Raw genomic sequence first — 57,671 nt, 5'->3', positions numbered from 1 at the left:
CGGCGGCCCCTCAGGGCCTGCAGCAGGGACAGACAGGTCCGAGCGAACCGCATCGCCCGGCCGTACTCCGGCGTGCCGCCGGACGGTCCGTCGCCCCACGCCACCACCACGGTGGTGTGGCGGCCGACGCGCTGTCGCAGCTCCTGCCCGAACCGGGCCTCGTCGTGCGTGGCGGGGCCCGCGTACCAGCATGCGGCGCCGAGGGAACCGGCCGCCGACGCGATGTCCTCCAGGTCGGTGATCACGAGCGTGTCCGCACCGTCCGGCCGGCCGGACGCGTCCGGGACGGCGAGGTCCGTGTACCGAGGTGCCAGTGATGTCACAGCTCATCCCCGTCCGAGAAAGTGGGCTCGCTCATACGCCCATGAATTCCTTGACGCCGCGGAACTGCCCGAGGGCGGGCGCGTCGTCCGGGAAGGGGTGCGGAACCCCCAGCCGATCCGCGATGACCAGCCCGGAGACGATGGCCCCCTCGTGTCCGGTGATGCTGGTGTCGGTGCCGCAGAACCAGAGGTTGTTGCGGCCCTGGATCTCCCTCAGCCGCTTCTTGCGGCGCACATCCACCGGCCGGAGCTGCGGAAGCTTCCACTTCCGGCGGACGATGACGCGGTCGGGGTCGATCTCCTCCTGAGGGTCGAACGTGATCAGGAGGGGCGACTTGACCTTCCGGTAGGGGTGGAGCGCGTTGCAGTTCCGGGTGAGGCTTCCCCTCAGTTCCTCGGCCCGGTCGAGTGCGAACCCCGGTGGCATCCGGAACTGGCAGTAGGCATCGCCGCCCACCGGGCTGAGCCAGCTTTCGTCCCTGTGCAGCACGCTCTCGACGGGTACGTACGCGAAGTCTCCGAGCAGTTCCCCGTACCGGGCGTCGGAGGTCCACAGCAGTCCCCGTGTCACGTCCGCGTGTGTGGCGAACACGACCTGGTCGAACCGGTAGTCCTCTCCCCCGGCCACCACCGTCACCCCGGAGTTGGTCGGCACGACGGCCTCGACGGGTGTGTTCAGCCGGACGCGGTCGCCCAGCTCGTCCCCGATTCCGCGCAGGTAGCCGTGGATGCCGCCGTCCGCCTTGCGCCAGTACCCGGCGGAGAAGAAGGAGAGCAGATGCGTGCTGAACGACAGTGCCACGTACATGAGCGTGTAGTCCAGGGAGGGTGCGTGGCAGCCCGAGTAGATGCTCAGGATGGGGTTCATCGCCTGGTACTTGAAGCTCTTGGAGTACCCGTTCTCGTCCAGGTACTCGCCGATGCTCATGGTCTTGTACCTGTCGTCGCCCGAGGTGGCCACCTGGTTCATCTGGCGGTGGAACCGGTCGAACTCCTCGTGCAGCTCCTCACGTAACCGTCCGGAGAAGTTGAGGTTGCTCCACGTCTGCTGCTCGCCGGGGAAGTCCACGTGTACGGAGGAGGGGGCGACGTAGGTCGTGATGCCGAAGTCGGTCAGCAGTCTGAACAGGTTGGGCGAGAGCTTCTCGTTGAAGTGTTCCACGCCCATGTCGACGTGGAAGGTGCCCTGTTCCGTCTCGACCGGATGGCTGTAGGCGTGTCCGCCCAGGTACTCCCCCGCCTCGAACAGCGTGACGTCGTGCTTCCGGGCCAGCTGCCAGGCCGCGACGGAGCCGGAGCCGCCCCCACCGATGACGGCGATCCTGCTGATTCCTGTGTCCACGGTCCTCACTTCCAGGGCTCGGCCTGCGGCGAGGGTTCGTCGCCGAGGATCTCTGTGCTCAAGGTGGTCAGCACCGTGCCGGGGCCGACCTCCTCGAACCTCTTGTGTCCGGTACGGGCCAGCCGCGCCACGGTCTGCCACCACCGCACCGGCTTCACGAGCTGGAAGACCATTTCCTCCAGCAGATGGTCGGGCCCCAGGGCCCGGCCGCTCGTCGTGGAGATCACGGTCTTGGCGGGCGGGGCGAACTCCCGGTCGCGCAGGAAGCGGGCGAACGCGCGCCGGGACGGCTCCATGTGGCGGGAGTGGAAGGCGCCGCCGACCGGCAGTGGCACACAGCGGTGGCCCGCCTCCCGCAGCCGCGGTACCAGCTCCTCCAGCCGGGGCTTCGCCGCGCTGAGCACGACCTGATCGGGGCTGTTGTAGTTGGCCACGTCCACGTCGAAGAACTCCAGCCGGACGAGGTGTTCGTCGATCTCGTCCACCCGGGGTCCGATGACGGCCACCATGGCCCCGTCGCGCGCCTCCTGCATGAGCGCGCCGCGCTCGGAGACGATCTCCAGCCCCTCGAAGAGGCCGAAGACTTTCGCCGCGAAGAGCGCCGGGTACAGCCCCAGGCTGTGGCCCGTCACGCACCGCACCTGCTCGTCCCCGTGGCGTTCGGCGTACTCCAGGTACATCAGACAGCTGACGAAATAGATCGCCTGCTGGGTGTGGGCGGTTTGGTTGAGTCGCCCGTGCGGGTCCTCCAGGCACAGTTCGCGCAGGGAGTATCCGACGGTCTCGTCGGCCCTGTCGCACAGCCCGGGATACGCGTCGAACACCTCCCTGCCCATGCCCACGTGCTGGGAGCCCTGCCCGGGGAACATCACGACGTCGCTGGCCACGGCCGCCCCCGTCAGTTCAGCTCGAAGACGGTGAAGGGCGCGGAGGCGGGCCCCGTCCCGGACCCCGTCCCGGGTTCCTGACCGGGTTCCGGTCGCCGGACCGCCATGGACACCACCTCCTCCAAGGCCACCAGGACCTCGCCGTGTGCGTCGGTGAAGAAGAAGTCGTAGACGCGGGTCCGCCGGGAGTGGCCGCCCGGCCGGGCCACACAGGTGCAGAACACCGCCTCGTCCCGTGGCGCCCGTACCACCGTCAGCCGTCCCAGGTGGTACGGGACGAACACGGACCCGCCCGGTGCCTCGTCCTCGGCCGCGAGCAGGATGGACAGCTGCATACCGCAGTCCAGCAGCGCGGGCGACAGGCCGTATCCCCAGTCGCGCTCCGCGTGGACGAAGGCCCGCACCGCGCCCGGCCCGACGTCGGCCCAGCGCACGCACCGCAGCGGTTCGCCGTAGTCGTAGCCGAGCCGCCGGAAGGTGGCGTAGACGTCCTTCCCGTCCTGCCTGCGGGTGCCGGAGGGCAGGTCGGGCGGGCCGCCCGCCGCTGCCGGTGCCATCACCTCGGCGGTGCAGTGCACCTCACCCGTGGCGCGGTCGACGAGCGACAGCTCGCCGCCGTGCTCCCGGACCTCGACGGCCCCGGGGTCGGTGATCCGCTTCTGCCACAGCACGTTCCCGAGGGCGCTGCCCGCCGTCCGACCGGCGAGGACCGCGAGCGTCCAGGCCGCCGGGGCCATGGCCACGCCGTCGATCCGGTGGGCGGACACCAACGAGGAGAGACCGTGGAAGCCGGACTCCACGGAATCGACCCAGTGGCGGTGGCGGAGGAACGGATACGCGGGCAGATCGACGGGGGCGCGCCGGGGGTAGTAGGTGTTCCAGGCCGGGGAGCCGCCCGACTCGTACAGGGCCGCGATGTCCCGGGCCGTGCGGGCCGAGAGCTCGTCCACCGCCGTGTCCCGTACGGCCGTGGCCGCGGGCTCGGGCCGCTGTCGCAGGTCCCGCTCCAGACCGCGGACGAGTTCGTCCTGGTCACGGCAGACGATGGCCACGCGCTGCGGGAAGCTGTCGCGGCAGCAGGCGAGCGTGTAGGCGAGGGCGTCCATGTCGACCCGGCGCCCGTGCAGCCACTGCCGCAGCTCGTCCATGGCCAGCTGCAGTCCGGCGCCGCTGTGGTGGGAGAGCGGGATGACGTAGCAGTCGCGCCCAGGGCCCGGGGCGGCCGCCGTGGCGGGCACCCCGCGCAGCACCACATGGGCGTTGGCGCCGCCCGCGCCGAACGAACTCACGGCGGACACCAGGGGCAGGTCGGCGGGCCAGCTCTCGCGCGCCGTGCTGAGGGTGAACGGGGTCCCCGCGAAGTCCAGGTGCGGGTTGGTGTGCTCCGCGTGCAGCGAGGGCACCAGGGTGCCGTGGCGCATCTGGAGCACCGCCTTGAGCACTCCGCTCAGCCCGGCCGCCGATTCGAGGTGGCCGATGTTGGACTTCACCGAACCCAGCCGGACGCGCCGCGTACCGGCCGCGGCGTAGGCCTTGGTGAGGGCCCGCAGCTCGATGGGGTCGCCCAGCGCGGTCCCGGTGCCGTGGGCCTCGACGTAGCCGACCTCTTCGGGCAAGGTGTCCGCCGCCGCGAGGGCCTTGGCGACGAGGGTGTGCTGAGCCTCGGGGTTCGGCGCGGTGTAGCCGTTGGCCCGGCCGCCCGCGTTGACCGCGGAGCCGCTGATGAACGCGTAGACGCGGTCCCCGTCGCGTACGGCGTCCTCGGCGGGCCTGAGCACCAGGCTGATGACACCCTCGCCGTCCACGAAACCGTCGGCCCCGGCGCCGAACGGCCTGCACTCCCCGGTGCGCGAGAGCATCTCCAGGCCGCACAGCAGCCGGTACTGGCGTGGGTGGGTGATGAGGTTGACGCCGCTGACGACGGCGCGGTCACACTCGCCCGTGCGCAGCGACTGGCAGGCGAGGTGCAGCGCGGTCAGCGAGGCCGAGCAGGCGGTGTCGACGGCCATGCTGGGGCCGTGCCAGTCGAAGTGGTACGAGGCCCGGTTGGCCATCGACCAGAAGGTCGAGGTGGGCGGTTCGGCGCCGCGCTCGGTGGCCGTGTGCCAGGCGTATCCGCCGTTCATGACGCCGACGAACACTCCCGTGTCGCTGCCCGCGAGCCGTCCCTGGCTGTATCCGGCGTCCAGGATCGCCAGATAGGTCTGTTGCAGCACCAGACGTTCCTGGGGGTCCATCCGCGCCGCGTCGTGGGGCGTGATGGAGAAGAACGTGTGGTCGAACGCGTCGATGTCGTCGACGAAGGCGCCGCGATCGGTGTACGCGGCGGGCTCGGGGCCGTCCGCCAGGGGCTCGCTGAAGCGCTCCGGGGGGATGGTGGAGGTGCAGTCCAGGCCCTCGAAGAGGTTGTCCCAGAACTCCTCGGTGTCGCGGGCCTTCGGCAGCCGTGCGGAGATGCCGACGACGGCGATGTCCCCGGGCTTCGGCACGATGTCGCGGTCGTCGCCGGTGGGTGCGGCCGGGGCCGGGGATTCATCGAGTGGCTGCCGCTGCGGCTGCGGCGTCCGCTGCGGCTGCGGCTCGGTGGCGGGGAACGCGGTGTGCACCGCGTCCGCGTGTTCGGTGACCAGGTACTCCACCAGCCGCGCCACCGTCGGAAACTCGAACCACACCGTGGCGGGCACATACCCCACCCGCTCGCGCAACGGCTTCAACAACTCCATGGAGATCAACGAGTCGATCCCCATGTCCCGGAACGGCCGATCGCGCTCCACCTCGACCAACTCAAAGCGCATCGTCTCCGCGATCACCCCACGGACGAATCCCTCCACCTCCTCCCGCACATCACTGACAGCCACTGCCGATTCGGGCTCCGGCTCGTCCGCCGCGCCCGCCAGGGCGACCATGACCTGCTGGCCGTCCCCGCCGTGGGGGCGCACGGCGCCGAAGCCCGCCTCGTGCATGAGCGCGCGCCACTGGTCGCCGCCGAGCAGTGGGCTGTGTTCGATCCGGTACGGGTCGTCGCCGAGCCACCAGCCGTCGGTGAGCCCGAACGTCAGCGTGGCGTAGTCCTGCCGGGTCGTGATCTCGTTGAGAACGAGGATTCCGCCGTCCCGCAGCACCGTGCGCACATTCCGGAGCGTGCCAGGGACGTTCGACGTGGCGTGGAGGACGTTGGTGGCCACGACCACGTCGAAGGACCCGGTGTACCGCGCGGGCGGGTTCTCGATGTCGCAGATCTCGTAGGTGAGGAACGGGTAGTCGCCGAAGGCGTCCCGGGCCTTGTTCAGGAACGCGTACGACAGGTCGGTGAAGTGGTAGCTCACACCGCGCCGGTCCAGCTCCGGCAGGACGAACCGGGTGGTGCTGCCGGTCCCGGCGCCCACCTCCAGGACACGCAGCGGACGCCCCGCCGAGCGGCGCTGGTAGGTGGCGACGACCTGGGCGCAGATCCGGTTGAAGTAGTCGGCGATGGGGTTGCTCTGGTACACGGGGGCGACGAGGTCGAAGGTACCGTCGGGGAAGAGCACGTCCAGCGCGTCGGTGGCACCGCTCAGCACATCGGGCAGATGGTCCAGACACCGGTCGAGCAGTGCGAGGTGTCCTTCCAACTCCGGGTATGTGCCAAGGAGTTCGCCCCGGGGCGGGGAGGAGGCGGAGGGCATCGCACCGATGGCCTCCCGCAGCTTCGCGTACTTGTCGATCGTCGCCGTCGGCAACGGCACCTGGTGCAGCCGCCACCGCGTGTACGCCTCCAGCCGCTCGGAGAGCTCCCGGTTGCGTGCGACATCCGCGTCGTCGCCGGTGAAGGCCGGTACGACGGCGTCGAGGATTCCCGTCACGTCCACAGGCTCGTGCGGTGTGATGCCCATGCGCTCCAACGCCTCTTCCGTTCCCTTCACACAGGTGATCCGCCGGTGGTCGTCGGCGAGGAACCGCTCGATGACCGCCAGCCCCTCGGCCGGTTCGATCGAGCCGATGCCCAGCCGCTCCATCCGCTCCCGGTACTCCGGCTTCGCGACGACGCCGATGCCGCCCCAGTAGCCCCAGTTGACGACCTTCGCGTCGATCAGCAGGGCCTGGTGGAGCAGGTCCGCGTAGGCGTCCTTGGCCACGCACGCGGCGGCGTAGTTGGCCTGTCCCGCACTGGCGATATAGGCCTGGACGGAGGAGAAGAAGAGGCAGAAGTCGATGTCCCTGCCGCGCAGCGCGTCCACGAGGTGGCGGGTGCCGTGCAGCTTCGGGCGCAGTACGTCGCACAGCACCTGCTCGCTCATCGTGGCGAGGGTGGAGTCCTGGAGGACGAGCGCGGAGTGGACGACGCCGTGGATGACCTCGTGGGCGTCGAGGGCGCGCCTGAGCGCCGGACCGTCGGCCAGGTCGGCCCGGTGGTAGTGGACCTCACGGGCGCCCAGCTCACGCAGTCGCTCCCGGGTCGCGGCGAAGTGTTCGGCCGGGCGGCGGCCGACGACGACCACCTCGGCCTGGTAGGCGGCCGCGAGGTATTCGGCGAGCAGGCCGCCGAGCCCGCCGGTGCCGCCCAGGATGACGTAGGTGCCGTGCGTCCGGAACGCCGTGCGGGCCGGGGGGCCGCCGAGGGACGCGGGCTCCATCGTGGCGACGGCGTACTCGTCGCCACGGACGCAGACGGGCTTGCCCGGCACGGTCGGCAGGGGCCGGTCCAGGGCTCCGGACAGCGACGACGCGGTGAGGTCGGCGAGGCAGAACGTGCGCACCGCCCACTCGGGCCGCTCCTTGGCGAGGGCCTGGGACAGGCCGACGTACACCCCGTCCACGGGATGCGTGGCGGCGGTGAACAGGGGGCTGGGCACCGCCTTGTCGGTGAACACGTCGAGCCGGACCCGCGGCCGCCGGTCGAGGACGTGGACGAGCTTCAGGAAGGCCGTGACATCGTCGTCCCGCGTCCCGTCGGCCCATGAGGTGCGGCTGACGAACACCAGGTGTTCGTCAGCGGGTGCCGGGTCGGTGGGTGCCGGGTCGGCGGCGAGGTCGGCCAGCGTGGCGCCGTCGAGCCGCAGAACCCTGCTGCGCGGGAACTCCTCCGTCAGTTCGTCGTGCAGACCGTGCTGCCCGGGCGGCGTCAGGAACGTCCTCAGGGACCCGTCGGCGGTCCGCGGCGGGTCCAGGCGGCCGTGTGTCCACCGCGGGGCGAACACCATCCGGTCCACGGAGGCATGACGGACCAGCGAGACATCGGGGAGCGTGCTGCCGGACACGGCGTTTCCGATTCGCCGTTCGTTGTGACTCAACAAAGTCCCCCATGCCTAGGATTCACAGCAGGATGTCAGAGAGCGGGTTTCACACCGAGGTCGAAGACCGAGAGAAGCGGTTCGTAACCCTCGTCGAATACCGTGAAATTCGTTCTGAAGGGCGAGAGTTTCTCCGTCAGGACGAAGGCCGAAGCGACAGGAAGCGATGGCGGAGCGTGAAAAACCATATGCCCCATGGAGAAAGGCATCAAGCTCTCCCGATGCTCTCCGATGGAAATCGCCATGCCCGACTGGAAGGAGCAGTCCAGGAGGTTGACCAGCCCGATCCGCGTACCGTCGTTGTGGGACAGCCAGGCCAGCGACAACTGTCCGTGACGCTGTACGTAGGTGATACGGCGAAAGTAGGGGCCGTAGTCGATGCCCATGTGTGAGAACTCTTCGTATATTTCCCGCCGGGTGAGATGGGACCGGGTGTTCGCGCAGATCGCGTCCCGTACGTCCAGGCCCACCGCAGGCGCCCGGTCCGGTCTCTCGAATTCGAGGGTGCCCATGCCGCAGGGCGCGGCGCCGTTGGTGACGGTGTAGTCCACGGCCATTCCATCGGGCGCGGAGCGAAAGGCCAGGGAGAGTTCGTCGAGTGGTTCGTCACCGGGGACCGGCCGCAGCCAGGCGGCGTCCCTGATGGCGAACGTCCGCCGTCCGGGGTGGAGCCGGGCGGCGCCGTGCAGCGCCATCTCCAGGCTGACGACGCCGGGCAGGACACGGCGGCCGCGCACCAGGTGCTCGCGGAGGTAGATGTGGCCGGGGCCGATGCGCGCCCGGAACCTGCCCGGTTCACCGGCTGCGAGCAGGGGAACCGGCTCCGCCGCGTCGCGGTCGGCCGCCGCGCCATGGTCGGCCACCGCGTCGCGGTCGACCGCGTCGTCTTCGGTCCTCATGGCGTGCGTCCCCCGTCCGTGAACCAGAGATCCCTTTCGTCGAACGGATAGCCGGGGAGCCGCAGCCTGCGCGGCTCGTGCCCCGCGAAGAGGCCCTGCCAGTGGACCGGCCGACCGGCCAGATACCCCTGGCGGGCCAGGTCGGGAGTCGGCCGCTGCGGGACGGGTTCCGGCTCGGCCGGTGGCGTGTGGACCGGCTCGCCCGCCGTACGCAGCGCGTGCGTCAGCTCCTCGGCGGAGGAGACGCACCAGGCCTGGCGGTAGGCCAGGGGCTCACGGCGGCAGAGGGTGTACGACACGTCGAGCAGGTCCTCGTCCGACAGCCGCCCGGCCCGCTCGATGTGGTCGAGCAGCGTGGCCGTGAGCCTGCGCAGTGCCTGTGACGTGCGCGCCGACAGCGGCACCAGCCGGGTCTGCGCCCGGGTGGTGCGCCGGGCGGGAGGGGGCGGCGGCGAGGAGAGGACGACGTGGGCGTTGGTGCCGCCGAAGCCGAAGCTGCTGATACCGGCGATGAGCGGGCCACCGTCGTCGTCCCACGGCACCGTCTTCCGCAGCACCTCGAAGGGGGTGTCCTCCAGGGCGATGCCCGGGTTGAGCTCCTGGACGTGCAGATTGCCCGGCAGGGTCCGGTGCTCGAAGGCCTTGACCACCTTGGTCACGGAGGCGACGCCCGCGGCGGGTTCCAGATGCCCGATGTGGGACTTGACCGCGCCGAGCAGGACGCGGCGCCCGGCAGGCTCCGGCACCAGGTGCTCCCACGCCCGCTTGAGCGCGTCGATCTCGATCGCGTCGCCCAGCACCGTCCCGGTCCCATGGGTCTCGATGTAACCGGTGCGGGCGGCGAGTTCGGGAGTGTAGGCGTCCAGCAGCAGGTGGTACTGGGCGTTGGGGTTGGGGGCGGTGAGCGAGTTGGCGCGGCCGCCGTGGTTCTCCGCCACGCTCTCGACCACCGCTCGGATGTCATCACCGTCGGCGAGGGCGTCCGTCAGCCGCTTGACCAGGATGGTTCCATACCCCTCACCGCGGACGTAGCCGTTGGCCGAGGCGTCGAAGGCGGCACAGCGGTGGTCGGGCGAGAGGAACCGGGCCGCCTGGAGCCCTTCGTTGATCTGGGTGTCGAGGATGAGGTTCACCCCGCCCACCACCGCCGCGTCACAGACCCCGGCCCGCACGTCACGGCACGCCTTGACCAGCGCCACCAGGGAGCCGGAGCAGGCGGTGTCGAGGGTGGTCGAGGGGCCGTGCCAGTCGAACCAGGAGGAGACGCGGTTGGCGATGAGGCTCATGGAGTGCCCCACCAGCGAGTACGGCATCTGCCGGGCGTCCGCCCTGGCCTGGAGCAGCGCGTAGTCGTTGCCGGTGGCCGCCATGTAGCAGCCGGTACGTGTTCCGCTCAGCTCGGAGGGGGCGTATCCGGCGTCTTCGAGCGTGTGCCAGACGGACTGCAGCAGCAGCCGCTGCCGTGGGTCCATCCAGCCGGCCTCCAGTGGCGAGATGGAGAAGAACCGGGCGTCGAACCCTTTGACCCCGGGCAGGAACCCGGCGACCTCGCCGGGCAGGCCGCGTTCGACACCGGCCGGTGCGACGCAGTCCCTGCCGTCGACCAGGGTCCGCCAGAACGCGTCGGGGTCCGGCCCGCCGGGCAGGACCGCCGAGAGTCCGACGATGGCCAGGCGGTCGTCGGCGCCGGGTGCGGCCGGGACCGCCCCGGGGCGTGGCGCGGCTGTCGGCCGAGTGTCCTCCCCCTGTCCGGGCCGTCGGCCACCGGACATGCGGATGACGGTGTCGGCGAGATGGCGCAAGGTGTTCAGGCGGTAGAAGTCATGCGCGTGGACGACGATGCCGTACCGTTCGCTGATCTTGGCGGCGAGGATGTTGTAGCCGAGCGAGGTGACACCCTGGTAGCCCAGGGGCCGGTCGGCGTCCGGTGGCGCGAGGCCCAGTTCGGTGGCGATGAGCTGCCGCAGCTCGGAGAGGACATCTGCCGGGTCCGTCCCGCCGGTCGCGTGTGCGGCCCGCTCGCCGCCGGTCGCGGGTGTTGACGCCTCGCCCTGCGGATACAGGTCCAGCGAGGGCAGGGGCTCCTGCGCCAGCTTCTTGACGTCGGTCTTGCCGTTGGCCGTCAGCGGAAGCTCGCGGAGCCGGTGCACCGCCTGCGGCACCATGTAGTACGGCAGCGTGTCCCGGCACCGCTCCCGCGCCACCGTGGCGTCGAAGTCCTCGGTGGAGGGCAGCCACACGAAGCAGCGCAGATGCGGTTCGGGCTCCGGCCGGACGACGGCGACGACGGTCGCGGACGGCATCTGGGCGGCCACCGCGGTGGCCACTTCGCCGAGTTCGATCCGGTGGCCGTTGACCTTGCGCTGGCCGTCGTCGCGGGAGACGTAGACGAGGTGCGACGGCCCCTCGTAGTGGACCAGGTCGCCGGTCCGGTAGGACGGCGTGCCGTCGGGCAGCACACCGAAGGCCGTCGACGGGGCGTTGAGATACCCCTGGGCCACGCAGTCGCCCGCGATCATCAGCTCGCCGCGCATGCCCGGGGCGACGGACCGCCCGTCGGCGTCCACCACGTAGTACCGGGTGTGGTGCGCGGGCTCGCCCAGGTGGATGTGGCCGGCGTCCGTGACGCGCTGCCAGCCGGCCCAGATGGTCGCCTCGGTCGGGCCGTACATGTGGTGGACGGCAGCGCCCTGGCTCAGCAGATACTCCGCTAGGTCGCGGTCCAGGGCCTCCCCGCCGCACAGCAGGGTCATGGGACGGCGGGCCCGCCATCCGGCGGTCTTCAGGATGCGCCAGGTGGACGGCGTGGCCTGGACCACGGTGGCCCCGCTGCCGTCGATGCGCTCGGCGAGCAGGGTCCCGCTGGTCCTGGCCTCCTCGGACACCACCTGGACACTCGCGCCGCACAGCAGCGGCAGCAGGATCTCCAGCAGCGAGATGTCGAAGCCGATCGGGGTCAGGGCCACGATGCGGTCGTCCGGGTCCATGCCGGGGTCCTCCCGCACGGAGTGCAGGAAGTTGACGAGGCTGCGCTCGCTCACCGCCACGCCCTTGGGGGTGCCGGTCGATCCCGAGGTGAACATCACGTAGGCGGTGCGATCCCCGTCCGCGGGGACCGACGGCCGGAGGTCGTACGGCTCCGGGCCAGGCGGCGGGGGCCGCAGCGCTCCGTCCACGTCCTGCGTCCGCAGGTGGGGGAACAGCCGCGCCGCCCGGTCCCGGGTGGCCGCGTCCACCAGGACCACGCCCAGGCGCGCGGTCTTCGCCATGTACGCGAGCCTGCCGTCCGGCAGCCGGGGGTCCAGCGGCACGAACGTACGCCGCAGCGCCAGCGCGGCCAGACAGGCGACCGGGACCGCCGCCGACCTCTCCAGGAAGATGCCGACCGACTCCTCCCCGGAACCCGCGCCTTCGGAGGCCAGTGCGCTGCCGAGCCACCGTGTGGCGCCGAGCAGTTCGCCGTAAGTGAGCGACCGCTGATCGTCCACCACGGCCACCCGGTCCGGTTCCTGCCCCGCGGTGGCGAGCAGGGCCTCGCCCAGGCCCTGAGGATCCGGGGCGGTCCGTACGGATGATCCCTCGGCCACCGGTTCCCACGGGCGCGACAGGTCGCACCGCGACGGCGGCCGGTGCGGTTCGGTGGCCATGAACCGGGCCATGCGCAGGAAGTTGGTCGCCAGCGCCGACAGGGCCGGTGGCGACATCACACGCGTGGAGGAGTCGAAGGAGAGGTGGATGCCCTGCTCGTCGGAGCTGAAGTTGACGCTCAGCTCGCTCGAACTGCCGGTCTCGGGCTTGCGAATCCAGGAGGTCTCCAGCCCCCGCAGCTGCGGCAGGGCGGTCGGCAGCATGGCGGAGGAGGCGTTCACCACGAGGTTGAGAACGCTGTGTCCCTGGTCCACCCTGGCGCCCCGGTCCACCGTGGCGCCCCGGTCGCCGGTGGCGAGGGCGAGCAGGTCGAGTGTCGGGAAGCCCTGGTGGTCCCTCAGCTCCTCGCGCCGGGCGCGCACCTGCTCGAACACCGAGAGCGCGGGCCGCTCCGCCGAGACGTCCAGCCAGAGCGGCAGCAGGTTGGTGTGGCAGCCGTAGGGGGCTCCGTACGCCCGGGTGTCCACGGTGTGCGCGACGACGACGCTCTGGTCGTCGCCGTCGCCGTAAGCGTGGACAAGGGCTCCGGTGACGCCCACCACGAACTGGAGCAGGCTCAGCTCGTGGTGGCGGAGGAACCGGTGGATCACATCGGCCTGATCGCCGGTGAGCGTCTCCTTGACCGCGATGCCACGGCCGGTCCGGTGGGGTGCCACGGAGGAGAAGGGCAGCGGCTGGTGCAGTCGGCGGCCCGCGAGCATCTGTCGCCAGTACGCCTCGTCCTCGTCGGCACCGGTCTGCCTCACCGCGCCGAAGGACCGCTCCCGCACCGGTGTGCCGCCCTGCCAGCAGGCGCCGAGGGCGGCGAGGAACGGGGCGTAGCAGCCACCGTCGAACACGACATGGCTGAAATCCAGGCGCAGCCACAGCTCTTCCGGGCCCACCTGCCAGTACCGGAACCGGAAGAGTTCCTGGCCGGTGGGGTCGATGCCGCCGGGGTCGAGGAGTTCGTCCTGCCGCTCGCAGCGCCGCAGCACGTGCCGGGGCGCGGGACGGCTTCGTGCCATCAGCGTTCCGCCGACTTCCGTGAAATAGCAGAGGAGCCGCGGAAAGACGGCCGAAATCACCTCTCGTAACGCATCATCGAGACGGCCGGTGTCGACATCTCCGGTCAACGCGTACACATAACCGATGGTGAGTCCCGGGTCATCGGGATTCTGATGGTGCCGGTGCCACTGAAAGCTTTCGTAGGGGCTCGCCTGACGTTGCGTCATGCGTACAGACCTTTCGCCCGCCCAGGCTTTTGGATTCCCGTCGCGCCCATGATGCCGTGCGGCGATCATTTGTCACCACCGTGCACCGTCGCCGTCGTGCCTGTCAGGTGTTCAACTGCTGCCGTGCCGCAGTTGAACGCCCCGGCGTCCGCGATACTCACACCGTTCCGCGGCGTCCGCCCGACGACGCTCATCGGAGGTATTCACGTGCTGCTTTCGGACGACGACGTGGCGCTGTTCGCCCGGGTCAGCGGCGACCGGAACGCGCTGCACCGCTGCCCCGAATACGCCCGGCGCACGCCGTTCGGCCGAACCGTCGCGCACGGTGTCCTCGCGGTCCTGGCGACGCTGGACGAACAGGCACCGGACGAACAGACACCCGGCGAACAGGCGCCGGACACGGCGGGGGTGGCGGCCGTCGAGGCCGACTTCGGCAACCCGGTGTTCCCCGGGGTGCGATACCGCTCCGGCGCGCTCGACGGTGCCCGGAGCGGCGCCGGATACCGGCTGCTCGACGGGGACCGGACCTGCCTGACGGTGCGGGTCCGCCCCGGCTCCCCGCCGGATCTGGAACCGCTTCCCGCGCCGCCCGCGCGGTCGGCGGCCCCGCACACGATCGCGGATCTGCCGCCGGGCACCACGGTGTCCGGTGCGTACGGCCCGGACGGGATCGACGCGCTGTGCGAGCGGTTCCCGTCCGCCTCCCGGCTGCTCGGGCGGACGCCACTGGCCTGCCTGCTGTGGTCGAGCCACCTTGCCGGGATGCGGCTGCCGGGCGAGAACTGCCTCCTCGGACGGGTGGCGCTGCGGTTCCCTCCCGTCACCGCGTCCGGCCCCGCGCGGCTGTCGTACACCGCCCGCGTGATCCATACCGACCACCGGTTCGGGCTGGTGTCGATCACCGGGGAGATCACGGCGGACGGCGAGGTCGTCGCCGAAGCCGAGATCGAGGCGATGGTGCGTACGCCCGCTCCCCTGGCCACGTCGGCCACGCTGGGCACATACCTGAGTCCGTCCGACCGGCTGCGCGGCACCTCGGCCGTGGTCGTCGGCGGCAGCCGCGGGCTGGGCGCGGCCCTGTCCCTGGCTCTGGCGTCGCAGGGGTGCGAGGTCTACGTCGGGCACCGGGGCGGCGCTCTCCCGGACTCCCTGCGGGCCGACGGCGAACGGCTGCCGGGCCGCTTGCACTCCGTACCCGGCGACGCCGCGGACCCGCGCTGGAGCGGCGAGGTGCGCGCCCGCGTCGAGCGCGCCCACGGCCGGCTCGACTACCTGGTGTGCGGCGCGGCCCCGCCCCTGCACACCCTGGGCCTGGCGCCCACCGATCTGGAGCGGATGGACGCGTTCCTGACCGGTTCGCTGCGGCTGGTCAGCGCGCCCATGGCGGGGCTGCTGGACCTCCTGGAGGCCGGTCGGGGCACTTGTCTGGTGATCTCCTCGGCCGCTCTGTGCGAACCGCCCCACGGCTGGCCGCACTACATCGCGGCCAAGTCCGCCGTCGAGGGCCTGGTCCACTGGGCGGCCCGGCACCACCCCGGCGTGGCGTTCCTCCTCGCGCGGCCGGGGATGCTGTGGACCGAAGCGACGAACACGCCCGGCGCCCGGGAGACGGCCGGGCCGGTGGAGCCGGTGGCGGCGGCGCTCGTGCGGCGCATGCTGGACGCCACGCCAGACGGTGCGGTCCCGCAGATCGTCGGCGAGGACGCCCTCAACGCGGTTCCGGCCGACCGGTGACGCGGTCAGACCATGGAGGTCGTGCTCGCGCTCTCCGGTTCCCCTTGGGAGCCGGTGCCGCCCATCCCCCGCACGGCGATGAGCGCGAAGGCGAGGACGACGAAGGCCGCCGCGGAGAAGATGGGAACCGCGCTCGACCCGTCGATGATGCCGAAGACGACACCGGACAGACCGGCGGAGATGGCCGCGATGGCACCGGCCGTGCCCATGACGGAGCCCTGGTGGCTGTCGGCCACGGCCGCCGACATCATGCCCACCAGACCGCTGTAGGAGATGCCGTAGGTGACCGCGCCCACCAGGCACAGGGCGTAGAGCGCGGCCGACGAGCCGGTGAGCGCGGTACCGGCGATGCAGACGGCCATGCCGGCCAGCGCGCCGGTCACCGCGACATGGGGCTTGAGGTACTTCATCGACAGCGGCACCAGGGAGAGGAAGGCGGCCGCGAGGCCGACGCCGACCACCGAGATCAGGTTGGTGACCGCGCGCTGGTCGAAGCCCTCGTTCGCCGTCAGGTACAGGCCGATGAACTGGAAGAAGGCCGTCCAGCCCAGCGACATCAGGAGCAGGACGGCGGAGAGCAGCCTGACCCCGGGGAAGGTGAAGGACTCCATCAGATGCTTCACGGGGTTCGGGAAGGCCATACGCCCCGCGGGCCTGGACGCCGGGGCCTCGCGATAGGCGACGAGCAGGATGAGCAGGTTCAGCAGGGTGGCACCGGCGACGAAGATGAACGGGGTCTTGAGGGTGAACCAGGAGACCAGGGTGGAGTCGCTGAGGTAGCCGCCGATGAGCGGGCCCACCACATACCCGGTCGAGACGCAGAACATGATCAGCCCGATGGAGTTCACCCGGCGTTCCTTCGGCGTGACGTCGAGGATGGCCGCCTGGGCGACCGGCAGGCTGCCGGAGAAGAGGCCGCCGATCACCCGTCCGGCGACGAACAGGTAGGCGTCCCGGCGCAGCATGGCCCAGATGGTCAGCGCGTAGCCCAGCGCCAGCCCCATCAGACACAGCGCCAGGGTTTTCTTGCGGCGGAAGTGGTCCGAGAGAGAGCCGAGCAGCGGTGCGCCGAGGAACATCGCTAAGGAATAGCTGCCGATGGCGACTCCGTAGAACAGGTCACGGGTGCTGGTTCCGCCGCTGCTCATGATGCCGGAATGGGCGTCATAGGAGATCGGAATCAGCACCGGAATGATGAGACTGACACTCAGGTTGTCGATCAGGATGATGAAGTAAAAGGGGATGAGGCTGGCCAACCCGTTTTTGCGCATGGTTCCTTCTTCTTATTCGGTTCGATCGGCACCGGTGGATCGCCAGGCGCCATGGCGGCAGGCGGTGGATTGTATCCGAGGTGATGGCCGCCTCACATGAACGTCTGCCGCCCTGAACGCAGTTGCGGCGTCCGGTAAGCGGTCCTTACGCTCCAGATCCGGCCGTCGGGTGACGGCCGCCCGGGATGCTTCACCTTTCCGCCATACGCGTTGGCCGATCGTGGCCGGAACGAGGGTGTTCTCGTGAGGGAAACGAACGAAGTGGACACGGTGCTGGAGGCGTTCCGCAGCGTACTGGGCCTGGAGGCGGCCGCCCCGGACGTTCCCTTCGCCGCACTCGGCGGGGACTCGATGCGGGCGGTGCGCGTGCTGTCGCGTCTGTGGCGGGAGCTGGGCGTGGAACTGCCGGTGCACGCGCTCGGCAAGGACACCACCGCCGCGGAACTCGCCGAGGCCGTGGGCGCCCATCTGGACGGCCGGGCGGGATGAGCGGCGCGAGGAGTCCGGGAATCGTCCTCGCCGCGACCTTCACCTCGGACGGGCTCGGGGCCGCCATGGCCCGCCTGCTGAAGGGGACGGGCCGCGAGGTTCTGGCCGCGCCGTACGGCCAGGTCGTGGAGGTGCTGCTCGATCCGGGCGGTGTGCTGCTGACCCACGCCGGGGTGAACGTCGTGCTGCTGCGCGTCGAGGACCTGGTCCGGGGCGCCGCGGACCCCTGGGGTGACGACGGGCTCCTGGACGAGCTGCTGTCGGCGCTGTCCGCCGCGCCCACCCGCTCCGCGGCGACCTGGCTGGTGGCCCTGACCCCGCCGTCGCCGGGCGCCCTGGCCGAGCCAGTGGCGGCGCGGTGGATCGACGCCGCCACGCGGCGGATCACCGACGCCGTCGGCCCGCTGCCCGGCGTACACCTCATCTCGCTGGACGACCTCGCCGACCGCTACGACGTGCCGGAGACCCACGACGAGTACGCCGACCGCATCGCCCATCTGCCCTACACCGACGGGTACTTCGATGTGCTGGCCGACCGGCTGGTGCGGATGGCCGCCACGACATGGCACCGGCCCCGCAAGGTCGTGGTGCTCGACTGCGACAACACTCTGTGGGCCGGAGTGTGCGGCGAGGACGGACCGCGCGGGGTGGAGATCGGCCCGGGGCGGCGCGCGGTCCAGGAGTTCATGAGGGACCAGCGCGCCCAGGGCAAGCTGCTGTGCCTGTGCAGCCGTAACGAAGAGGCCGATGTGCGGGCCGTGTTCGCCGAACACCCGGACATGGTCCTCACGATGCGGGACATCACCTCCCACCGGATCGGCTGGGGACCCAAGGCCCGGTATCTGTCCGAGCTCTCCGAGGAGCTGGGGCTCGCGCTGAACTCCTTCGTCTTCGTGGACGACGACGCGGTGGAATGCGCGTCGGTGCGCGCGCAGCTGCCCGAGGTCGCCGTGGTGGAACTGACCCGGGACGCGGACGCCGCGCCGGGCCAGCTGGCCCGGGAGGCGGCCTTCGACCAGCTCACGGTGACGGACGAGGACCGGCTGCGCGCCGACTGGTACGGGGCCGAGCCGGAGCGCCGGGCCCTGGAGCGGTCCGCCGCCGACTACGAGGAGTTCCTGACCCGCTGCGCCATCGAGGTCACGATGGAGCGGCTGTCGGACGCCCTGCTGGAACGGGCGGCCCAACTGACCACCCGCACCACGCAGTTCACCCTCGCGGGCACTCCCTTCACCGTGCCGGGGCTGCGGCAGTCGCTCGACGGCGGCGGCCATGGCTGGATGGTGCGGGTCCGCGATGTCTTCGGCGACTACGGCACGGTCGGCCTCGTGGTGGCCGAGGCCGACGGCGACACCCTGAACGTTCCGGTGTTCCTGCTCAGCTGCCGGGTCCTCAACCGCCGGGTGGAGACGCGGATGCTGCGGCTGCTGAGCGCCGAGGCCCGTGCGCTCGGCTGCCGCACCCTGCGGCTGCCCTACCGGCCCACCCGGCGCAACGCGCCCGCGCGCCACTTCCTCCAGGCGCTCTCCGGCCGGGCCATCGGCGCCGATGACGCCGCGGGCGTGGTCGACGTGCGGACCGCCGACTGGGCCGACGCCTGCGCGGAAGTGTCCGGGCGGTAGCCGGGCAGCCCCCACCACACGTGGCCGGCGACCAGCCGGACACGCCACACAAGGTGTACAGAGGGAACGAGGGAAACACTCCATGAAACCCGGTACGAGCCGACGGCCCGGGCAGGGCCGGAAGCTGTGGCGGCGGCTGGCCGTCGCGGCGGCCACCTGCGCCGCCCTCACCCTGGCGACCGGCGCCCCCGCCGCGAACGGCGCCCCTGCCGCGAACGGCGACGAGCCCGCCCAGTCCAGAAGTGTCCCCGTGCAATCCGAATGGAGCAGCGCGGGGCAGAACAACCACAACACCCACCACGCCGCCACCGAGCGCACCATCGGCCCGGGGAACGTGGGCAGACTGGCGCCGAAGTGGACGTTCACCACCGCGGGCGACGTCTCCGCCACCCCCACCGTCGTGAACGGCACCGTGTACGTGCCCGACTGGGGCGGCAAGCTCTGGGCCATCGACGCCGACAGCGGCAAAGAGGTCTGGTCGAACACCATCACCGGCTACGACGGCATCACCGGCGACATCTCCCGGACCAGCCCCGCGTACTGGAAGGGCAACCTGTACATCGGCACCGGTACGCTGATGACGCCCGAGTCGAAGAGCGCCTACCTCATCTCCATCGACGCCAAGACGGGCGAGAAGCGCTGGAAGACCAAGGTCGACGACGACCCGACGACCGTCATCACCTCCTCCCCCACCGTGGACAACGGCATCATCTACGTGGGCACGTCGTCCAAGGCCTCGACCCTGCACGACGAGCCGAAGTTCCGCGGCTCGGTCCTGGCGATCGACGCGCGCACCGGCAAGATCCTTTGGAAGACCTACACGATTCCCAAGGGCTACACCGGGGCCTCGGTGTGGGGCAGCCAGCCCGTGGTCGACCACAAGACCGGCCTGCTCTACGTGGGCACCGGCAACAACTACACCTCTCCGCCCGGTGTCTGCCTCAACCCCAAGCAGACCGACTGCACGCCACCGGCCGAGGACGACCACTTCGACAGCGTCCTCGCCCTCGATCTGAAGACCGGCAAGCTCAAGTGGGCTCACCACACCCTGACCGCCGACACCTGGATGATGTACCAGCCCAACCAGGCCCCGGACTTCGACTTCGGCTCCGCTCCGAACCTCTACACCACCAAGGTCGGCGGCAAGCGGACCGATCTGCTCGGCGTGGGGCAGAAGAGCGGTGTCTACTACGCCCTCGAACCGGCCACCGGCAAGGTCGTGTGGGAGACACAGGCCGGGCCCGGCGGTCCGCTCGGCGGCATCCTGTGGGGCACCGCCACCGACGGGAAACACATCTTCGCCGGTATCGGCAACGGTGACCACCTCCCCTACACCATCACCGCGGCCGACGGCACGAAGACCACGATCAACAGTGGCTTCTACGTGTCGCTCGACGCCGCCACCGGCGAGATCGAGTGGCAGACCGCCGACCCGCAGGGCAGAGCCGGTCAGTGGCTGGACGACTCCTTCGTGACCAGCGCCAACGGCGTCATGTACGCGGGATCATCCGCACCCGACGGCACCAACATGTACGCCCTGGACGCCGAGACCGGGAAGATCCGGTGGGACTTCGCCAGCGGCGGTTCCGTCTTCGGCGGGCCCGCCGTGGTCGACGGCAGCCTGTACTGGGGCTCCGGCTACTACATCTCCAATGTGGGCGAGGGCCTCAGCGGCCACAACAACAAGCTCTACCGCTTCACCCTCGACGGCCGCTGACCCACGCCCCCGCCACGTGCGCGGCCCGGACCTACCGGTCCGGGCCGCGCCATCCCGTGTGCGCTCGTCACCGCCCCCGGACGACCCTGACGACGTCGGGTGACCGGTTCAGGAACGCGAGGAGCTGCCGCACCCTGATCTCGTCCGCCGTGGCCACCTCGATGGTGATCCTCCGCAACCCGTCGACGGGCGCGGCGACATCCATGGTGCGCACGTCGAACTGGCGATGCGCCAGGATCAACGCGATCCGGGCGACCGCGAGCGGCATGGCGACGGCATCGATTCGCAGCACGGGATTCATGGTTTCGGCAGGGGCGGCACATGGCGCTGATGATGTTGCGGCTGGCATGAGGACACGCTTTCAAGGGTCCGGTCCACGCACAACAAAAGTGCGCACGGCGTTGCGCCACACGCTCCTTCCGGAAAGTCCATCCCGCGGAGAGTGAGCGTTGTGGGAAGCGGTGCTTACACTTGCGGCATGTCGGCACCCGTACATCTCGACTCGGTCGATCTGCAGATCCTGGAGCTGTTGCGGGCCGACGGGCGGCGCACCGTTCGCGACATCGCACGCCTGGTGCAGCTCTCACCGGCACCGGTCCGGCGGCGCATCGCCCGTCTTGAAGAGTCGGGGGTCATCACCGGCTATACGATCACCACGGATCAGGCCAAGCTCGGCCAGGGCCTGCAGGCGGTCACCGAGCTGCGCTTCACGGGCGACACGGATATCCACGACATCGTGGAGTTCGCGTCGACGCTGCCGGAGGTCGACGAGGTGCTGACGCTCACCGGCGATGTGGACGCACTCGTCCGGTTGCATGTCGACAGCGTCGACGACCTGCAGAAAGTGGTCAATCGTCTGCGGCGCAAGGGGGCCGGTGTGCTGCAGACGAAGACGCTGATCGTCATCGACTCCTGGCAACGCGGAACGCCCGTACCGTAAGGTCCGCGCCCCGAGCGCCCTGGGTTGTCCTGGGTGCCCTGAGGTGTCAGGCCTCTTCGTCGTCCATGAGCGCGAGCAGCGGCTCCCGCTCGTCCTCGGGGACGTACCCGGCGTAGTACTCGTAGAGCTTGCGCCGCGAGATGCGGGCCGCGGCCAGGCCGTCCCGCAGCCGGATCGCGTCGAGCACCTCCTGATGGTGCTGGAGCGACTCCCGCATGAGCGCGGTGCTGTTGTGCGCGTGGGCGACCTTGTCCGAGATCAGCGAGAGGACGGCGCCCCGGACCACCTGGTTGCAGACCTCGATGAGGGAGTTGCGGCTCGCGACGGCCACCGCCTCGTGGAACGCCACGTCCGCCGCGCTGAACTCCTCGTACCCGGTCTCGATCGCGTCCGCCATGACGGCGAGCGTCCGCTCCATGGCGGACAGCTCCTCCTCGGACCGCAGCCGCGCCGCCAGCATGCTCGCCGAACCGTCGAGGATCATGCGGAAGGAGATCAGCTCGGCCATCGACATGTTGTCGAACTGGACGAGCCGGGTCATCTCCTTGGTCAGCCGGGCCGAGGAGAACGGCAGGATCTCCGGGCCGTTCGGGTCACCCGGGCGCGAGCGGACGAGGCCGTTGCTCTCCAGCACCCGCAAGGCCTCGCGCACGGTGGGGCGGCTCGCTCCGAACTGCGTCACCAACTCGCGCTCGCTGGGCAGCCGTTGCCCCGGCTTCAGGTCACCGCGCGCGATCGCCTGCTCGATCTGCTCGACGATGCGCTCGTAGAGCCGTACCGGCGAGACCTGCCGGAACTGTGCCCCGTCACTCAAGGTTTCTCCCCTTCGAGGGTGGTCGATGTGGTCTTCTCCGCCGTGTGCGCGCCGGGGATGTGGTCCGGCCAGCGCGGGACCGCCTCGGCGGGCCGGTTCCGTTCGTACCACGCCGCCGCCCTCAGAACGCCGAGATCGTCGAAACGACGGCCCGCGATCTGCACCCCGATGGGACGGCCGTCCGCCGTCAGACCGCAGTTGACGGTCGCCGCGGGCTGGCCCGACATGTTGTACGGCGCGGTGAAGCCGATGTGGGCCATGGTCCTGGCGTCCCCCGAGAACGGCATCGGCTGCTCGGCGGGAAACGCCGCCACCGGAGCCACCGGCGAGAGCACCAGATCGTAGGGGACCGTCGCCGCCACGGTCCGCGCCTGGATGCCCATGATCTGCTGGTAGCACTGGAGCACCCTCGTGCCCGGCACGTCCGCGCCTCCCTGGCACCACCGGATGATGTGGGGGTGGACGCGCAGCCGGGCCTCGGGCGTCAGCTCGCGGAAGTCGTTCCAGGACCGCACCCGCCAGAACAGGTCCAGGTCGTCCAGGAGTTCCTGGGTCAGAAACGGCTCGACGGGCTCCACGACGGCTCCCGCCGCCTCGAAGACCGCGGCGGCACGCTTCACCGCGGCGAGGAGCTCGGCGTCGCACGGCTCCCCGCAGCCCGCCTCCAGGTGTACTCCCACCCGCAGTCCGCGCACCTCGCCGTCCAGCGCCGACCAGTCGATGTCCTGTGGTGGCAGGCTCGACCAGTCCCGGGGGTCCGGTTGGCTCAGGACCCGCATGAGCAGGGCCGCGTCCGCCACGGTGCGCGTCAGGGGTCCGGCGGCGCGCCCCAGGTACGGGGCGTCCAGCGGAATCCGTCCGTAGCTGGGCTTGAGCGTGGCGAGGCCCAGCCAGGTGCCGGGCAGCCGGATCGATCCCCCGATGTCGGTGCCGACGTGGAGCGGCCCATATCCCCCGGCGGCCGCGGCCCCCGCACCGGAGCTGGAACCGCCGGTGGTCCAGTCGGGGTTCCAGGGGCTGCGTGAGATGCCGTGGCGGCTGGAGACCCCCGAGGAGAGCATGCCCCAGTCCGGCATCACGGTCGACCCGAGTACCACCCCGCCGGATTCGGCGACCCGCGCGGTGATGGGCGCGTCCGCCTCGGGGACGACCGGTTCGGTCCCCGCGTTTCCGGAGGGCATGGGGACGCCCCTGCGGGCGACGTTCTCCTTCAGGGTCACGGGGACGCCGTCGATGGGCCCGAGCGGCTCCCCCGCGGCCCATCGGGCCTCGCTGGCCTGGGCCGCCTTGCGGGATTCATCCGGGTCCCGCACCCAGAACGCGTTGAGCACACTCTCGCGCGCCTCGATCACCGCTTGGACGGCGTCGTGGACCTCGACCGGCGACAGCGTGCGGTCGGCGAATCCGGCCACCATTTCGACGGCCGGTATGGCGGCCAGGCCTTGTTCCGTCGGCACCCGCACTCTCCTTCGCTCGCGATACCCGGGGTATTCGCACCCTTGACAAGGACAGCTTCAATCGACACGGTACCTGACAAGTGAGCTTACTGGTCAGGCCAGTGACAGCGGAAGGTGGCGCCCATGACGGACACCACGGTCGTGCGGCTCGCCGTCATTCTGCACACGATGGAGAGCCGGGGGCCGCACATATGAGACGTACCAGGCGGCTGACGCGGCACACCGGGATGGTCGCGGCCATGCTCGCGTGTCTGCCGCTGGCAGCCTGCTCGGCCGGGTCCACGGCCACCGGCAGCGCCGGGAAGAACTCCCTGAACATCGGCCTCACCGCCGAACCGGCCAACTTCGACTTCACCAAAACCGAGGGTGCCGCCATTCCGCAGGCGCTGCTCAACAACGTCTACGAAAACCTGGTGAAGCTGGACCAGTCCGGCAAGGTCCGGCCCCAGCTGGCCACGTCATGGAGCCTGTCGAAGGACCGCAGGACGTACACGTTCCAGCTGGTGAAGAACGCCAAGTTCAGCGATGGCGCCCCGTTCACGGCCGAGGACGCCAAGTTCTCCATCGACCGCGTCCCGACCGACTGGACACTGGTGCAGAAGGCCCAGATGGACGTCGTCGACACGGTGCGGGCGGTGTCGCCCACCGAGCTGAAGGTCACCCTGAAACGGCCCAGCAACGACTGGCTCTACCGGATGACCACCCGCGTGGGCGCGATGTTCAGCCGGACCGGCGTGAAGAAGCTGGCCACCGAGCCGGTGGGCACCGGCCCGTATGTGGTGAAGAGGTGGAACCGCGGCGACTCGATCACCCTGGCCCGCCGTGATGGCTACTGGGGGCGCGAACCGTACTTCAAGTCGGTCACCCTCAAGTACTTCAAAGATCCGACGGCCATGAACAACGCGCTGCTCACCGGCACCATCAACGTGATCGGCCAGATGCAGTCCCCGGATTCCCTGTACCGCTTCGAGAACAACCCGAAGTACAAGGTCATCGAGGGCACGACCAACGGCGAGGTGGTCCTCTCCCTCAACAACGGTTCGGGCCCGATGAAGAATCCGAAGGCCCGGCAGGCAGTCCGCTACGCCATCGATCACAAGGCGCTGATGGACACCTGCTGGGGAGGGCGCGGCAAGCTCATCGGCAGCATGGTCCCGCCGACCGACCCGTGGTACCAGAACCTCACGAACCAGTATCCGTACGACCGCGACAAGGCGAAGAAGCTCCTGAAGGAGTCCGGCCAGGCGGGCCGTACGCTGCGGTTGCGGCTTCCGACGCTGCCGTACGCCACCGCGTGCGGCACCGTGGTCAAGAGCCAGCTCGAACAGGCCGGGTTCAAGGTCAAGCTCGATCAGCTGGAGTTTCCCGCCGCCTGGCTGACCACCGTGTTCAAGAGCGCGGACTACGACATGTCCATCATCGGCCATGTGGAGCCCCGCGACATGCAGACGGTGTTCGGGGCCAAGACCGCGTACACCCGCTACGACAACCCCGAGTTCCGCGCGTTGCTGAAGAAGGCGGACCAGGGCTCCCAGCGGGAGCAGATCACCTCCATGCGGGCGGCTGCCCGGCTGCTGTCCAAGGACGCCGCGGCCGACTGGCTGTTCCTGCTGCCGAACCTGATGGTGGCGGACAAGAGCATCACCGGTCTGCCGGTGAACTCCGTGTCCGAGTCACTGGATCTCACCGGCCTGGGCCGGTCATGAAAGGCGGACCCAACCGATGATCGTCCGTCTTCTGCAGCGGATCGCGATCCTGCTGGCCAGCCTGGTCGTGAGCTCGGTCGTGGTGTTCGCGTTCATGGCGGTGCTGCCGGGCGACCCGGCCCGCGTCGCCCTCGGGACCAGCGCGTCGGACACGGCGGTGGCGCAACTGCGCGGCCAGTTCGGGCTCGACCGGCCGCTCGTGGCGCAGTACCTGAGCTGGGTCCACGGTCTGGTGACCTTCGACCCGGGGAACTCGTACATCTCCCACGCGCCGATCGGCCCGCAGATCGCCGACCGGCTCCAGGTCACCCTGTGGCTCGTCGGCACGGGAATGGTGCTCGCCGTCATCCTGGCGGTCCCCATGGGCACGCTGATGGCGGTGCGGCACCGCAAGGCCTCCGGGCTCCTTCTCTCGGCCGTGTCCCAAGTCGGCGTGGCGGTCCCGGCTTTCCTCGCGGGCATCCTGCTGATCACCGTGTTCGCGGTGGGGCTCGGATGGCTTCCGGCGAACGGCTGGACACCCCCGGTGCAGGACCCGGTCCTGTTCCTCAAACAGCTGGTGATGCCCGCGCTGTCCCTCGGTCTTGTGCAGGCGGCCGTGCTCACCCGCTATGTCCGCAGCGCCGTGCTCGATGTTCTCCGGGAGGACTATCTGCGCACCGCTCGCGCCAAAGGGCTGCGCCCGACGCGGGCCCTGCTGCGGCACGGCCTGCGGAACGCGGCGGTGCCCGTGGTCACCGTCCTGGCGTTGCAGCTCGCCACGCTGCTGGTGGGCTCCGTCGTCATCGAACGGGTCTTCGTCATCCCCGGGCTCGGGAGCCTGCTGCTGGACAGCGTGGCCAACCGGGACCTGGTGGTGGTGCAGGACGTGGTCATGATCATCGCAATGGCGGTGCTGCTCGTGAACTTCCTCGTGGACATGGTCTACCTGGTGATCGACCCGCGACTGAGGGAGCGTGCGTCATGAGTGCTCCGGATACGGAAGCCGCCGTCGCCTCGGCGGTACCCGAAGAGCGTCGTCGGCGCCGCCCGGTGACGGGCAGTCTGCTGGTGGGCGGCCTCATCGTGTCGGTCGTGATCGGCATGGCGCTGCTGTCCTTCGTGTGGACCCCGCACGACCCGACGCTGGTGAACCCCTCGGTGCGGCTGCAGGAGCCGTCGTGGACGTACTGGTTCGGGACGGACAAGTTCGGCCGCGACGTATTGAGCCAGATCCTGATCGGCTCGCGCACCACGCTGTTCGTCGGCTTCGTGGCGGTGGGGGTCGCCGCCCTGATCGGAGTGCCGCTGGGCATCGTCGCCGGAATGGCGCCCGGCTGGTTCGGCGAGCTGCTGATGCGCGGCAACGATCTGCTGCTCGCCTTCCCGGCGCTCCTGCTGGCCATCATGTTCGCCGCCGTGTACGGGGCCGGGACGCTGGTCGCGATGATCGCCATCGGCATCGCGTCCATCCCCAACTTCGCCCGGCTCATCCGCGGCGGCACGCTGCAGGTCATGAAGACCGAATACGTCATCGCCGCCCGCGCGGCGGGCCGCGGACCGTTCGCGATCGGTCTGCGGCACGTCCTGCCCAACGTCAGCAGCCTCATCATCGTGCAGGCGTCGGTCGGATTCGCGATCGCCGTACTCGCCGAAGCCGCGCTGTCCTTCCTGGGCTTCGGCACCCCGCCGCCCACCCCGTCCTGGGGCCGGATGCTGCAGGAGAGCCAGGAGCTGCTGTCGCTGGCCCCGAGGCTCGCCGTGTTCCCGGGCATCGCGATCGCGGTGGCGGTGCTCGGATTCAACCTGCTCGGTGACGGCCTGCGCGACCGTTTCGACCCCAAGCTGGAGGACCGCCGATGACCCCGGCACCCGAGGTGGCACCGGCCTCCGGACCAGAGATCTCCGGACCGGACGAGGTGCTGTCCGTGCGGAACCTCGACGTCACGGTGGGCGGCCGCAAGCTCGTCGAAGACGTCGGCTTCACCATCCGGGCCGGTGAGCGGGTCGGACTGATCGGCGAGTCGGGGTCGGGCAAGTCGCTGACCGCGCTGAGCGTCATGGGCCTGCTCCCCGAGGAGCTGCGGGCCACCGGCTCGGTGCGGCTCGCCGGGGTCGGCCACGACCTGGTGGGCGCCGACGAAGCGCGGATGTCGCGGGTGCGGGGCAAGGAGATCGCCATGGTCTTCCAGGAGCCCATGACCGCGCTCAACCCCACGATGAGGGTCGGACGGCAGATCGCCGAGGTGCTGCTGATCCACCGGACCAGGCCCGACCGCGCGTCCGCCCGGGACGCCGCCGTCGAACTCCTCGCCCAGGTGGGGCTGCCCGACCCCGCGGCCGCCGCGCACGCCTACCCGCACCAGTTCTCCGGCGGCCAGCGGCAGCGCGTGGTGCTGGCCATCGCCCTCGCGAACGACCCCGCGCTCCTGGTCTGCGACGAACCCACCACCGCGCTCGACGTCACGGTGCAGGCGCGGGTGCTCGACCTGATCGTGCGCGGCGTCCAGGACCGCAGGTCGGCCATGCTCTTCATCACCCACGACCTGGCCGTGGTGGCCACCGCCTGCGAGCGGGTCATGGTGATGTACGGCGGGCGGGTGGTCGAGTCCGGCCCGGTCCGGGAGGTGTTCACCCGCCCCCGGCACCGCTACACCCAGGGCCTGATCGGCGCGTCCGACCTGACCGTGGTCGACGACCGCGGCCGGCTGGTCACCATCGGCGGGTCGGTTCCGCCCGCGGGGCGGTTCCCCGCCGGATGCGTCTTCAGGAACAGATGTGCCCAGGCGACCGAGGAGTGCGCCACCCGGCCGGAATGGGTCGCCACCGGGCCGGACTCCGGCTACGCCTGCTTCCACCCGGTGTCCGGGACCGGCGCGTCCGGGACCGGCACCCCGACGACCCAGGAGGCCGGCCGTGGCTGAGCAGCCGACCACCGCTCCCCCCGCCTCCGGGCCACGGTCCGGCCCCGTGGACGCCATCACCGTCCGCGACGTCACCCGCGACTACCGGCGGCCCCGCACCTCGCTGCTCCGCCCCAGCCCGCCGGTGCACGCCCTGCGCGGCGTCAGCTTCGCCATCCCCCAGGGACAGCGGTTCGGCATCGTGGGCGAGTCGGGGTGCGGCAAGTCGACCCTGCTGCGGATTCTGGCCGGGCTCGACCACCCCACCAGCGGCAGCGTCGCCATCGACGGCCGGGACATCACCGGGATCCGGGAGAGACAGCTGAAGTTCGTCCGCGAACGGCTCCAGCTCGTGTTCCAGGACCCGATGAGTTCGCTGGACCCGCGGATGCGCGTGGGCGACATCGTGGCCGAGCCGCTCGTCGCGCAGGGGCACCCGAACCGCAAGGAGCGGGTGGCCGAGCTGCTCGAAGCCGTCGGCCTGCGCGCCGACGCGGCGGACCGCTATCCGCACCAGTTCTCCGGCGGGCAGCGGCAGCGCATCTCGATCGCCCGCGCTCTCGCACCCCGCCCGAAGGTCATCGTGGCCGACGAGCCGGTGAGCGCCCTGGACGTGTCCGTACGGGCCCAGGTGCTCAACCTCATCGCCGACCTCGTCGACGAGCTGTCCCTCACGCTGGTCTTCGTCTCCCACGACCTGTCCGTCGTCCGCCATGTGTGCGACCGGGTCGCGGTCATGCACGCCGGACAGATCGTGGAGACCGGGTCCACGGAGCAGGTGTACGAGGCACCCCAGCATCCCTACACACGCAGGCTGATCGCCGCCGTTCCGACTCTGGGCAAGGCACTGTCCGGAGTGTCGGCGGCCGACCTCAACCGGGAGTAGACCGACCGTGACTGCCCACGTCCAGCCCACCGAAAGCCCCGTGGCGCGGGAGTTTCCCGAGGGGCTTCCCCTCGGCGACCACTGGGTGGAGGCACCCGCCACCGAGGAGGTCCGCTTCCCCTACGACGGGACGCTCGTCGCCCACGCCCCCGTCGGGGACACCGGCCTCGCACACCACGCGGTGGAGGCGGCCCTCGCGGTCCGCGAGCAGGTCGGCCGGCTCCCCTCGCACACCCGCAGAGCCGCGCTGCTCGCCACTCACGAGGCGATCGCCGACCGGCGCGCGGACTTCGAGCGGCTGCTGGTCCTGGAGACCGGCAAGCCACTGGTCGACTGCCGTGTCGAGGTGGACCGCACCCTGCTGACCCTGCTGACGGCGGCCGAGGAAGTGGCCCGGCTGCACGGGGAGACGGTGCCGCTGGACCTGCTGCCCTCGGGTGAGGGGCTGCTCGGCTTCTGGACCCGCAAGCCGATCGGTGTGGTGGTCGGCATCTCGGGCTTCAACTACCCGCTGCTGCTCGCCGCGCACAAGCTCGCGCCCTCGCTGGCCGCCGGGTGCCCGGCCATCGCCAAGCCCGCCCCGCAGACGCCGCTGGCCACCCTGTGGCTGGTGCACCTCCTGCGCGAGGCGCTGCGCGCCCACGGCGCGCCGCGGGCCGCGGTGCAGCTGGTGACCGGGGGTCCCGAGGTGGGCGTCGCGCTGACCACCGACCGGCGGATCGGGGCGGTGTCCTTCACCGGTTCCGCCGCCGTGGGCCACCGGATCGCCCGGGACGCGGCCCCCACCAAGGTGCTGCTCGAACTCGGCTCCAACGCCGCCCTGGTGGTGGCCGCCGACGCCGACCTCGACGCCGCCGCCGACGCGGTGGTACGCGGCGGCTACTACGCGTCGGGCCAGGCGTGCATCAGCGTGCAGCGGGTCATCGTGGTGGACGCCGTGCGGGAGGAGTTCGTGGCCCGCCTGACGGAGCGCGTGGCGCGGGTGGCCATGGGCGATCCCCGCGATCCGGCGACACGTGTCTCCGCGCTCATCGACGAGCGGTCGACCGAGCGGGTGTGCGCGTGGCTGGACGAGGCCGTGGAGGCGGGGGCGTCGCTGGTGGCCGGGGGCAAGGTCACCGACGGGGTGATCGAACCCGCCGTGCTGCTCGACGTGGACGACGCGCTGGCCCTCTGGGACGAGGAAGTCTTCGGCCCGGTGGTCGCCGTACGGTCCGTCCCCGATCTGGAGACGGCCTTCGACATGGTCAACGCCTCGCGCTACGGACTGCAAGCGAGCGTCTACACCAGCGCCCTCGACACCGCGTTCGCCGCTCTGGACCGCCTGGAGGTGGGCGGAGTGGTCGTCAACGAGGTGCCCGGCTTCCGGTCCGACGTCATGCCGTACGGCGGTGTGAAGGACTCCGGGGCCGGACGGGAGGGTCCGAGGTTCGCCATCGAAGAGCTGACCGTGACCCGCATGGCAGTGATCCGCCCGACGACAACGAAGCCGTGAGGACCACATGCAAGCTAACGACCGCACCGACGCGGTGGACGCGTACTCCCGCCTGTTCCGGCTCGACGGCCGCAAGGCCGTCGTGGTGGGCGCGGGCAGCGGGATCGGCCGTGAGAGCGCCTTGGCGCTCGCCGCGCACGGCGCCACCGTGGTGTGCGCCGACCGCGACCTGACGGCGGCCGAGGAGTCGGCGTCGATGGGGCCGAACCTCCTCCCGTACGCGCTCGACGTGCTCGACGGGGAGGCGGTGGCGCGCGCCGCCGAGGAGCTCGGCCCCGTCGACGTGCTCGTCTTCACCGCCGCGACGAACGTGCGCAAGTCCCTGCTCGACTACACGGCGGAGGAATTCGAGCGGGTCGTGGCGCTCAATCTGCGCGCGTCCTTCGACCTGGTGCGCGCCTTCGGCCGTGGCATGGCCGAACGCGGGGCGGGAAGCATCATCGGCTTCAGCTCGATCCGCGCGGTGTCCGTCGAGCCGGGACAAGGGGTGTACGCGGCCACGAAGGCCGGGCTCGTGCAGATGCTGCGGACCGCGGCGGCCGAGCTGGGCCCGTCGGGCGTACGGGTGAACACCGTCGCCCCGGGCGTCGTGGAAACCCCGCTGACCGCGCAGATCAGGGCCGTACCGGAGTGGTCGGAGGCCTACGCCTCCAAGAGCGCCCTGGGCCGCTGGTCCCGGCCCGACGAGTTGGCCGGCGCCGTCGTCTACCTCGCTTCGGACGCGTCGTCCTTCGTCACGGGGAGCCAGCTCTTCGTGGACGGAGGCTGGACGGCCATCGACGGGCGCTACACACCGCCCAGCTGACCGCGCCTCACGCACACTTCGGGCCCCTCTCCCTCGGGTTGTTCACCCGGGAAGAGGGGCCCGAAGGCCGTTTCAGTCGATGCGCTCGAAGGGCTCCGTGCCCTCTTCGTCCGGCGCGACCGTGAAGACGACCTTCTCCAGCGCCCCGGTGAACGCGAATTCGCCGTCGTAGCTGGGCGAGGAGGGCGACAGGGTGTCCCGGCCGACGTCGAGGCCCTGCCACCCCAGGAAGTGCGGGAGGACCCGCGGAATCTCCTCGGTGCCGACCGGCCTTCCCGATACGTACAGGTGGCCGACGCCCCGCATGTCACCGGTCTTGACGAACGCGAAGGCCAGCTCCGCCGGACCGGTCGGGAGTTCCTCCGCCGAGGTCACCGTGTACCGGGTGCCGAGGAAGTTGTACTCGTAGACCAGCCGGTTGTCCTTCACGTACAGCACATAGCCGCTGCTGATGCTGCCCAGGGACACCAGCACACCCTCGTCCGACGCGGTCGCCCGGTCGACGTAGGCGGTGATGCGGTGCGCGCGGTTCATCACCGGTGGCACCGCGGCGATGGGCAGATGGGCCATGCCGGGGTAGTAGGTGAAGGTGGTGCGCATGCGCGGCGAGCCGGGACGCGGAATCTTCGCCCGGTACGCGAACCCCTGGTCGTCCAGCGGCAGCACACCGTACTTCCCCGCCTCCACCCAGAACCGGGCGAGCATCTTCTGCAATTGCTCGGGCCGCTCCTGCGCCAGGTCGTGGCATTCCGAGAAGTCGGTGTCGTGGTGGTACAGCTCCCACTGGTCCTCGTCGAAGGGCGTTCCGCGCTGGTGGAACGCGACGGCCTTCCAGCCGTCGTGCCAGATCGCGCGGTGCCCGAACATCTCGAAGTACTGGGCTTCCTTGCGCGTCGGCGCGGTCGGCGAGCCGAAGGTGTACGCCATGCTCACGCCGTGGACGGGCAGTTGCGGGATGCCGTTGTAGACCACGGGAGCCCGCACACCGAGCACGTCGAAGAGGGTCGGGAGGAGGTCGGTGACATGGTGGAACTGCTGCCTGACCTCGCCGGTGCGCGGCAGCCCGCGGGGCCAGTTCACGATGAGCGGGCAGCGGACACCGCCCTCGTGGGTGTTCTGCTTGTAGCGCTTGAACGGCGTGTTGCCCGCCTGCGCCCAGCCCCACGGGTAGTTGGCGTGGGCGCGGGTGGTGCCGATGTCGTCGATCCGCGCGACCATCTCCTCGAAGTCCTCGGGGATGCCGTTCTGGAACGCGGTGGGGTTGAGCGACCCCTTCTGCCCGCCTTCCTGACTGGCCCCGTTGTCCGAGAGCAGGATGGTGATGGTGTTCTCCATCTGGCCTATCCGCTCCAGGAACTCCATGAGCCGGCCGATGTGGTAGTCGGTGTGGTCGACCATCGCCGCGTACGCCTCCTGGAGGCGTACGGACAGCTTCTTCTCGTCGTCCGACAGCTCGTCGAACGGAACGACTCCGGGGTTGCGCGGCGCCAGGTCGGTGCCGGGTGGCAGGATGCCGCGTTCGATCTGGCGGGCGTGCCGGGTGGCGCGCTCGGCGTCCCAGCCGTGGTCGAACCGGCCCCGGTACTTGTCCAGGTATTCCTGCGGAGCCTGGTGCGGGGCGTGGGCCGCGCCGAACGCCAGGTAGAGGAAGAAGGGCTTGTCCGGAGTGACCGATGTCTGGTCGCGGACGAATTCGATCGACCGGTCGACCAGGTCCTCACTGAGGTGGTAGCCCTCTTCCGGGGTCTTCGGCGGGTCGACGGCGTGGTTGTCGTAGAACAGCTCCGGATAGAAGCTGTCCGTCTCGGCTTCCAGGAATCCGTAGTAGCGCTCGAATCCGCGGGACAGCGGCCACTGGGTGTACGGCCCGGACGGGGTGGTCTGCTCCATCGGCGCCAGATGCCACTTGCCCACGGCCATGGTGTTGAAGCCGTTGTCGCGCAGCACCTCGGGCATGGTCGCGGCCGCCGTGGTGATGCGGCCGCGGCCGCTGGGGAAGCCGGTGTCGAAGTTGGACAGCATCCGCATGCCGACGGAGTGGTGGTTCCGGCCGGTCAGCAGGCAGGCGCGGGTCGGCGAACACAGCGTGGTGGTGTGGAAGTTCGCGTAGCGCAGGCCGTCGTTGGCAAGGGCGTCCATGGCCGGGGTGTCGATGTCCGAGCCGAAGCAGCCGAGGTCGGAGAAGCCGACGTCGTCGAGGACGATGACCACGACATTGGGCGTGTCCTCGGGGAGCGTCTGCTGCTCCGGCCACCACGGGGTCGACTCCTCGTAGGTGGTGCCGATCGTGCCTTGGAAGGTCCCGCTCGCGGACGGCGGATGCGGGGAGGCGTTGGTCATCCAGGACGCTCCTTTGCGTGGCATTCGCGCGCCGTGTCGGCAGCGGGCCCGCAGTCTCCGAGGAAGGATCTGTGTTAACTGGTTTTACCAGTAATCTGCGCGCAAGTTTCGCCCGCTCCGTTGCCTGTGTCAACCACTGAGGCCCTCGTCCGGGGCCCGGGCGGACGGGTCAGCGGGGCAGGTCCGCCGCGCAGCGGAACCCCATGTGTCCGGTGCTGCTGTCGGGTGTGTTGGACGTGCGCGCGGCCACGCGGTAGCGGTTGCAGTACGACGCGTGGCACAGGTAGGAGCCGCCGCGGATCACCTTCGCCTCCCCGGTGGGAGGCCCGGCCGGGTCCTCGCGGGCCTCCGGGCGGTCGGCCGCGTGCCATGTGGTGCTCCACCAGTCGGAACACCACTCCCACACATTGCCCGAGGTGTTGTACAGGCCGAGGTTGTTGGCTCGGTACGCCTTGACGGGCGCGGTCCCCAGATACCCGTCCTCGCCCGTGTTGACCTGCGGGAACTTCCCCTGCCAGATGTTGCAGCGGTGCTGCCCCCGGGGCAGCAGCTCATCCCCCCAGGGGAAGCGGGAGCGTTCCAGACCGCCCCGCGCCGCCCTCTCCCACTCCGCCTCCGTGGGCAGGCGCTTGCCCGCCCAGTGCGCGTAGGCGGACGCGTCACGCCAGGAGACATGGACGACGGGATGGTTCGACAGGTCGGTCCATGACGACCCCGGCCCGTAGGGGGCCCGCCAGCACGCCCCGTCGACCCCGAGCCACCACGGCGCCTGCGCCACCGTGCCGTCGCGCACGCTGCGCCGGGCGCCGGGGAGGACGAGTGCGTAGAACACGAACGACCAGCCGTGGCGCTCGGCGTCGGTCCGGTAGCCGCTGCTGCGCACGAACGCCGCGAACTGCCTGTTGGTGACGGCCGTCGCGTCGATGAGGAACGGCGACAGCCGCACCGCCCGGACCGGGCCTTCACCGTCCTCGGGAAACGCGTCGGCGTCGTCACCGCCCATCGCGTACGTACCGCCGGGGATGCGCAGCATGGCGCGCAGCCCCTGCTCCCGGTCCCGCTCCGGGGCCAGGGGCCCCGGAGCGGTGGACGGCTGCTCGGGGTTCTCCTGGCCGCCCCCTGAGCTGGGGGCGCAACATGCGCCTGACATGGTTCCTCCGACCGTGGCCGCTGTTTCCGTGAGCCCGAGCGTACGGCCCGCCGCGGCCGCGAGCGCCCGCGCACCGTCGCGGGCTCCGCACGGGGGAAAATGGGTGGTAGCCGACCAACGCCCGCCGTACCAGGAGAGTTACCGCCTTGTCAGAGCACACCACCCACACCACCCACACCGCCCACCCCGACCTGCAAGCCGACTGCGGGAACTGCTTCGGCCTGTGCTGCGTGGCGCTGCCCTTCGCGCGCTCGGCGGACTTCGCCGCGAACAAGGCCGCGGGCACCCCCTGCGGCAACCTCCAGGAGGACTTCCGCTGCGGCATCCATGACCGGCTGCGCGACAGCGGCTACCCGGGCTGCACGGTGTTCGACTGCTTCGGGGCAGGGCAGAAGGTCTCCCAGGTCACCTTCGAGGGCCGCAGCTGGCGCGAGAAGCCGGACTCGGCCCGCACGATGTACGAGGTGTTCCCCGTCATGCGGCAGCTGCACGAGCTGCTGCGGTACACCGCCGACGCGGCGGACCTCGCGGCGGCCCGGCCCGTCCACCGGGATCTGCGCCGGGCCTACGACCAGCTCGACGCGCTGACCCGGGACACCCCCGAAACCCTCCTCGCCGTGGACGTGGCGGCGCTGCGCGAGGAGGTGAACACGCTGCTGCTGCGCGCGAGCGAACTCGCCCGCGCCGCCGTGCCCGGCAAGAAGAGGAACCACCGGGGGGCCGACCTCATGGGCGCGCGCCTGCGCGGCGCCAAGCTGCGCGGGGCCAGCCTGCGGGGCGCCTGTCTCATCGCCGCCGACCTCTCCGGCGCCGACCTGCGCACCGCCGACCTGATCGGCGCCGACCTGCGCGACGCCAACCTGTGCGGCACGGATCTGACCGGCGCCCTCTTCGTCACCCAGCCCCAGCTCAACGCGGCCAGGGGCGACCAGGCGACCAGAATCCCGGCGAGCCTCGAACGCCCGGCCCACTGGGCCTCCTGAAGGCCGACGCCCCGTCTAACGCGCCGCCTCCGCCTCCACCGGCTTGGGGATGAGGAAGGACGTCACAAAGGCGGCGGCGATGAGTACGGCTCCGGTGACGATGCCCGCACCGTATCCGGTGGTGGACGTCTTGTCCGCGGGCTCGGCGGCGGTCTGCGCGGCGTAGACGAGGGCGAAGCTGAGGCCCGCGCCGAGATTGAAGGCGCCCGCGTTCAGGCCCGGCAGGAAGCCGGGGTTCTCCTGCGGGGACAGGACGATGCCGAGACCGTTGAGGACGATGTTGCCCACGCCCGCGTACGTGATGCCGATGAGGACCGACGCCGCCAGGAGGAGCGGGCGGGAGCCGGTGTTCAGGGTGAGGAGCATCAGAGCGAGGGTGGCGGCCGAGCCGATGAGACCGAGGCGCAGGAGGCGGCCGTAGCCGTGCGTGGCGGCGAGGCGCCCGGCGAGAGGGCCCATGGCCAGGCCCGCGAGCGCGTACGGGATCAGGGTCCACCAGGCGGACTGTTCGGCGGTCATGCCGAAGCCCGCCTGCCCGTCCTGGGCGAAGGCGGGGATCATGCCGTTCATGACGGCGAACACGCCCGTCATGGTGAGCACGGTGGTCAGCAGCAGTGCCCAGGTGGAGCGCTGCCGGAGGTGGCGGGTGGCGACCAGGGGGTGGCTGCTGCGGTCCTCGGTGCGCCAGAACAGGGCGAAGGCCAGGGCGGTGACGACGAACAGGGCGGCGACGAGCGGCCAGTTGGCGTCGCCGAGCTTCCCGGCCTCGTTCAGGGCGATCAGGGCCGCTCCCACCGAGACGACCAGGAGGGCGACCCCGGGCCAGTCCATGCGGCTTTCGGTGGCCCTGGTGGCGACCGACTCGGGGGTGAGGGTGGCGACCAGGACGGTGGCGAGTGCGGCGACGGCGGCCATGGTCCAGAAGATGGACGGGAAGCCGTGGTGGTCGGCGAGGTATCCGCCCGCGAGGGAGTCGACGCCTGCGATGCCTCCGTTGACGGCGGTGATGATGCCGAGCAGGGTGCCGTACTTCTTCGGTTCGTGGACTTCGTCGCGCAGCATGATCAGGCAGAGCGGCACGGTGGGTCCGGATACGCCCTGGACGACGCGGCCCGCGAACAGCACGGGGATGCTCCCGGCGAGTGCGGCCGTCACACAGCCGACGACCATGAGCGCCAGCATTCCGGCCAGGACCCGGCGTCGGCCGATGAGGTCGCCCAGACGGGGCAGGAAGAGCGAGAAGAGGGCCGCCGAGGTGAAGAACGCGGTCTGGGTCAGGCCGACTTCGGCCGATGTCGCCCCGAGGGAGTCCTCGATGTCCTTCAGGGCGGGGCTGAGCATGCTCGCGTTGAGCTGAAAGGCGAAGCAGGCCGTCAGAAGTGCGGTGACCAGGACCCAGATCCGGACAGGGCGTTCGCCGCTCGGGGCGGCGGCCGGGGCGAGGGCCGGGCCGGTGGAGGGGGTGTTCATGCGCGTACGTCACCGATCCGCTCGAGGGCGTCCACGATCAGGTCCCAGAAACGCTGGTGGTCGAGGCTGACCGCGACCTGGGTGTGGCAGTCGTCGGGGGCGGGTCCGCGGAGGTCGGCGACGGTCATGCCGAGGGTGAGGGTGCCGATGAGTTCGACGTCCACGGGGGCCTTGCGGACCGTCATGACGGTGGGGTCGATGACGTACGCGACGGCGCACGGGTCGTGCACCGGGGGGTGTTCGAAGCCCTGTTCCTTGAGGTACATGGCGCCGAAGAAGTCCAGGAGTTCGTTGACGAAGGTGGCGGGCGCGGTGCCGACCCGGGCGATGCGGTCGGTGACCTCCGGGGTGGCGAGGGCCTGGTGGGTGAGGTCGAGCCCGACCATGGTGACCGGCCAGCTCTCGTTGAAGACGATGTGGGCGGCCTCGGGGTCGATCTTGATGTTGAACTCGGCGACGGGGCTCCAGTTGCCCGTGTGGTAGCCGCCGCCCATCAGGGCGACCTCCCGTACGCGCTGGGCGATACGGGGCTCCTTGCGCACGGCCAGGGCGATGTTGGTCAGGCCCGCGGTGGGAACGATGGTGATCTCACCGGGCTCGTGAGCCATCACCGTGTCGATGATGAGGTCGACGGCGTGGCGGGGGTCCAGGGCCAGGGTGGGCTCGGGCATCACAGGGCCGTCGATACCGCTCTCGCCATGGATGTCGGCGGCTGTTTCGACGGTGCGCACCAGCGGGCGGGGACAGCCCGCGGCGAAGGGGACACCGGTGATGTCCGCGATACGGGCGACCGAGAGGGCGTTGCGGGTGACCTTCTCCAGCGTCTGGTTGCCGACGACGGTGGTGACGGCGACCAGCTCGACGTCGGGGTTGCCGTGCGCCAGGAGCATGGCGATCGCGTCGTCATGCCCCGGGTCGCAGTCAAGGATGATCTTTCGCACTGGTTCCCTCTTGAATCGTGTTGAACGCCGAAGCCGACACGGGGAGGTCCGCACCCCGAGCTGTCAGCTTCACACCGTAACGCGATAGGGTCCGCCGCGTTTCACCGCGCCACCTGCGGCGATGGCGCGGTATTCGCGTACCCCGCACCGCGCCCCGCGGACGGCATCGGCTACACCTGCCGCATGGGGACCTGGACGGACGAGTTCATCGCTCCGGCACGGCCGGTGCTGATCGCAGCCGAATCATTCGCCGCACTGGCAGCGGATCTGGTGCGCGAACGGGTGGTGCGCACCCCATGGCTGCTGACCGCGGGAGACCTGTGCGCCAACGCCGAACTCCCCTACGTCGGCGTCCTGGGCCGCGCCCGTCGGGACGATCCCCCGGTGGGAACCCGGCTGGAGTCCGATCTGCCGCTCTGGGCCGACGAGGACGACGACGCGCCGCCGTGGGGCTGGGCCCGGGAGTCGGCGACGGTCCTCGCCAAAGGCGACGACGTCGGCACACTGGCGGAAGCTCTCGCCTCGGCGCCGTACGGCCAGGAGGACATCGGGCTGGTCTTCCGCGGTCTGGACTTCACCCATCGGGAGATCGACGACCACTACTTCGGTGCCGACAGCCGCATCCTGCTCGCCTGCTTCGCCCTGGCCCGCCCGCAGACGCGTCCGATGGACACCGACTCCGGCACCATCCCCGGCGGCCCCTTCCACCCGGTACGCACCTTCGTCTCCACCGGCTTCAAACTCGGCCACAACGGGCCTTGTCCACCCCTCGCGGCCGTGCTGCGCCGCCATCTCGGCCCGGACCTGGTCTGCGGGAGAACCCGCGGCTGAGCGGGCCTGTCCCGCGCTTGCGGGGGTGCTGTCTGTGAGTTTCTGTGAACTTCCGGCCAGCCGGCTGCCGTGGTCTGCCGGTTTCCACCGGGCGGGACTCCCGATTCACGTGAGCCTCCCAGACTCGTGCAGATCCCTCCCAGAACAGCGGATCAGTGTGAAGTGACGCGCACGACGACAGCGCGCACCGCACTCACCCCTCTGGAAGGACGCCTTGACCGACGCAAGCGACACCAAGGTCCTCATCATCGGAGCCGGGCCCACCGGTCTGACCCTGGCGTGCGACCTCGCCCGCCGCGGCCATCGCGGACGGCGACCCGTCGAGCCGGGTCCCGGAACTGGCCGCTTCCCGTACCGAACTCGGCCGTCTGGCCACGGCGCTCAATGGCATGCTGGACCGGATCGAGGCGGGTGACGCCGCGATGAGCCGCATCGAGCGGGAAGCGGCACGGCTGGTCCGGCTGGTCGAGGACCTGTTGTTGCTCGCCCGCCTCGACGAGCTCGACGAGTACGCCACGACCGCGGACCTCCCGCTCCGTCTCACCCCCATGGACCTGCGCACCCTGGCCGCCGATGCCCTGCACGACCTCCGCGCGCTCGATCCGGAGCGTCCCGTCACCCTCACCGGTCCGGGCGGCGGCCCACCGGGCGGCGCGCCGGTCCTCGGTGACGAGGCGAAGCTGCGCCAGGTGACCTCCAACCTCGTCGGCAACGCGGCAGCCCACACCCCGCCCGGCACTCCGGTCCGGATAGGCGTCGGCACGGAGGACGGCCTGGCGGTTCTGGAGCTCCACGACGAGGGTCCGGGGATGTCCGAGGAGCAGGCCGCCCGTGCCTTCGACCGCTTCTACCGCGCCGACGACGCCCGCGGCCGCACCGAAAGCGGAGGCGCGGGGCTCGGCCTCGCGATCGTCGCCTCCCTGGTGACGGCCCACCACGGCCGGGTGGACGTCCGCACGGCCCCGGACGAGGGTGCCACCTTCCGTATCCTCCTCCCCCGGCACCGCTGACCGCCCCACGGCTCACTCACCCTCGTGGCGGTTCCGCCGTGGACCAGCCGGTCAGGGCGCCGCGCAGGGCGGCCATCAGGCGGGTGGCGGCCTCCTCCTCGGTGCGTCCGCTCTTGATGAGGTCGAGGATGTCGCGTGGGTCGAACAACGCGTTCCACAGGTACAGCGCTTCGTCCCCGAGGTCTCCGAGGCCGAGTTCCTCGGTGGTCTGCCGCAGTGGCTCGGCGAGCGCCTCGGCCTGCGGGGCGAGGTAGCCGGTCCCTTCCCGCAACCGGTCGAGGTAGCCGCGGTGCGAACGCATCTGCGCCATCGCCCCGCCGTGTTCGAGGACGAGGGAAACCCAGCAGCGCGATACCGCTTCGAGTCTCGCCATGCCCCGCGTGGTCTGCCGTGCGCTGAAGTCGCGCAGTTCGGAGCCCACTTCGGCGCGGAAGGCGTGCAGGATCTCCTGGACGGAGGAGAAGTGCCGGTAGGCCGTCGCGGTGGACACCTCGGCGTGCCTGGCGATCTCGGCCAGACTGACCGGCGTCGGCGAGTTCTCGAACAGCCGGGCGGCGGCCTTGATGAGGTACCTGCGGTTGCGTTCGGTGTCACTGCGCATGGGTCGGCCCCCCGTGACCTGCGAGACGGCGTTCACCGAAGAGCCGAGAGGCCACGGGCCAGCCGGCGGACGCCCTCGGTGATGGATTGCGGACCGGCGGCGTACGACAGCCGGAGGTGCCCCTCGCCCCGGGCTCCGAACTCGCTTCCGGGCCGGACGGCGACGCCGTGGGTGCGCAGCGCCGCGACGACCTCCACGGAGGGCAGGTCCAGGTCGTAGCGCGGGAATTGGTAGAAGGCGCCTTCCGGTGCGCTGAGGGTGAGGCCGGGGATCGCGGCCAGTTCCGTGCGCATGATCTCGCCGCGCTCCTCGTACGCGGCGCGCATGCGGGCGATGTCCTCGTCGCAGCTCTGTACCGCGGCGAGCGCGGCGTCCTGGATGACGGTGTTCACGGAGCCGTTGAAGGTGTTGTGGATGCGGGCGGACGCCTGGATGAGCGGCGACGGTCCCCAGAGGTAGCCGACGCGCCAGCCGGTCATCGCGTAACTCTTGGAGAAGGTCTGGCAGTAGACGGTGCGGTCGCGCAGGCCGTCGATCGAGATCGTCGAGGTGAAGGGCGCGCCGGTGTAGTCGAGGTCGGAGTACGCCTCGTCGGAGATGACGATCGTGGAGGTGCCGTCGAGCAGCCCCGCGAGCGCGTCGAGTTCGTCGCGGCTGTGCACGATCCCGGTCGGGTTGCTCGGGTTGCAGAAGACGAAGAGCTTGGCGCCGGTGAGGGCGTCGGCGAGCCGGTCGAGGTCCCAGTGCAGATCCGGCGCGAGGGGAACGGGTACGACCGTGCCCCCGGCCATGCTGACCAGGTCCGCGTAGAGGGAGTAGGTGGGGTCGGGGATGACCACCTTGTCACCGGGGTCGACGATGCCGAGGATCGAGGCGGCGAGCCCGGCGGTTCCGCCCTGGGTGATGAGAATGTCGGAGGCGGAGGCCGGTGTCCCGGCGATGCCGGTGAGCTTTTCGGCGAGCGCTTCGCGCAGGGCGGGTTCGCCGAGCAGCGGTGAGTAGTGGGTGCGTCCGGCGCGCAGCGAGGCGTGGGCCGCCTCGGTCACCGCGTGGGGTGTGTCGAAGTCGGGTTCGCCCATGGCGAGGGAGACGAGGTCGCCCCGCGACTGCGGTTGCTGCGTCCGGCGGGAGGCGGCGGCGATCCGGGCGACGGCCTCCGCGGTGGCGAACAGGGGCGGCTGCGTGGTGATGGTGGGCGGCATGCGCTCCTCCTGGTGACGGGGTGGTCAGTCCTGCGGTGCGGCGTCGGCGGGCGCGCCCGCCCAACGGCTGATCTCAAGGTCGGCGGAGGTGTCGCGCTGGCGGGTGGGGGCGACGACGATCTCCTGGAGGACGACGCGCTGGGGCAGGGTGACGGCGAGGCGGATGGCCTCGGCCACGTCCTCGGGCCGCACCATGCCCGCGCGTTCCTCCGGCGCCGGGGGCCGGGCGCGGTTGTCGAGGATGGGGGTGTCCGCCTCGCCGGGCAGCACGGTGATCGCCCGCAGCCCCTGGTTGCGGAAGGTGTTGTGCAGGAACGTCATGAAGTTGCGGACCCCGGCCTTGGCCGCGCCGTAGGCGGCGCCGCCGAGCAGGTTGGGGTTGACGGCGGCGAGCGAGGAGACGGTGACGATGGTCCCGGTGCCGCGGTCGAGCATGTCGGGGAGCACGGCCTGGGTGAGCTGGAAGACCGCCGTGAGGTTCACGTCGAGGACCTGGCGCCACTCGTCGTGCGGCAGCCACTGCGGGTTGAGCACCGACGAGGCGCTGCCCGCGTTGTTGACGAGGACGTCGACCGGTCCGAGTTCGGAGTGGACCCGGTCGAGGACGCGGGTGACGTCGTCCGCGCGGGTGATGTCCGCGGCGATGGCGAGGGCGGTCCCGCCCTCGGCGCGGATCGTGGCCGCGACGTCGTCGAGCGTCTCCTGCCTGCGGCCGGTGAGCACGACGGCGGTGCCGTCCCGGGCGAGCAGCCGTGCGGTTTCGAGGCCCATCCCGCTGCCCGCTCCCGTGATGAGCGCGGTCCTGCCGGCCGACGTCGTCACCGTTCCTCCTCCATGACTGACTCCATACTGAAGTGAGATGAACTTTTCAAGTGAGAATACATTCTCATCTAGTCCCGGACAAGGGTCTTTGAGGGCGCCGTGAAGCCGAGAGCGCCGAACGCCTCCGTGGCCGCGTGTTCGAGTGCGCGCACCTCCGCCTCACGCCGTGCGAACCGGCGCAGCGAGCACTCGCTGTCGGTCCAGCGGAACCGCAGCTCCCGCCCCGGACCGGCCTGCCCGAGCAGGGGCAGGGACGCCCGCGAGGCGACGCCGACGATCGGATAGCCCGCGGTCAGGCTCCGGTAGCGACCGAGCACGATCAGCTCGTCCGCGTGCGGGATCTGCAGTGCGCCGACGGGCACCCCGTGCGACACGATCTCGGTGTCGGTGTCCGGGTGGCGCACCGGCCCGTCGAGCCGCAGTCCGACGTGGTTGGAGCGGGTGGTGACGACGTAGGTCGCCTCCTCGATCACCTCACGGATACCGGCGATCGTGTCGATGCCATGGCTGGGGACGACATCGATGACCCAGGGCCCGGCGTCGAAGCGCGGGACCGGAACGGGAAGCCGGAACAACGGCGCCTCGAAGAGGCGTCGGCGGAACCCCCGGAACTCCGTGTCCAGCAGGACACGCGAACCCCGGCCGACGGCCTGCCCGAACCCCATCCGGGCGTCCGGCGCGGCGCTGCCCAGCAGGGTGTCCGCGGTCAGCGCGCCGTTCACGGCCAGATAGGTGCGGGTCCCCCGGCTCAGGTCCCCGTGTATCCGTACCTCCTGGCCCGCCGGTACGACCAGCGGAGACCAGCTCTCGACGGGCCCGCCGCCCACGGTGACCCGGCTGGCGGCGCCGGTCACGGCGAGCAGGACGTCGGCGTCGGGCACGAGCGCCAGTTCCCCGCCGAGGTTCTCGATCAGGGTCGCCCCGCGGGGGTTGCCCACGAGGAGGTTCGCGACGGCCGCCGAGTGCTGGTCGGCCGCGCCGCCGGTGGGGACACCGCGCCGTTCCGTGTCACGACGGCCGAGGTCCTGGAACGTCGTGATCCATCCCGTGCTGGTGATCTCGAGCGCCACGGTCTTCATACGGACTCCCCCAACGGCAGCAGGAACCCGGCTCCCAGGACCGCGGCCTCGTCCCGTGTGACGGGGACGAAGCGCACGATGTCACCGGTGCCGAACGAGACGGGGTCCGGCCGGGAGATGTCGACGATGGTGCGCGGGGTGCGCCCGACCACGCGCCAGCCGGTCGGGCCGGGGAACGGCTGGATGATCGCGTTGGTACCGGCGATCATGATCGCTCCGGGGGCGACATCGGTCCGGGGCTCGGCGAGCCGGCGCACCGGCCTGGGCACCTTGAGCCCGTCCATCATCGGGGCCATCGCCGCGCCGAGGAGGGAGATCGTGAAGCTGGACTCCGCGATCGCCTCGACGACCTCGGCGGGGGCCAGGCCCATGTCGTCGGCGACGGACGCCAGATCGGGGCCGGTCTCGTCATCGAAGACGACGGGAATGGCGAACTTCCGCACCGCCCGCGCACCGTCCGGACCGGCCGACGGCGCCGGGGCCCACTTCGCCAGCAGCCGGGCCGCGTACTCCACGTGCTGGAGCGCGGTCCGCAGCGGGTCGAACTCGATGAGCAGGGATTCAAGACCGGAGACGACGTCCAGCACGCCGTGGGGGCGGTGGGCCAGGAAACGCTCGCGGAAGGCGACGATCCCGGACCTGCGGATGGCCTGGTCGGCATGGGGGATGGTCACCATCACCGCCGAGTCCCCGAAGGGCTCGACGGTGATGGCACCGTACTGTGCTGTGGTCATCGCCTCGTGGGCCCGGCCCTCAGCGGGCGAGCGCGACCTCCGCCTTCTCCGCCAGGACGTCCCGCAGACCGGCGACGCGGATGTCCGCCGCGCCGAGCGCGGCCCGCACCGCGGTGCCGTTCTCGAGGACGGAAGGGTGGTCACCGTGCAGGAGCAGGACGTCGGCGTCGTGTCCGAGCGGCACCACGTTGCCGTTGACCGAACGTACGGTGCCCTCCCGCACGACCTGGACCGAGCGCCGGCCGATGAGCTCGGGGTCATGGATCAGGCCGCCTTCGTGGGAGCGGGAGACGGGCATGCCGTCGTCGCCGTATCCCCGGTCGGCCAGGAACACGTAGCCGACGTCGAGTCCGCGCTTGCGCGATTCCTCGGCCAGCAGCCCGCGCTGACAGATGACGACGTAGTCGGTGTTGTACGCGGCGATCGCGTCGGTGATGGCCCGCGCGTGCTTGGCGTCGGTCTGCGCGATGGAGCCCATCCGGCCGTGCGGGGCCACATGGCTGATCGTGCCGCCGTGCACCCTGGCGAAGGCGTCGAGTGCGCCGAGCTGGTAGAGGACGTCGGTGCGGATCTCCTCCTCGGTCGCCTCGATGAGACGGCGGCCGAAGCCGACGAGGTCGGGGTATCCGGGGTGGGCGCCGAGCTCGATGCCGCGCTCGACGCAGTCGGCGACGGTCCGGTCCATGATGCGCGGGTCACCGGCGTGGAAGCCGCAGGCGATGTTCGACGAGGTGACGAGCCCGAGCAGAGCGCTGTCGTCGCCGATCGTGTAGTTGCCGAAGCTCTCACCGAGGTCGGCGACGACGGCTACGGAGTTGATTCCCATGGTGTCTCCCGGGGTGTTTCAGCTGGAGGCGAGGGGCTGGCCCTTGGTCTCCCGCACGAAGGCGATGGAGACCAGGGTGATCAGCGCGGTGATGATGGAGGCGAAGGCCGGGATCAGGTTGGAGCCGGTCGACTGGATCAGCTCGGTCATCAGGAGCGGGGCACTGCCACCGAAGATGATCGTGGAGATGCTGAAGCCGATGCTGTAGGCGGAGTAGCGCACAGTGGTCGGGAACATCTCGGCGAGGACGGTGTGGACGACGGCGGCGTGGCCCGAGAAGGCGACCGCGAGAACGATGGTGCCGATGCAGGCCAGACCGAACTCTCCCGTGGTGATCAGCCGGAACATCGGGTAGGAGACAAGGGCCATCGCGACGGCGGAGAAGGCGAGGATGGGCTTGCGACCGATCCTGTCCGACAAGCGTGCCATGAGCGGGATACAGATCGCGATGGCGATCAGGCTGAACGCCGTGACCGTGAGTGCCCGCAGCATCGAGAAGTTGTGCGCGCCGAGCGAGGTCTTCAAGTAGGTGGGCATGTACACGAACAGCAGGTAGTAGCCGGGACCGTTGAGCGCGGGGAGGAAGATCGTGAGCGCGATCGCCTTCAGATGGCGCGGGGAGGTCAGGGCGTCCCTCAGCGGGTTGCGCGCGACGGTCTTCTGCTCGCGCAACACCTTGAAGTGCGGGGTCTCCTCCAGTCGGCTGCGGATGTAGAAGCCGACGTAGCCGAGCGGGACGGCGAGGAGGAACGGCACCCGCCAGGCCCACGAGGTCATGGTGTCCTCGCCGAGCGTCGTGATGAGGAGGGCGGAGAGGGCGCTGCCGAACATCAGGGCGATGAACGAGCCGACGGCGATGAAGCTCATCATGTAGTTGCGGCGTGCGTCCGGGGCGTACTCGCCGACGAAGGACATGGCACCGGCCACTTCCCCGCCCGCCGAGAAGCCCTGGAGCACCCGGAGGAGGACTAGGAGGACGGGTGCGCCGACACCGATGACGGTGGAGGACGGGATGAGACCGATGGCCGCGGTCGCGGCGGAGATCAGCACCAGGAGGGTGGCCAGGAGGCCCTTCCGCCCGATCTTGTCCCCGAGGTATCCGCAGATGACGCTGCCGAACGGGCGGGCGATGAAGCTGACCAGGAACCCGACGTTGGTGAGGAAGAGATTTCCGGCGTCGGCCTCCCCCATGATGTTGATCGCCAGGTAGGTGACGAGCAGGCCGTAGATGCCGTAGTCGTACCACTCGACGAAGGAGCCGATCGCCCCGGCGACGGTGGCCTTGCGGACGACCTTGCCGTTGGCGGAGGTGGCGTCGACCGCGGTCGCGCCGGACTCCTCCGGCGCTGTCCCGTGACGATCCGATGTTCTGTCAAGCCGATCTGACGTTGCCATTCGCGTTCACTTTCGGTGTCGCGGACTCCGGAACGGCGTCCTGAGAATCATGCGCTGAGCGCATCTCGGGGTAGGTGTGTGGCTTCGGTGCTGTTCAGGAACCCGCCCGTCCAGGGCCTGGGGGCTCGATGCCGGACACACGGCTGGCCGCAGAGCAGCCCCGACATCAAAGTTGCGACTTGAATCGCGAATGAGAATAGATTCGCATTCTGAGAGCGGTCAAGGGTTTGCGTTGCCCCGACGTTCACCTTGCGCTCCGGTCACGCTTCCATCCCGGATCGCCAGGGTTCCCCCCGCCGCCACGTGGCCGGTCCCGGCAGCCGGAGGGGCACCCCACCCCTTGCCCTGCGACACGTAGGGATGCAGACTGTCCCTCGCAAAACGCGAAAGCTTTCGCATTTTCTGGACCTGGAGGAGCCTGCGATGACTCAGGACAACGTACGCGTGAACACCGCGTGGGAGCGCGTCGAGGAGCAGGTGCTCGATCAGTTCCGCGCCCACTCCGTGGCCAACCTCGGCGACGCCCTCGACCGGCTGAACATCGTCGACGGGGGCATCGCCCCCATCTGGAACGGCGCCAAGGCCGTGGGCACAGCGCTGCCGGTCCTCACCGTCGCGGGCGACAACAAGGCCGTGATCGCGGCGCTCGAGCACATCCGCCCCGGGGACATCGTCGTCATCAACGCCTTCGGCCACGACGGCCGCGCGATCATCGGCGACAACCTCGCCCAGCGGTTCGCCGCGTACGGCGCCGCGGGGGCGATCATCGACGGATACGTCCGCGACGCCGCGATCATCGAGGAACTCGGCATCCCGGTCTTCGCCCGGGGGCTCACTCCCGCCGGTCCGTTCAAGAACGGACCGGGCACGATCGGCGAACCGGTCGCCATCGGCGGCGTCGTCGTGAACCCCGGCGACATCATCGCCGCCGACGGGGACGGTGCCATCGTCATCCCGCCACACCGCGCCGAAGAGGCCCTGAAGTCGGTAGGCGAGATCGTCGCCCGCGAAGCGGCGCTGGACGCCGAGGTCGAGGCCCTGCGGAGCCGGACCGCCTGACGCCAGGGCGTCGCGCCCCCACCTCGGCGCGCTCCGAGCGGGGCGCGCTCGAAGACGGACCTACCCGAAGACGGACCTCCCGGGCGGCCCGGTGGATACGCCGCCGTGCGCACGGGGCCTCGACGTCATCAGCTGAGTCGGCCACCCCTCGTCAGCTGCTGGAGTTTTAGCTCTTCGGCAGTAGCCGGAAGTCGTCAAAGTCGAAGCCGGGCGCAACTACGCAACTGACAAGCACCTCTTCATCACTGGCCGGGCGAGCAGCCTGCCAGTGCCCGGCCGGCACGAGAGCTTGCGGCCGTTGTCCGCTCGCGAGATCGGGACCCAGCAGTATTTTCGTAGGCTGATCCTCTGGCCTCTCACCGGAACCACCCAGCGATAGCAGCAAGGGACCACCCCGGTGCCACAGCCACAGTTCCGGCGAACGCACGGTGTGCCACCGGGATTCCTCGCTGGGAGGCAAGAGGAAATAGATGGCTGAGCAGATAGACCTCCGCCCCGGATAGCCGTCCGGCTGCACCTCGACGTCACTGCGCCAAGTTTCCTTGTACCAGCCCCCTTCGGGGTGTGCACTCATTCCGAGCAGACGGGCCGTATCGGGCATTTTCGGGTCGATCATGGGCTTCCGTTCCTCGAGTGAAATCCTGCTTGCGGTGCGGCAGTCACCCTCACGTCAGGTCAGCTCCGGGTGCCGGTTCCGCACGGGGCTGACCGTCTCGAGCGCGGCGCCGAGGCGCAGAAGGGTCGTCTCGTCGTACCAGCGAGAGACAAGCTGGATGCCGATCGGCAGGTTCTTGCTGGTGGCCCCGAACGGCAGCGACAGCGCGGGCAGGCCGGTGAGGTTGAACGGAACGGTCGCGCGCATGATGCCGCGTGCCGGGACGGTGACGTCTCCGACATCGAACGTCGACCGGGCGTGCGGTGGGGCGGGGATGGGGCATACGGGGCACAGCAGCACGTCGTAGCGCTCGAAGTATCCGGCGAACAGGGAGCCGAGCACCTCGACCTGCTGTTGCGCCGCGATGTAGTCGGCCACTGTCACCTCCGGCGCCGTGATCGTCCGCTGGATGACGCTGTGCACCTCGGATGCGCGGTCGGCGACGACTTGCCGGAAGTACGGCACGACCTCGGCGGTGTACAGCACCGCGCTCAGCGCGGTCGTGTCGAGGGTCTCCAACTCCCCCAGTGGAGCGGGATCGACGACACAGCCCAGCGTCCGCAGCGCGTCGGCCGCTGCCGTGATGGTGGCCGTCACCTCGCGGTCCACTGGTCCGAAGGCAGGCTCGGCCGCCCAGCCCACCCGCAATCCGTCCAGGTCGCCCGGCTGATCGACCGGTCGCGGCGCGTGCTGTACGTAGCCGTCGACGCCGTCGGGCCCTGCGAGGATCTTCAACGCGGTCATGATGTCCCGCACGCTGCGGGCCATCGGGCCGACGTGCCAGTAACGGCGGGGAGCCTCGGGCCAGTGTCCGGTGATCGGTATCCGTCCCCGGGTCGCCTTCAGCGCGACGATGCCGGTGTCGTGGGCCGGTCCTCGCACCGAAAGGGCAACGTCGCTGCCCAGCCCGAGCGGCGACATCCCGGCGGCGATCGCGGCCGACTCTCCGCCGCTCGAACCACCCGGAGTCCGCTCGCTGTCCCAGGGGTTGAGGGATCTGCCGGTGATCGCGTTGTCGGTCTCGGTCCAGTAGGAGAACTCGGGCAGGTTGGTCTTGGCCAGCGGAATCCCGCCGACCGCCCGGAGCCGGGCCACCGCGGTCGCGTCCCGCACGGGAACATGGTCCCGGAACAACGACGAGCCGCGTGCGGCCACGATCCCCCCGACATCCAGCGAGTCCTTGACCGTGAACGGAACACCGTGCAGCGCACCCACGGTGACGCCCGTCGCCACCGCTCGATCGGCGGCGCGCGCCGCCTCGAGCGCCTGCTCGGCGGCCAGGGTCACGACGGCGTTGACCCTCGGGTTTACCGCCTCGATGCGGCCCAGGTGCGCCCGCATCACCTCCGCCGCGGAAAGCTGCCGTTCGCGGATCAGCTCCGCCAGTTCGGTCGCGTCCCGGTAATAGATCTCGTTCTCGCCCATCGACACCCGCCCTTCCGCCGCACAGCAAGATCACGATACGCGCAGAACAAACGCGACGTGGGCGTGGCGATCACTGCTGGCGCAGGTCCTTGACGCGGCGGAGTTTGCCGAGCGAGCGCTCCAGGGTCTCCATCTCGACGATCGCCACCTCGGCGGTGACGCCGACGCCGTTCTTGACGCCCTGAACGATCTGTTCGGCAGCCGCCTCCCGCTGCTCGTTGCCGACGCCGGGGCGGGCCTCCACGCGGATGGTCATGTGGTCCATGCGGCCGCGCCGGGTGAGCTGGATCTGGAAGTGCGGGGCGACGCCGGGGGTGCGCAGCACGATCTCCTCGATCTGGCTGGGGAAAACGTTCACCCCACGCAGGATGATCATGTCGTCGCAACGGCCGGTGATCTTCTGGATGCGGCGGAAGGCGGGCCGGGCGGTGCCGGGCAGCAGCCGGGTCAGGTCGCGGGTGCGGTAACGGATGACCGGCAGGCCCTCCTTGGTGAGGGAGGTGAAGGCCAGTTCGCCGTCCTCGCCGTCGGGCAGGACGTCGTCCGTGAGGGGGTCGACGATCTCGGGGTAGAAGTGGTCCTCCCACACATGCAGGCCGTCCTTGGTCTCCACACACTCCTGGGCGACGCCGGGGCCGATCACTTCCGAAAGGCCGTAGATGTCGACGGCGTGGATGTCCATGCGCTCCTCGATCTCGCGGCGCATCTCCTCCGTCCAGGGTTCCGCGCCGAAGATGCCGACCTGGAGGGAGGTGGACCGCGGGTCGACGCCCTGCTTCTCGAACTCGTCGAGCAGGGTGAGCATGTAGGAGGGGGTGACCATGATGATCTCGGGCTTGAAGTCCTGGATGATCTGCACCTGGCGTGCGGTCATGCCGCCGGAGGCCGGGATCACCGTACAACCGGCCCGTTCGGCGCCGTAGTGGGCGCCGAGGCCACCGGTGAACAGGCCGTAGCCGTAGGAGATGTGCACCTTGTGGCCGGGGCGGCCACCGGCCGCGCGGATCGAGCGGGCGACGACGTCCGCCCACAAGGAGAGGTCCTTGTCGGTGTAGCCGACGACGGTGGGGCGACCGGTGGTGCCGCTGGAGGCGTGGACGCGACGGATATGGTCCATGGGCACGGCGAACATGCCGAAGGGATAGGTGTCGCGCAGGTCGGCCTTGGTGGTGAAGGGGAAGCGGGCCAGGTCCTCCAGTGAGCGGCAGTCCTCGGGCGCGACACCGGCGTCGTCGAACTTCCTGCGATACAGCTCGACGTTGTCGTACGCGTGCCGCAACGTCGTTCGCAGTCGGCTCAGCTGAAGGGTTCTCAGTTCCTCGCGGGGCATCCGCTCCGCGTCGTCCATCAGGTGAACAGGGAGAGGCTCGCCACGGCGGGCCGCGGCGGTCAGCGGGGTCTCGACTTCGCTGGTCATGGCGACTCCTCGAGGTGCGTGCTCCTGATGCTGCGGCTGCGACCGCGGAACTCCGCGATCACCTCATCGCCTCGCCGGACGCTCACGTCGTAGATGCCACATCCGCTCGACGGGGCCCTGTGCCGCGTGAGTGGCTTGCGTCACTGATTCCACCACCTACATCCCGACCGAACATTCGGTTACCGAGCGCACGGCCAAGTAATCCAGCCAGATCACTGCCTGTCAAGAGGGGGAATGGATGCCGTGGAAGATCCCTCCCCCGGACTCGAAAAGCCATGACGGCGCAGGTGGCGGCGGTCCGGCAACGCACCGCCGATCTTGCCCACGCGCCGGTGATCCTCCATGGGGATGTTCCACATGGTGCGGCCTCAACCGGTATGCGGTTCCCCCATTGTCCCGTGCGTTCGCTCCCCGTCAGTATCTTGCGCACCTCGCCCTGCGATGGATGAACAGGAGCTCCGTATGACCACGAACCCCATCAAGACATCGGAAGCGGAGGTGAGCCGCGGTGAGACCTGGCTTGCCCGCCTGGCGTTGCGGTTCACCCGCTTCTCCGAGAAGTGGCTGCCCGACGCTCTCGGCTTCGTCCTGATCGGCACCTTCGTGGTCCTCGCCCTGGGACTCCTCTCAGGGGAAAGTCTGCTCGGCACCACGCCGAGCGACCCGGAAGCGACCACCGGCTTCGGCCTCGTGGACGCATGGGGCAAAGGATTCTGGTCGCTCATAGAGTTCACCCTGCAGATGGCGATCATCGTCATCGCCGGCTACGCGGTCGCGGTCTCGCCGCCGGTCGCCCGCCTTATCGTCTGGCTGGCTGCCCTGCCCCGGACTCCGCGCGGCGCCATCACGTTCACCGCCGCCGTCGCCATGACCACCGCCTACGTGAACTGGGCCTTCAGCCTCGTCTTCACCGCCATCCTCGCCAAGGAGATCGCCCGCCGACTGCCCGGAGTCGACTATCGCGCCATCGGAGCCATGGCCTTCCTCGGGCTCGGCACTGTGTGGGCCCAGGGCCTGTCGGGATCGGCCGCGCTGCAGGTGGCCAGCGCGACCTCCAGCCCCGCCGCGGTGCAGAAGATCATCGCCGAGGAGCGGGGCAGCGGGGTCATTCCCCTGACCGACACCATCTTCCTCTGGCAGGGCATCGTGGCCACGGCGGTCGTCTTCGCGGTCGCGGTCACCATGGCGTGGTTCCTGGCCCCGTCTCCGGAGCGTGCGATGACCGCGGAGCGCCTCGGCATCGATCTCGGTCCCGCGCTCCGCACGAAGAGCCCGAGTTCCCGACGCAGCCGCCCCGGCGAATGGGTCGAGTTCAGCCCGACCCTCACGATCGCGCTCTTCGTTCTGGGCGTGTGGTATCTCGCCCGCCACTTCGCGCAAGCCGAGGGCAATCCGCTCAACGCGCTCGATCTGAACACCGTCAACCTGATCCTCATCCTGCTGGCCCTCATCCTGCACTGGCGGCCCGTCCACCTCGCCCGCGCCTTCAGGGAGGGAGCACCGGCCGCCTCGGGCGTGTTGCTGCAATTCCCCTTGTACGGCGGCATCTTCGGAATGATCGCTTTCACCGGACTGCACCAGACCATCGCGGACTGGCTGGTGTCGGTGTCGAACGAGCACCTGTACCCGGCCCTCATCGGTATCTACAGCTGTGTGCTCGGGGTGTTCGTACCCAGCGGCGGTGGCAAGTGGGTGGTCGAGGCACCCTATGTCCTCGGGGCGGCCAACGAACTCCATGTGAACCAGGGATGGATGGTCGTGGTGTACGACCTCGGCGAGGCCAGCGCCAATCTGCTCCAGCCGTTCTGGATGCTTCCCACCCTCGCGATCCTCGGTCTGAAGGCGCGCGACATCATGGGCTACACCTTCGCCATGTTCCTCGCGTTGTTTCCCACGGTGCTCGTCCTCGTGACGCTGCTCGCCCAGACCCTGGCCTTTCCCTGACGGATCACTGCTCGGCCGAGCTCAGCGCCCTGATTGCCAGGAGGGTGCTGCCGGGGCTGCGTCCGTCAGCGCGCCGGGCCGGTCGATCCGCGGACCACCAGGTGGGGGGCGAGGCTGAATTCCCGGGCCCGCTGAAAATCCGCAGTCTGACCATCGGTGTCAGCGTCCTCGTACTGTGGCTCGCCAACGCCATCGTGGCCTGGGCGTTCCCCCCGGTTGTGGAGGCACTGGGCATCTCCAGCACCTTCTTCGTCTTCGCCGTCCTGGGCGTCGGCGCCATCTGGTTCGTGGCCCGGGCCGTGCCCGAGACCCGGGGCACGTCCCTCGAAGAACTCGAGGCCCGGTTCCGCCGCGAATACGCGTAGCCGATCCCCTCACGCCAGGAACGAGCCGAGGCAAACCTCGTCTTCGGGCGATGGGAGATCGGCTGGACCCTGCCCGAGGCGACTTCATCAGCGAGACCCGTGCGGATGGCCTCCTGCTGTGACGATGATCAGCGGTGGATCGTCACACCGTGGGCTTGAGGAGACCTGCGGCCACCAGCCCCGCCAAGCCCAGGTCCATATCGGTGAGCCGACCGCTCAGGATATGGGCCACGTACTGGTCGCGTGGCAGCGTGACCAGTTCGAGGAATTCCTCGGCGTCCGGCGTGGGATCGGTGACCTTACGGCACTCCCGGGCCAGTACCGCGTACCGCACATGGGTGGCATAGGAGGCCAGATAGGTGGTCGCGACGACCTGGAGCGAACCGGCCTCGTACCCCGTCTCCTCCACCAGCTCGCGCGCCGCGCCGACCATGACTTCCTCGCCGTCGGCGACCAGGCCGCCGGGCAGTTCCGCCAGCACCGTGCCCGGCCCGGGCCGGTACTGGCGTACCAGGATGCCCTGCCCGTCCTCCGTCAGGGCGACCACCGCGACCGTGCGCGGGCCGACGAGAATGTCCCAGTCGGATTCTCGGCCGTCGGGCTGCACATAGGTGCGGCAACGCACCTTCAGATATCCGGCCGACTCGGGACGCTCGCTCTTCAGCGTCCACTTCAACAGGTTGGACTCCTCCGTCACGTTCGGCATCTTATGCAACGCATGGCGCCTCGTTGCCCCATCAGGGAAGTAGCTCGGGCAATCGTCAGCGGGACGGGGCGATGTCCATGTGTGAGCATCCCTGGCGTGCCGCGAGTGGCCAGGGCCCGAAGCCGCCCGCGGGCAGTTCCACGAACGTGCGGGGCCACGACTGCGGAGGGCAGCCGCCCGTTCCGCGGACGGATCTCGATCGTCATGAGCCGGTCGAGGCTCTCGTGGACCGTGGATCGGCTCCGTTAGCCGTGTCCAGGCCGGTAGTTGAGCGTTCGGTCCGGTGTGAGGACGTCGCCGTGGATCGTGTCGGATGAGCTGTGGGACCGGCTTGAACCGCTGCTGCCGCAGCGTGAGCGCAGGTTCCGTTATCCCGGCCGCAAGGCATTGCCGGACCGGGAAGTGCTGCGCGGGATCTCCTGTACGTGCTGCACACCTGGCTCCGCTCGCGGTCCTGCTGACCGGCGGCAACCGCAACGACGTGACCCAATTGCTACCGTTGCTCGACGCGATCCCGCCGGTCCGCGGCCGGGTCGGCCGTCCGCGACGCAAGCCGGACTCGTTGTTCGCCGACCGCGGCTACGACCATGACGTCTCCCGTGACCAGGTCCGCGCTCGCGGCATCGTGCCCGCGATCACCCACCGACAACTCGGCTCATTGTCCAATGCGACCGAGCCTTGAGGGAGGGGCCGGCGTCGGGCTGGGTGCTGCGCTGAGCCTGTCCCTCGGAGTACTGGTATCGGCGAGATCTGGAACGCGACGATCCAGCTGTCGACTATGAAGGCATGGCACATGTACTCGTCACGGGCGGAACCGGGTTTCTGGGTTCCCACACGATCGCGCAGCTCCTGACCGCCGGGCACACCGTCACGACCACGGTGCGCTCCCTGGCACGGCGGTCCGACGTCGAACGGATGCTCATCGTCGCCGGATGCCCGCATACGGATGCCGTCTCCTACGTGGAGGCGGATCTGACCTCTGACCGGGGCTGGGACCGGGCCGTGGCGGGAGCCGACTACGTCCTGCACGTGGCCTCGCCGTTTCCCGGAGCGCGGCCGAAGAGCGAGGACGAGGTGATCGTCCCGGCCCGTGACGGGACGCTGAGGGTGCTGCGCGCCGCCCGGGGCGCGGGCGTCCGGCGCACTGTGCTGACCTCCTCCTTCGCGGCGGTGGGTTACGGTCACGGGCGGACCGGACGGACGTTCAGCGAGGACGACTGGACGCAGACCGACGGGCCGGGGGTGTCCGCGTACATCAGGTCCAAGGCGGTGGCCGAGCGGGCCGCCTGGGACTTCGTCGAGAGCGAGGGCGACGGCCTGGAGCTGACGGTCGTCAACCCCGTGGGAATCTTCGGGCCAGTCCTCGGACCGGACTACTCCGCGTCGATCCGTATCATCCACGCGATGCTGACCGGCGGAATGCGGCCGCGCCGCCGATCTGGACCAACACGGTAGACGTCCGAGACGCGGCCGACCTGCATCTACGTGCCATGACGGCGCCTCAGGCGGCCGGACAGCGGTACCTGGCGCTCGCGGGCGAGCCGATCTCCTTCCACCACATCGCCCTGGCGTTGCGCACGCGGCTGGGCGAGGCCGCCGCCAAGGCCCCCACCGGCTCGGCCCCGGCCTGGCTGCTGCGCATGCTGGCCACGGTCAACCCGGCGCTGCGAGAGACGGTGCCGCAGCTGGGCGTGGTGCGCCGCGCCTCCAACGCGAAGGCCCGCAAGGAGCTGGACTGGTCCCCTCGTTCCAACGAGGACGCCGTCGTGGCCACCGCGGAGAGCCTGGTCCGCCTCGGACTGCTGAACGGTTAGCGTCGAGAACATGACACGCGAGACGGCCGACACTCTGGGCGAGTTCCTGCGGGCCCGGCGCGGGCAGATCAGCCCGCAACAGGTCGGGCTGCCCGCCGGCGAGCGGCGCCGGGTCCCCGGACTGCGGCGCGAGGAGGTCGCCCAGCTCGCCGGCATCAGCCCCGAGTACTACCTGCGCCTGGAACAGGGCCGCAACCTCAACCCCTCCGACCAGATCCTTACCGCCCTGGCCGGCGCGCTCCAGCCAGACGAGGACGCCGTCGCCTACCTGCACCGCCTCGCCCACCCCGCCCCGCCCGCGCGCAGGCCGCGCAGCCGCGCCCGTACGGACCAGGGCGACCTTCAACCACTGCTGGACAGCTGGCCGCAGACCCCCGCCTACGCCCAAGGGCCCAGCGGACGCGTCGTCGCGGCGAACCGGCTGGCCGTGCTCCTGTGCCCCTTCTTCGTCATCGGCCACAACCCGCTACGGGCCGCCTTCCTCGAACCCGAGATGCGCGGCCTCTACCCGCAGTGGGACGACATGACCGCCAAGGCTGTCTCCGGCCTGCGCGCCATGATCGACGTCGACGAGGCCGACCCGGAGCTACTGGAGACCATCGGCGAACTCACCGTCGCCAGCGAGCGGTTCAGCACCCTGTGGACCCGCCGCGAGGTCCGCCGCCGTGACACCGGCCTCACCCGGCTGAACCACCCGCTCGTCGGCGAACTCGACCTGCACTACGAGAAGATGGTGCGCCCCCAGGCCCGCCAGCTGATCGTCGTCTACTACGCCGACCAGGGCTCCACCAGCGCCGAGCGCCTGGCACTCCTCAGCAGCCTCTGACAACGTGCGAGGACGACGAACCCCACGACAGCGAGGAGAGCGCCTGCCACTCGTACATCGATCACACACGCTAAACGTTAAGCGGCACAGGACCTACCGCCTGAACCAGTGGCTCGCGGCCAAACGCCTGCGGCTCAAGCCCACCACATGGGTCCGCTACCGCGACTACGTCCACCACGGCCTGATCCCCGCCCTCGACCCGATCCGTCTGGACGAGCTCGCCTACGAACACATCCACCACTACGTACAGGCCCAGCTCGCCGCCGGACGCGGACCCCCACCGTGTGGCACATCCTCTCCAGCGCGATCGGCGACGCCGTCCGCCAGCACCCGACTCCCCGCCAACGTCGTCCGGCCCACCGTGATCCCGAACCCGGCCTCCGGCGAGCGCACCATCTTGACCCCGGCCCAGGCCATCCGCTTCCTGCGCCACTGCCACGCGAACGATCCGGACTTCGCCGACCTGACCGAGTTCCTCATCGGCACCGGCCTCCGCAAAGGTGAAGCCCTCGGCCTGCACGGGGACGACATCCACCTCGCCGAACACACTATCTACGTGCGCTGGACGCTCTCGGCGATCGGGCCTTGACCCGGAATCTTGGACACGGGCTATGCGGCTTGGGCCAGGTTAGTTGATGTTGTGTCAAGTGCTGTCTCGTAGGCGATGGGACTGCG

The 57,671-nt window shown here is 70.2% G+C and carries 46 protein-coding genes and 4 pseudogenes (1 of these 50 running past the window's edge); 24 read left to right on the top strand and 26 right to left on the bottom strand.

Annotation, left to right across the window (positions count from 1 at the left end):
- The 6 genes from ABZ370_RS34820 to ABZ370_RS34795 form a co-directional block, all read right to left on the bottom strand.
- Positions 1-323, bottom strand: the start of a protein-coding gene (locus ABZ370_RS34820; RefSeq protein WP_358629352.1) for an SDR family NAD(P)-dependent oxidoreductase. The gene continues 6,907 nt to the left of window position 1, outside the view; only the first 323 of its 7,230 coding nucleotides appear in the window; it begins with the start codon at positions 321-323; its stop codon lies beyond the left edge, outside the window.
- 31 nt (positions 324-354) lie between these two features.
- A complete protein-coding gene (locus tag ABZ370_RS34815; RefSeq protein ID WP_358629349.1) occupies positions 355-1,665 on the bottom strand; it encodes an FAD-dependent oxidoreductase in 1,311 nt (436 codons plus the stop codon).
- A 5-nt stretch (positions 1,666-1,670) separates the two neighbouring features.
- The gene (locus ABZ370_RS34810) at positions 1,671-2,552 is read right to left on the bottom strand and encodes an ACP S-malonyltransferase (RefSeq protein ID WP_358629346.1); all 882 of its coding nucleotides are present in this window, start codon (positions 2,550-2,552) and stop codon (positions 1,671-1,673) included.
- An 11-nt stretch (positions 2,553-2,563) separates the two neighbouring features.
- The gene (locus tag ABZ370_RS34805) at positions 2,564-7,789 is read right to left on the bottom strand and encodes a beta-ketoacyl synthase N-terminal-like domain-containing protein (RefSeq protein WP_358629343.1); all 5,226 of its coding nucleotides are present in this window, start codon (positions 7,787-7,789) and stop codon (positions 2,564-2,566) included.
- Between the two features lie 68 nt (positions 7,790-7,857).
- Positions 7,858-8,721: a polyketide synthase dehydratase domain-containing protein gene (locus tag ABZ370_RS34800; RefSeq protein WP_358629340.1), complete on the bottom strand. Its 864-nt coding sequence runs from the start codon at positions 8,719-8,721 to the stop codon at positions 7,858-7,860.
- Positions 8,718-13,376, bottom strand: coding sequence for a beta-ketoacyl synthase N-terminal-like domain-containing protein (locus tag ABZ370_RS34795; RefSeq protein ID WP_358629337.1), 4,659 nt, complete (start codon positions 13,374-13,376; stop codon positions 8,718-8,720). Before ABZ370_RS34795 ends, ABZ370_RS34800 begins: the two co-directional genes overlap by 4 nt.
- A 414-nt stretch (positions 13,377-13,790) precedes the next feature.
- Here ABZ370_RS34795 and ABZ370_RS34790 point away from each other — a divergent pair, with 414 nt between their 5' ends.
- Entirely contained in the window at positions 13,791-15,317 is a 1,527-nt protein-coding gene (locus ABZ370_RS34790; RefSeq protein ID WP_358629334.1) for an SDR family NAD(P)-dependent oxidoreductase, read from the top strand.
- A 5-nt stretch (positions 15,318-15,322) separates the two neighbouring features.
- On the opposite strand, the gene ABZ370_RS34785 is transcribed toward ABZ370_RS34790, so the two are convergent.
- Positions 15,323-16,588: an MFS transporter gene (locus ABZ370_RS34785; protein ID WP_358629331.1), complete on the bottom strand. Its 1,266-nt coding sequence runs from the start codon at positions 16,586-16,588 to the stop codon at positions 15,323-15,325.
- Between the two features lie 243 nt (positions 16,589-16,831).
- Between ABZ370_RS34785 and ABZ370_RS34780 the strand changes: the two genes are divergently transcribed.
- The 3 genes from ABZ370_RS34780 to ABZ370_RS34770 all read left to right on the top strand — a co-directional run bounded on the left by ABZ370_RS34780 (position 16,832) and on the right by ABZ370_RS34770 (position 20,416).
- Complete coding sequence (locus ABZ370_RS34780; protein WP_358629328.1) at positions 16,832-17,077, top strand: acyl carrier protein; 246 nt, start codon at positions 16,832-16,834, stop codon at positions 17,075-17,077.
- Entirely contained in the window at positions 17,074-18,699 is a 1,626-nt protein-coding gene (locus ABZ370_RS34775; RefSeq protein ID WP_358629325.1) for an HAD-IIIC family phosphatase, read from the top strand. Before ABZ370_RS34780 ends, ABZ370_RS34775 begins: the two co-directional genes overlap by 4 nt.
- An 82-nt stretch (positions 18,700-18,781) precedes the next feature.
- A complete protein-coding gene (locus ABZ370_RS34770; protein WP_358629322.1) occupies positions 18,782-20,416 on the top strand; it encodes a PQQ-binding-like beta-propeller repeat protein in 1,635 nt (544 codons plus the stop codon).
- A 67-nt stretch (positions 20,417-20,483) separates the two neighbouring features.
- Here the strand turns inward: ABZ370_RS34770 and ABZ370_RS34765 are convergent, their stop codons facing one another.
- Positions 20,484-20,708, bottom strand: a complete 225-nt coding sequence (locus ABZ370_RS34765; RefSeq protein ID WP_358629319.1) for an ACT domain-containing protein — start codon at positions 20,706-20,708, stop codon at positions 20,484-20,486.
- Between the two features lie 186 nt (positions 20,709-20,894).
- On the opposite strand from ABZ370_RS34765, the gene ABZ370_RS34760 reads away from it, so the two are divergent.
- Positions 20,895-21,356, top strand: coding sequence for an Lrp/AsnC family transcriptional regulator (locus ABZ370_RS34760; protein ID WP_358629316.1), 462 nt, complete (start codon positions 20,895-20,897; stop codon positions 21,354-21,356).
- Positions 21,357-21,402: 46 nt separating this feature from the next.
- On the opposite strand, the gene ABZ370_RS34755 is transcribed toward ABZ370_RS34760, so the two are convergent.
- Complete coding sequence (locus tag ABZ370_RS34755) at positions 21,403-22,170, bottom strand: FadR/GntR family transcriptional regulator (protein WP_358629313.1); 768 nt, start codon at positions 22,168-22,170, stop codon at positions 21,403-21,405.
- The gene (locus tag ABZ370_RS34750) at positions 22,167-23,627 is read right to left on the bottom strand and encodes an amidase (RefSeq protein ID WP_358629310.1); all 1,461 of its coding nucleotides are present in this window, start codon (positions 23,625-23,627) and stop codon (positions 22,167-22,169) included. Before ABZ370_RS34750 ends, ABZ370_RS34755 begins: the two co-directional genes overlap by 4 nt.
- A 191-nt stretch (positions 23,628-23,818) precedes the next feature.
- Between ABZ370_RS34750 and ABZ370_RS34745 the strand changes: the two genes are divergently transcribed.
- Genes ABZ370_RS34745 through ABZ370_RS34715 form a run of 7 tightly spaced genes read left to right on the top strand, consistent with a single transcriptional unit; the run spans position 23,819 to position 31,401 of the window.
- Positions 23,819-25,333 carry an ABC transporter substrate-binding protein gene (locus tag ABZ370_RS34745; protein ID WP_358629308.1) on the top strand — a complete coding sequence of 505 codons (1,515 nt, stop codon included), beginning with the start codon at positions 23,819-23,821 and terminating at the stop codon, positions 25,331-25,333.
- A 16-nt stretch (positions 25,334-25,349) separates the two neighbouring features.
- Positions 25,350-26,300, top strand: a complete 951-nt coding sequence (locus ABZ370_RS34740; RefSeq protein WP_358629304.1) for an ABC transporter permease — start codon at positions 25,350-25,352, stop codon at positions 26,298-26,300.
- Positions 26,297-27,175, top strand: coding sequence for an ABC transporter permease (locus tag ABZ370_RS34735; protein WP_358629301.1), 879 nt, complete (start codon positions 26,297-26,299; stop codon positions 27,173-27,175). Before ABZ370_RS34740 ends, ABZ370_RS34735 begins: the two co-directional genes overlap by 4 nt.
- Complete coding sequence (locus ABZ370_RS34730) at positions 27,172-28,236, top strand: ABC transporter ATP-binding protein (RefSeq protein WP_358629298.1); 1,065 nt, start codon at positions 27,172-27,174, stop codon at positions 28,234-28,236. The genes ABZ370_RS34735 and ABZ370_RS34730 overlap by 4 nt, the downstream gene beginning before the upstream one ends.
- Complete coding sequence (locus tag ABZ370_RS34725) at positions 28,229-29,101, top strand: ATP-binding cassette domain-containing protein (protein WP_358629295.1); 873 nt, start codon at positions 28,229-28,231, stop codon at positions 29,099-29,101. Before ABZ370_RS34730 ends, ABZ370_RS34725 begins: the two co-directional genes overlap by 8 nt.
- A 7-nt stretch (positions 29,102-29,108) precedes the next feature.
- Positions 29,109-30,596 (top strand): aldehyde dehydrogenase family protein, encoded by a 1,488-nt coding sequence (locus ABZ370_RS34720; protein ID WP_358629292.1) that lies wholly within the window; start codon positions 29,109-29,111, stop codon positions 30,594-30,596.
- A 7-nt stretch (positions 30,597-30,603) separates the two neighbouring features.
- Positions 30,604-31,401, top strand: coding sequence for an SDR family oxidoreductase (locus ABZ370_RS34715; protein ID WP_358629289.1), 798 nt, complete (start codon positions 30,604-30,606; stop codon positions 31,399-31,401).
- A gap of 72 nt (positions 31,402-31,473) precedes the next feature.
- Here ABZ370_RS34715 and ABZ370_RS34710 read toward each other — a convergent pair whose 3' ends face one another.
- Together ABZ370_RS34710 and ABZ370_RS34705 are read right to left on the bottom strand one after the other, a co-directional pair.
- Positions 31,474-33,741, bottom strand: a complete 2,268-nt coding sequence (locus ABZ370_RS34710) for an arylsulfatase (protein WP_358629286.1) — start codon at positions 33,739-33,741, stop codon at positions 31,474-31,476.
- 169 nt (positions 33,742-33,910) lie between these two features.
- Positions 33,911-34,891 (bottom strand): formylglycine-generating enzyme family protein, encoded by a 981-nt coding sequence (locus ABZ370_RS34705; protein ID WP_358629284.1) that lies wholly within the window; start codon positions 34,889-34,891, stop codon positions 33,911-33,913.
- A 146-nt stretch (positions 34,892-35,037) separates the two neighbouring features.
- On the opposite strand from ABZ370_RS34705, the gene ABZ370_RS34700 reads away from it, so the two are divergent.
- On the top strand, positions 35,038-35,874 hold the full coding sequence (locus tag ABZ370_RS34700) for a pentapeptide repeat-containing protein (protein ID WP_358629281.1): 837 nt from the start codon (positions 35,038-35,040) through the stop codon (positions 35,872-35,874).
- A 15-nt stretch (positions 35,875-35,889) separates the two neighbouring features.
- Here ABZ370_RS34700 and ABZ370_RS34695 read toward each other — a convergent pair whose 3' ends face one another.
- Positions 35,890-37,344 carry an MFS transporter gene (locus ABZ370_RS34695; RefSeq protein WP_358629278.1) on the bottom strand — a complete coding sequence of 485 codons (1,455 nt, stop codon included), beginning with the start codon at positions 37,342-37,344 and terminating at the stop codon, positions 35,890-35,892.
- Positions 37,341-38,285, bottom strand: coding sequence for a nucleoside hydrolase (locus ABZ370_RS34690; RefSeq protein WP_358629275.1), 945 nt, complete (start codon positions 38,283-38,285; stop codon positions 37,341-37,343). Before ABZ370_RS34690 ends, ABZ370_RS34695 begins: the two co-directional genes overlap by 4 nt.
- 183 nt (positions 38,286-38,468) lie before the next feature.
- On the opposite strand from ABZ370_RS34690, the gene ABZ370_RS34685 reads away from it, so the two are divergent.
- From ABZ370_RS34685 to ABZ370_RS34675, 3 genes and pseudogenes are all read left to right on the top strand, one after another.
- Positions 38,469-39,116 carry a hypothetical protein gene (locus ABZ370_RS34685; protein WP_358629272.1) on the top strand — a complete coding sequence of 216 codons (648 nt, stop codon included), beginning with the start codon at positions 38,469-38,471 and terminating at the stop codon, positions 39,114-39,116.
- Between the two features lie 214 nt (positions 39,117-39,330).
- Positions 39,331-39,417, top strand: a pseudogene (locus ABZ370_RS34680) (FAD-dependent monooxygenase); the annotation flags it as partial.
- A pseudogene (locus tag ABZ370_RS34675) lies at positions 39,404-40,126 on the top strand (ATP-binding protein); the annotation flags it as partial. The pseudogenes ABZ370_RS34680 and ABZ370_RS34675, both read left to right, overlap by 14 nt.
- A 16-nt stretch (positions 40,127-40,142) precedes the next feature.
- On the opposite strand, the gene ABZ370_RS34670 reads toward ABZ370_RS34675, so the two are convergent.
- From ABZ370_RS34670 to ABZ370_RS34640, 7 genes are all read right to left on the bottom strand, one after another.
- Positions 40,143-40,727, bottom strand: coding sequence for a helix-turn-helix domain-containing protein (locus ABZ370_RS34670; protein WP_358629269.1), 585 nt, complete (start codon positions 40,725-40,727; stop codon positions 40,143-40,145).
- A gap of 32 nt (positions 40,728-40,759) precedes the next feature.
- Positions 40,760-41,929, bottom strand: a complete 1,170-nt coding sequence (locus ABZ370_RS34665) for an aminotransferase class I/II-fold pyridoxal phosphate-dependent enzyme (protein WP_358629266.1) — start codon at positions 41,927-41,929, stop codon at positions 40,760-40,762.
- A 24-nt stretch (positions 41,930-41,953) separates the two neighbouring features.
- A complete protein-coding gene (locus ABZ370_RS34660; protein ID WP_358629263.1) occupies positions 41,954-42,751 on the bottom strand; it encodes an SDR family oxidoreductase in 798 nt (265 codons plus the stop codon).
- Positions 42,752-42,819: 68 nt separating this feature from the next.
- Positions 42,820-43,830: an allophanate hydrolase gene (locus tag ABZ370_RS34655; RefSeq protein ID WP_358629260.1), complete on the bottom strand. Its 1,011-nt coding sequence runs from the start codon at positions 43,828-43,830 to the stop codon at positions 42,820-42,822.
- Positions 43,827-44,564 carry a carboxyltransferase domain-containing protein gene (locus ABZ370_RS34650; protein WP_358629257.1) on the bottom strand — a complete coding sequence of 246 codons (738 nt, stop codon included), beginning with the start codon at positions 44,562-44,564 and terminating at the stop codon, positions 43,827-43,829. The genes ABZ370_RS34655 and ABZ370_RS34650 overlap by 4 nt, the downstream gene beginning before the upstream one ends.
- Before the next feature lie 19 nt (positions 44,565-44,583).
- Positions 44,584-45,390, bottom strand: coding sequence for a 5-oxoprolinase subunit PxpA (locus ABZ370_RS34645; RefSeq protein ID WP_358629254.1), 807 nt, complete (start codon positions 45,388-45,390; stop codon positions 44,584-44,586).
- 18 nt (positions 45,391-45,408) lie between these two features.
- Complete coding sequence (locus ABZ370_RS34640) at positions 45,409-46,785, bottom strand: MFS transporter (protein ID WP_358629251.1); 1,377 nt, start codon at positions 46,783-46,785, stop codon at positions 45,409-45,411.
- A gap of 423 nt (positions 46,786-47,208) precedes the next feature.
- On the opposite strand from ABZ370_RS34640, the gene ABZ370_RS34635 reads away from it, so the two are divergent.
- The gene (locus tag ABZ370_RS34635; RefSeq protein ID WP_358629249.1) at positions 47,209-47,844 is read left to right on the top strand and encodes an RraA family protein; all 636 of its coding nucleotides are present in this window, start codon (positions 47,209-47,211) and stop codon (positions 47,842-47,844) included.
- Between the two features lie 166 nt (positions 47,845-48,010).
- On the opposite strand, the gene ABZ370_RS34630 is transcribed toward ABZ370_RS34635, so the two are convergent.
- From ABZ370_RS34630 to ABZ370_RS34615, 4 genes and pseudogenes are all read right to left on the bottom strand, one after another.
- Positions 48,011-48,460 (bottom strand): cupin domain-containing protein, encoded by a 450-nt coding sequence (locus tag ABZ370_RS34630; RefSeq protein WP_358629246.1) that lies wholly within the window; start codon positions 48,458-48,460, stop codon positions 48,011-48,013.
- Between the two features lie 54 nt (positions 48,461-48,514).
- The gene (locus tag ABZ370_RS34625; RefSeq protein ID WP_358629243.1) at positions 48,515-49,924 is read right to left on the bottom strand and encodes an amidase; all 1,410 of its coding nucleotides are present in this window, start codon (positions 49,922-49,924) and stop codon (positions 48,515-48,517) included.
- Positions 49,925-49,994: 70 nt separating this feature from the next.
- A complete protein-coding gene (gene paaK / locus ABZ370_RS34620; protein ID WP_358629240.1) occupies positions 49,995-51,341 on the bottom strand; it encodes a phenylacetate--CoA ligase PaaK in 1,347 nt (448 codons plus the stop codon).
- Positions 51,338-51,439: pseudogene (locus tag ABZ370_RS34615) on the bottom strand (phenylacetic acid degradation protein PaaD); the annotation flags it as partial. The gene paaK and the pseudogene ABZ370_RS34615, both read right to left, overlap by 4 nt.
- Before the next feature lie 364 nt (positions 51,440-51,803).
- On the opposite strand from ABZ370_RS34615, the gene ABZ370_RS34610 reads away from it, so the two are divergent.
- Both ABZ370_RS34610 and ABZ370_RS34605 read left to right on the top strand, forming a co-directional pair.
- Positions 51,804-53,285 carry a TIGR00366 family protein gene (locus ABZ370_RS34610; protein ID WP_358629237.1) on the top strand — a complete coding sequence of 494 codons (1,482 nt, stop codon included), beginning with the start codon at positions 51,804-51,806 and terminating at the stop codon, positions 53,283-53,285.
- 101 nt (positions 53,286-53,386) lie between these two features.
- On the top strand, positions 53,387-53,650 hold the full coding sequence (locus ABZ370_RS34605; protein WP_358629234.1) for an MFS transporter: 264 nt from the start codon (positions 53,387-53,389) through the stop codon (positions 53,648-53,650).
- Between the two features lie 142 nt (positions 53,651-53,792).
- On the opposite strand, the gene ABZ370_RS34600 is transcribed toward ABZ370_RS34605, so the two are convergent.
- On the bottom strand, positions 53,793-54,347 hold the full coding sequence (locus tag ABZ370_RS34600) for an NUDIX hydrolase (protein WP_358629231.1): 555 nt from the start codon (positions 54,345-54,347) through the stop codon (positions 53,793-53,795).
- A gap of 312 nt (positions 54,348-54,659) precedes the next feature.
- Here ABZ370_RS34600 and ABZ370_RS34595 point away from each other — a divergent pair.
- The 5 genes and pseudogenes from ABZ370_RS34595 to ABZ370_RS34575 form a co-directional block, all read left to right on the top strand.
- A pseudogene (locus ABZ370_RS34595) lies at positions 54,660-54,981 on the top strand (transposase); the annotation flags it as partial.
- 161 nt (positions 54,982-55,142) lie between these two features.
- A complete protein-coding gene (locus ABZ370_RS34590) occupies positions 55,143-55,811 on the top strand; it encodes an NAD-dependent epimerase/dehydratase family protein (RefSeq protein WP_358629228.1) in 669 nt (222 codons plus the stop codon).
- Positions 55,812-55,846: 35 nt separating this feature from the next.
- Complete coding sequence (locus tag ABZ370_RS34585; protein WP_358629225.1) at positions 55,847-56,170, top strand: hypothetical protein; 324 nt, start codon at positions 55,847-55,849, stop codon at positions 56,168-56,170.
- A gap of 10 nt (positions 56,171-56,180) precedes the next feature.
- Complete coding sequence (locus ABZ370_RS34580) at positions 56,181-56,996, top strand: helix-turn-helix transcriptional regulator (RefSeq protein ID WP_358629222.1); 816 nt, start codon at positions 56,181-56,183, stop codon at positions 56,994-56,996.
- A 4-nt stretch (positions 56,997-57,000) separates the two neighbouring features.
- Entirely contained in the window at positions 57,001-57,585 is a 585-nt protein-coding gene (locus ABZ370_RS34575) for a hypothetical protein (protein WP_358629219.1), read from the top strand.
- Positions 57,586-57,671: the final 86 nt, after the last annotated feature.

Origin of the sequence: Streptomyces sp. NPDC005962, from assembly GCF_040629205.1 — a bacterium.
Lineage (GTDB): Bacteria > Actinomycetota > Actinomycetes > Streptomycetales > Streptomycetaceae > Streptomyces.
Note: the sequence above shows the minus strand (reverse complement) of the source record. Positions and strands in the feature narration are given on the sequence as shown.

Excerpts from the sequence above, each read along its gene's own strand:
- ABZ370_RS34610 (WP_358629237.1), top strand. The coding sequence starts at position 51,804 with ATGACCACGAACCCCATCAAGACATCGGAAGCGGAGGTGAGCCGCGGT.
- ABZ370_RS34685 (WP_358629272.1), top strand. The coding sequence starts at position 38,469 with ATGGGGACCTGGACGGACGAGTTCATCGCTCCGGCACGGCCGGTGCTG.
- ABZ370_RS34645 (WP_358629254.1), bottom strand. The coding sequence starts at position 45,390 with ATGGGAATCAACTCCGTAGCCGTCGTCGCCGACCTCGGTGAGAGCTTC.
- ABZ370_RS34630 (WP_358629246.1), bottom strand. The coding sequence starts at position 48,460 with ATGATCGACCCGAAAATGCCCGATACGGCCCGTCTGCTCGGAATGAGT.
- ABZ370_RS34640 (WP_358629251.1), bottom strand. The coding sequence starts at position 46,785 with ATGGCAACGTCAGATCGGCTTGACAGAACATCGGATCGTCACGGGACA.
- ABZ370_RS34760 (WP_358629316.1), top strand. The coding sequence starts at position 20,895 with ATGTCGGCACCCGTACATCTCGACTCGGTCGATCTGCAGATCCTGGAG.
- ABZ370_RS34740 (WP_358629304.1), top strand. The coding sequence starts at position 25,350 with ATGATCGTCCGTCTTCTGCAGCGGATCGCGATCCTGCTGGCCAGCCTG.
- ABZ370_RS34665 (WP_358629266.1), bottom strand. The coding sequence starts at position 41,929 with ATGCCGCCCACCATCACCACGCAGCCGCCCCTGTTCGCCACCGCGGAG.
- ABZ370_RS34775 (WP_358629325.1), top strand. The coding sequence starts at position 17,074 with ATGAGCGGCGCGAGGAGTCCGGGAATCGTCCTCGCCGCGACCTTCACC.
- ABZ370_RS34585 (WP_358629225.1), top strand. The coding sequence starts at position 55,847 with ATGACGGCGCCTCAGGCGGCCGGACAGCGGTACCTGGCGCTCGCGGGC.
- ABZ370_RS34785 (WP_358629331.1), bottom strand. The coding sequence starts at position 16,588 with ATGCGCAAAAACGGGTTGGCCAGCCTCATCCCCTTTTACTTCATCATC.
- ABZ370_RS34635 (WP_358629249.1), top strand. The coding sequence starts at position 47,209 with ATGACTCAGGACAACGTACGCGTGAACACCGCGTGGGAGCGCGTCGAG.
- ABZ370_RS34795 (WP_358629337.1), bottom strand. The coding sequence starts at position 13,376 with ATGGCACGAAGCCGTCCCGCGCCCCGGCACGTGCTGCGGCGCTGCGAG.
- ABZ370_RS34580 (WP_358629222.1), top strand. The coding sequence starts at position 56,181 with ATGACACGCGAGACGGCCGACACTCTGGGCGAGTTCCTGCGGGCCCGG.
- ABZ370_RS34705 (WP_358629284.1), bottom strand. The coding sequence starts at position 34,891 with ATGTCAGGCGCATGTTGCGCCCCCAGCTCAGGGGGCGGCCAGGAGAAC.
- ABZ370_RS34735 (WP_358629301.1), top strand. The coding sequence starts at position 26,297 with ATGAGTGCTCCGGATACGGAAGCCGCCGTCGCCTCGGCGGTACCCGAA.
- ABZ370_RS34655 (WP_358629260.1), bottom strand. The coding sequence starts at position 43,830 with ATGAAGACCGTGGCGCTCGAGATCACCAGCACGGGATGGATCACGACG.
- ABZ370_RS34770 (WP_358629322.1), top strand. The coding sequence starts at position 18,782 with ATGAAACCCGGTACGAGCCGACGGCCCGGGCAGGGCCGGAAGCTGTGG.
- ABZ370_RS34710 (WP_358629286.1), bottom strand. The coding sequence starts at position 33,741 with ATGACCAACGCCTCCCCGCATCCGCCGTCCGCGAGCGGGACCTTCCAA.
- ABZ370_RS34730 (WP_358629298.1), top strand. The coding sequence starts at position 27,172 with ATGACCCCGGCACCCGAGGTGGCACCGGCCTCCGGACCAGAGATCTCC.
- ABZ370_RS34745 (WP_358629308.1), top strand. The coding sequence starts at position 23,819 with ATGAGACGTACCAGGCGGCTGACGCGGCACACCGGGATGGTCGCGGCC.
- ABZ370_RS34650 (WP_358629257.1), bottom strand. The coding sequence starts at position 44,564 with ATGACCACAGCACAGTACGGTGCCATCACCGTCGAGCCCTTCGGGGAC.
- ABZ370_RS34695 (WP_358629278.1), bottom strand. The coding sequence starts at position 37,344 with ATGAACACCCCCTCCACCGGCCCGGCCCTCGCCCCGGCCGCCGCCCCG.
- ABZ370_RS34590 (WP_358629228.1), top strand. The coding sequence starts at position 55,143 with ATGGCACATGTACTCGTCACGGGCGGAACCGGGTTTCTGGGTTCCCAC.
- ABZ370_RS34715 (WP_358629289.1), top strand. The coding sequence starts at position 30,604 with ATGCAAGCTAACGACCGCACCGACGCGGTGGACGCGTACTCCCGCCTG.
- ABZ370_RS34625 (WP_358629243.1), bottom strand. The coding sequence starts at position 49,924 with ATGGGCGAGAACGAGATCTATTACCGGGACGCGACCGAACTGGCGGAG.
- paaK (WP_358629240.1), bottom strand. The coding sequence starts at position 51,341 with ATGACCAGCGAAGTCGAGACCCCGCTGACCGCCGCGGCCCGCCGTGGC.
- ABZ370_RS34800 (WP_358629340.1), bottom strand. The coding sequence starts at position 8,721 with ATGAGGACCGAAGACGACGCGGTCGACCGCGACGCGGTGGCCGACCAT.
- ABZ370_RS34670 (WP_358629269.1), bottom strand. The coding sequence starts at position 40,727 with ATGCGCAGTGACACCGAACGCAACCGCAGGTACCTCATCAAGGCCGCC.